The sequence below is a fragment of the Sphingomonas sp. S-NIH.Pt15_0812 genome (assembly GCF_003951315.1).
Classification (GTDB): domain Bacteria; phylum Pseudomonadota; class Alphaproteobacteria; order Sphingomonadales; family Sphingomonadaceae; genus Sphingomonas.
In genome coordinates this window covers 56,932-111,638 of the sequence record NZ_QLJH01000003.1, presented here as the reverse complement: position 1 = coordinate 111,638, position 54,707 = coordinate 56,932, and the positions used below count along the sequence as shown (strand labels likewise).

Genomic DNA, 54,707 nt, shown 5'->3' with positions numbered 1-54,707 from the left:
GCGTCTCTTCGGTGAACAACCCTTCGTCGCCCAGCGAGCCATAGACCTCGTCGGTCGAGATATGGTGGAAGCGGAAGGCGGCCTTGGCTTGCTCGTCCAGCCCCAGCCAATAGGCGCGCGCCTCGGACAGCATCACGAAGGTGCCGACCATATTGGTCTGGATGAAGGCGCCCGGACCGTCGATCGAGCGGTCGACATGGCTTTCGGCGGCCAGGTGCGTGATCACGTCGGGCCGGAACTCGGCGATCGCGGCGCGGACGGCGGCGGCGTCGCAGATGTCGCCCTGCACGAAGCGATAGCGTGGCGAATCAGATACCGAGTCGACCGTGGTCAGCGTGCCGGCATAGGTCAGCTTGTCGAAGTTCAGCACCTCATGCCCGCTGTTGGCGATGAGATTGCGGACCAGGGCCGAGCCGATGAAGCCGGCCCCGCCGGTGACGAAGATGCGCATGGGTGGTTGATCCTCAGGCGAGCGGCAGCAGGGGGCGGCCGTCATAGGCAAAGGGGCTGTCGAAATCGGCGAGCGAAGGCAGCTTTGCGTCCTTGGGCGACAGTTCGGGCCGGGCATCGGCGGGCATCGGCCAGTCGATGCCGACGCTGTCCCAGCGCACGCCGCCGTCGCATTCGGGCGCATAGAGGTCGGACACCTTGTAGCTGACCTCGCAATCGGCCTCCAGCGTCAGGAAGCCGTGGGCGAAGCCGATCGGCACGAACAGCTGATGGCCGTTCTCCGCCGACAGCGTCGCGCCGACCCACTGGCCATAGGTGGGCGAATCGCGCCGCACGTCGACCGCCACGTCGAAGATGCTGCCGCGGATGCAGCGGACCAGCTTGTCCTGACCGTGCGGCGGAGTCTGGAAATGCAGGCCGCGCAGCGTGAAGGCGGGGGCCGACAGCGAATGATTGTCTTGGACGAACCGACAGGTGATGCCGCGCGCGTCGAACGTCTTTTCGCTATAGACTTCGGTGAACCACCCACGGGCGTCACCGTGGCGGCGGGGTTCGATCAACTGCACGGGATTTTCACTCATGTGCCGCTGGATAGAGGCTTGCTGTCGTTACGGCAACGTATTGCGGCATCGCGGCAATGGATTGCCCCGGTTCGGCACGGTAGGGGCCTGATCATGGAAAGATCGTCTGTCGCCTCTTCGCTCCTGATCGCTGCCGCTTTGCTGCTGTCACCGGTCCCCGCCGCCGCGCAGATGTCGGAGGGGAGTCTGGAGGCGTTGCGGAGCGTCGACCTGCGATTGGCGACGATCGCCTATCGACTGACCACCGCCAATGCGCCGCTCTGCCGGGATCTCCAGCCGACGCCGGGCTGGGCACTGCACGCCGTGGACCAATATGATGCTGCGACCCGCCCGGCGGCGCGCAAGGTGTTCGGTTTCGCCGCGCCCGTCGCGGTCGAGGCGGTGGTCGCACAGGGGCCGGCTGCGCGCACCGGCATCGCGCTGGACGATGCGCTGGTCGCGATCGCCGGTGCGCCGCTATCCGGGCCGGGCAAGGGCCAGGGCAGCGCGACCCGCGATGCCGCGCTCGCCCGGATCGCGGCGCAGCCCGCGGACCAAGCCCTGTCCGTCACCATCCGCCACCAGGGCGCGGACCGGACGGTGACCATCCCGGCCAGCCCCGGCTGCCGCTCGGCATTCGAGGTCCTGCTCGGCCCCGGCATGGCCGCCACCTCGGACGGGCGGACGGTGCAGGTCGCCGTGCGCTTCTTCGAACGCTATGACGACGAGCAGGTAGCGGTGATCGTCGCGCACGAACTGGCGCACACCATCCTGCGCCATCGCGCCCGGCTGGAGGCGGCGGGCGTCAAATGGGGCCTGTTCTCCGAATTGGGACGCAACGGCCGGCTGTTCCGGCGGACCGAGGAGGAGGCCGACCGGCTTGGCGCGGTGCTGATGCGCAATGCCGGCTATGATCCCGAGGCGGCGCCGCGCTTCTGGCGCGAGCATGGCGGCGACGTGGATGGCGGCCTGTTCCGCAGCCGGACGCACCCATCATCCAGTGCGCGCGCCACGCTCATCCAGGCCGAGCTGGATGCCATCCCCAAGGATGCGGGCCCGGTCTATCGGCCGCCCCTGCTCGACAGCCGCGACACGCCGCTGAACTGAGGCGGGATCAGCGGCGGCCGCTATTGTAATCCTTGATCCCGCGCAGACGCCGCTTGCGCGCGGCGCGCTTGCGCGCGGTGACGATCCAGATCACGCCGCCGATCAGGACAATCGCCGCGAGCAGGACATAAGCAATGAGTTCGCGAGATTCCAACGGTCGGTCCACCATGTTTCAATCCCGCGCCAATTACAGGCGCGCGGCGTGACATTCAATGAACGCGGGTTAGTTCTAAGCCCTGGTTTTCAGATCGGGCGCCAGTCCCAACCGAGCGGATCGCCGTCCATCACCTCGACCCCGGCCGTGACCAGCGCGTCGCGGATCGCGTCCGACCGCTCGAAGTCCTTGGCCGCCCGTGCCTCTTTCCGCTCGGCGAGCCGCGCGGCGATGGCGTCCGCCTCGATCGTCGCGGTCGCCGGGCGCACGCGCAGGTCGGCGCGGGTGAGGCGCGCCAGGTCCAGCCCCAGCACCGCATCGAACGCCGTCAGCGCCGCGATCCGGTCCTGCGGGGCGAGCCGCTTTTCGCCGAGCATCGCGTCGAGCACCGGCAGCGCACGCGCGGTGTTGAGGTCGTCGGACACTGCCGCGTCGAGCTGTGCGACATAGCTGTCGGCATCGCCCTTGGACGGCGTGGCGGGGCGGGCGCGCAGCCCCTCGACCGCCTGGACCCAGCGCTTCAGCCGCGTCTGCGCCGCCGCCAGCCCGTCCCAGGAAAACTCCATTTCCGACCGGTAATGCGCCTGCAGGCACATCAGGCGATAGGCGAGCGGGTGATAGCCGCGATCGACCAGCGTCTGGAGCCGGGTGAAGTCGCCCGACGACTTGGACATCTTGGCGTCCCGCTCGACCAGCCAGTTGTTGTGCAGCCAATAGGCCGCGCCGGGATCGGCGGTGCAGCCATGCGCCTGGTTCTGCGCGATCTCGTTGGGATGGTGGATCTCGCGATGGTCGATGCCGCCGGTATGGATGTCGAAGCGCGCGCCCAGATAGCGCTTGCTCATCACCGAACATTCCAGGTGCCAGCCGGGCGCGCCGCGTCCCCAGGGCGAATCCCATTCCATCTGCCGGTTCTCGCCCGGCGCCGAGGTGCGCCAGATCGCGAAGTCGGCGGCGTTGCGCTTGCCCGCCACCTCGCCGATCCGGCTCTCGCCCGGCTGCTGCTCGACCGCATGGCCGGCGAGGCGGCCGTAATCGGGCACGGTCGTCACGTCGAAATACAGGCCGTCCGGCAGGCGGTAGCAATGCTTGGCCTCGATCGCCCGGCCCCATTCGATCATCTCCGCGACATGATCGGTGGCGAGCGGGAAATGCGTCGGCGGCCGGATATGGAGGGCGTCGAGATTCTGCTTGAAGACGTCCGTATAATAGGCCGCGATCGCCCAGATATCGCGCCCGGCGCGCTTCGCTGCCGCCTCCATCTTGTCGTCGCCGGCATCGGCGTCGGAGGTCAGATGGCCGACATCGGTGATGTTGATGACATGGGTCAACCGCCAGCCCTTCCATGTCAGCACCCGCGACAGCGTGTCGGTGAAGACATAGGCGCGCAGGTTTCCGATATGGGCGTAATTGTAGACGGTCGGCCCGCAGGAATAGACGCGCACGTTCGAGGGATCGATCGGCACGAAGGTCTCGGCCGAGCGCGACAGGCTGTTGAAGAGCGTGAGCGGCGTCATAGGCCGTGCGCCTTAGCGTCGCCGGTGGCGAATCGCCAAGGGGGCGTTCGCCGGGTGGCGGCGGCTTGATCTGCATCGCGTAGAAAAAGCGTGATTAAGCAATGGCTTGGCTGGGTATTCATGCGTTCGCTGGCGGAACCGAGGATTTGCAACCACCAGGAGAAGTTCGCCCATGGCCACGCATCGGGACACGCTCCAGCATCTGTTCGTCACCGGGCTGATGAACCTCCACGCCGTGGAGAAGCAGGCGCTGTCGATCATCACGCCGCAGGCTGCGCGGCTGGAACATTATCCCGAGGTCGCGGACCGGCTGCGCCTCCATATCGACGAGACCCATGCGCAGATCGCGCGACTCGACGAACTGCTCGCCGGTCTCGATACCGGCGGCTCGTTCCTGAAGGACGCGGCGCTCAGCCTGTCGGGCGGCATGGCGGCGATGATGCACAGCGTCGCGGGCGACGAGATCCTGAAGAACAGCTTCGCCAACTACGCCTTCGAGCATTTCGAGATTGCGGCCTATCGCGCGTCGCTGGTGCTGGCGGAGGATGGCGGCTTCACCCAGGCGACCGGGTTGCTCCAACAGTCGCTACGTGAAGAGGAGAGCATGGCGCAGTGGATTGGCGAATCGCTGCCGGCGGTGACGCGCCGCTATGCTTCGCTTTATGCGGAACAGGGTGCGGCCCAAGCGAAGATGTGATATTGGCGGTCATCCGGTCGTCTCCAGAACCCGGCCGGATACCCCTTCCGGGCTTGCTAAACGGGACTCATATTGGTAGGCGGGCCTATTCCACGGCGCGAACTGAGTTCGTGCCGCGTTCGTTATTGACCGGAGTTCATAGGTTCCCATGCAGATCATCGTTCGCGACAACAATGTCGACCAGGCCCTTCGCGCGCTCAAGAAGAAGCTGCAGCGCGAGGGCGTGTATCGCGAGATGAAGCTGCGTCGTCACTATGAGAAGCCGTCGGAAAAGCGTGCACGCGAGCGTGCGGCGGCGGTGCGTCGCGCGCGCAAGCTGGAGCGCAAGCGCGCGGAGCGTGACGGCGCGCGGTAATCGGTTGCCGGCCGGGCGGGCCTTTCCGTTCGGTCGTTTTCGGATACGCCTATGATTCGGCGAGGTCCGGCGCCTGCGGGCGGACGGACCCCGCGACCGGGAAGTTGCTGATATGTCCAGTGTTACCGCCGTTCCGTTGCAGCCGGTCAAGCGCAGCTACATCGTGTATCTGTGTGTCGGGATCGCGCTCGCGCTGATCGCGGCGGTGGCGCTGGCGGTGCAGGGCGACGATTTCCTCACCCGCAACGCCCGTGCGCGCGGCGTGGTGACGACGGCATCCGGTCTCCAGTACAAGGTGCTGACCCCGGGCAAGCCCGGCGCGGCCAAGCCGACCGACGCCGATGTCGCGCTCATCAACTATGAGGGCAAGCTGCTCGACGGCACGACCTTCGACAAGTCGCAGCAACCGACGCCGATGCCCGTCGGCTCCGTGGTGCCCGGCTTCTCCGAAGCGCTGAAGCTGATGCCCAAGGGGGCGAAGTACCGGGTCTGGATCAAGCCGTCGCTGGGCTATGGCGAGCGCCAGGTTGGGCCGATCCCGCCCAACTCGACCCTGGTGTTCGACATCGACCTGCTCGACTTCCTGCCCGAGGCGCAGCTCCGCCAGATGCAGATGATGCAACAGATGCAGCAGCAGGGCGGGATGCCCGGCGGCGCGATGCCGGGAGCACCCGGCGGTCGCTGATCCGGGGCGAACCGCGACGATGATGATGAGACGGGCGGCCTGCGGGTCGCCCGTTCTCGTTTGGGGATATTGATAGGCTGGGGTGCCCGCTCCAGGACTGCGCACGGCGCTAAGCCGATCCCTGCTCGCGCCGTTCGTCTGGTCGCAAGCGTAGGATGAGGCGATCCGGCCGCCCGCCCCTTAGCGCGTGTCGAGTACCCAGCGCTCACCGTCTTCCAGCCCGATCGCGGTTAGCACGCCCGACTGATAGGCGCCGGTGTCGATGCCGATCCGGTGCGCGCGCATCTCCGGCGCTTCGGTGACGGTGTGGCCATGGACGATCATCTTCTCCAGCGGCCTGGGATAGTCCAGGAACGGATCGCGTATCCAGCGCAGGTCGGCGGGCCGCTGGTCCTCCAGCGCGACCTCCGGCCGGATGCCGGCATGGACGAAGAGATAGTCGCCGATCGCGATCATATCCTCGAAACCATCGACGAAGTCGCGATGCGCGGCCGGGACCAGTCGCTGCATGGCCGCGAGCAGCTCGGCATAGTCGAGGCGGTTATACTCCTCCTCGCTCATGCCATAGCTCTGGATCGTCTCACGCCCGCCGATCCGGCAGAACAGGCGCAAGGCCTTGTCGTCGCCGTCGAGCGCCTTGACGAAGATCTCCTCATGATTGCCCTTGAGGATGCGGAGCCGCATATCGGGCTGCTCGAACTGTCGCAGCCGCTCCAGCACGGCCGCCGACTCGGGGCCGCGATCGACCAGGTCTCCCAGGAAGATCAGCGTGGTATCGGCCGGCTTACGCGTCGCCCGGTCGGCGGCGATCGCCGCCAGGAGCGTGTCGACCAGCGACAGGCAGCCATGGACGTCGCCGATGGCATAGACCCGCTCCCCCGGCGGCAGGGCGAAGGACGGGGTGGTGGATCGACGCGCGTTGAGGAACTTGCGGAACATGCTCGGCTTGCCGTGGAAAGGCGGGGCTATAGGCGCTTGTGCGTCGAGCGGCAATCACGCCGCCACGTCCGCCGCGATTCGCGCCGCCGCCCGGCCGTCGCCATAGGGACTGTGCGCGCGGGCCATCGCGGCATAGGCGGCGGGATCGTCGAGAAGGTGGGCGACCTCCGTCACGATCCGGTCGGGGTCGGTGCCGACCAGCCGGGCGGTGCCGGCCGCCACGCCTTCCGGACGTTCGGTGGTGTCCCGCAGGACCAGCACCGGCTTGCCGAGTGCGGGTGCTTCCTCCTGCACCCCGCCCGAGTCGGTCAGCACGAGGGTGCAGGCCTGCATCGCCCGGACGAAACAGGGATAGTCCAGCGCCGGCACGGTAACGATCGCCGGATGCCCCGCCAGGATCGGGTCGATCACAAGGCGGATCGCGGGATTGGCATGGAGCGGCAGCAGCACGCCCACGTCGCCGCGCGCGACGATCCGCAGCAACGCCCGCGCGACGCGGACCAGGCCGCCGTCCCAATTCTCCCGCCGGTGCATGGTCACCAGGATCATCCGCCGCCGCGCCATCCTCGCCAGCACCGGGTCCAGGCCATGGGCCAGGCCGGGCTTCGTCGCCAGCCGCTCCGCCATCCAATGCAGCGCATCGATGACGGTATTCCCGGTGACCCGGATCGTGGCGGGATCGACGCCGTTGCGCCTCAGCGCCTCTGCGGCGGCCCGGGTCGGGGCCCAATGCCGATCGGCCAGTTGCGCGATGATGCGGCGATGGCCTTCCTCGGGCCAGGGCTGGTGGAGGTCGCCCGATCGCAGCCCGGCCTCGACATGGCCGATGGGGATGCGACGGTGATGCGCGGCGAGCGCGGTCGCCATCGCGGTGCTGGTGTCGCCCTGCACGACCACCCGATCGGGCGCGAGCTCGTCCAATACGCCGCCGACCGATTCGATCAGCCGCGTCGTCAGCCGGTCGAGCGACTGGCCGGGCGCGCCGACCGACAGGCGGATGTCCGGCACCAGCCCGACGAGGGAGAGGATATGGTCCAGCATCGCGCCATGCTGTCCCGTCACGCAGCATCGCGACGCGACGCCTGGCGCGTTCGCCAGGGCGTGAGCGACCGGGAACAGCTTGATCGCCTCGGGTCGGGTGCCGAACACCAGCAATGGTTTCCGCAAGGCCATCACATCCATTCCGGAGCAATTGATAACATGGATCAATAATATGACTTGTTTGCAGCGGAAGCGAGGGGCGGATAGAGGCGGCGGTATAATCCTGGCTTATGGCGGGACGCATCGGTTCGACCGGCCTTATCCTGCCCATCCCGTTCTGGAGACGTGAAGTGACGATCAAGCGCGTACGAAAGGCGGTTTTCCCGGTCGCCGGCCTGGGCACCCGCTTCCTGCCCGCCACCAAGGCGATGCCCAAGGAGATGCTGACCGTCGTCGACAAGCCGCTGATCCAATATGCGGTCGAGGAAGCACTGGAGGCGGGGATCGATCAGATCATCTTCGTGACCGGCCGCGGCAAGGGCGCGCTGGAGGATCATTTCGACGTTTCCTACGAACTGGAAGCGACGATGAAGGCCCGCGGCAAGTCGATGGCGCTGATCGAGGGCATTCGGCAGCAGCCGGGCAGCCCCGTCTATGTCCGCCAGCAGGAGCCGCTGGGCCTGGGCCATGCGGTGTGGTGCGCGCGCGAAATCGTCGGCGACGAACCCTTCGCGGTGCTGCTGCCCGACGAACTGATGGTCGGCGGCTTCCTGAAGCAGATGGTCGGCGCCTATGAGCAGGTCGGCGGCAATGTCATCGGCGCGCTGGAGGTGCCGGACAGCGAGACCGACAAATACGGCATCATCTCGCCCGGCAAGACCGACGGCCGGCTGACCGAAGTGGTCGCCCTGGTCGAGAAGCCCAAGGGCAAGGCCCCGTCCAACCTGATGATTCCGGGCCGCTACATCCTCCAGCCCGAGGTGATGCAGATCCTCGACGCGCAGGAGCCGGGCGCGGGGGGCGAGATCCAGCTGACCGACGCCATGGCCAAGCTGATCGGCCGCCAGCCCTTCCACGGCTTCACCTTCGACGGCACCCGCTATGACTGCGGCGACAAGACGGGCTATGCGCAGGCCAATCTGGCGCTGGCGCTGGCGCGTCCGGAGATCGGTCCGGCGCTGCGCGATTTCGCCCGCACGCTGCTGGGATGAGCCGCGTCCTGATCACCGGCGCGGCCGGCTTCATTGGCTATCACGTCGCCGATCGGCTGGCGGCGCGTGGCGACCGGGTGATCGGGATCGATGATTTCAACGCCTATTACGACCCGCGCCTGAAACGGGCGCGGGTCGCGGACTTGGCCGCCCGGCATGGCGATCGGGTCACGATGCTGCCGGTCGACTTCGCCGACGACCGGGCGCTGGACGCGGCGCTGGCCGGGCATGCGTTCGACCGGATCGTGCATCTCGGCGCGCAGCCGGGCGTACGCTATTCGATCGACCATCCCATGGCCTATGCCCGCGCCAACCTGGTCGGGCATCTGGCCATGCTGGAACTGGGGCGGCAGCGCGCCGTCCGGCATCTGGTCTACGCCTCCTCCTCCTCGGTCTACGGCGGCAACACCAGCCTGCCCTTCCGGGTCGGGGACGCGGTCGACCATCCCGTCTCGCTCTATGCCGCGACCAAGAAGGCGGACGAGCTGATGACGGAGAGCTATGCGCATCTCTACCGGCTGCCGGCGACGGGATTGCGCTTCTTCACCGTCTATGGCCCCTGGGGGCGGCCGGACATGGCGGTGTGGCTGTTCACCCAGGCGATCCTGGCCGGCCGACCGATCCGGGTCTTCAACGACGGACGGATGCGGCGCGACTTCACCTATATCGACGATATCGTCGCCGGCGTGGTGGCGGCGCTCGATCGCCCGCCCGCCGATGACGGCGTGGCCAAGCCAGGCGGTTCGATCGCGCCCCACGCGCTCTACAATCTGGGCAATCACCGGGCGGAGCCGCTCGGCCGGCTGATCGACTTGGTCGAGGCGGCGTGCGGCGTGCCGGCGATCCGCGACCTTCAGCCGATGCAGCCGGGGGATGTGCCCGCCACCTATGCCGACATCACCGATGCCGCCCGCGATCTCGGTTTCGCGCCGGCGACCGGTATCGATATCGGCGTACCGAAGTTCGTGCGCTGGTACCGGGATTATGCCGGCGTCTGAACGCCGCCACAGGTCGTGCAACCGGGATCCTTGGGCAGGCGGAGCGAGCGGAAGCGCAGGCTGAGCAGGTCGGCGAGCAGGATGCTGCCCGCCGGATCGTCGCCGAAGGGCACGATGGCGCGAATCACCTCCAGCGCGGCGAGGCTGCCGATCACGCCGGTCACCGGTCCCAGGATGCCGGCATCGGCGCAGGAGCGACCCGGCCGTTCCGGTGAGTCGCCGACGAAGCAGCGATAGCAGGGGCGCTCCGCCTCCCAGCCGCGATAGGTGGCGAGTTGCCCCTCGAACTGGTCGACCGCGGCGGAGACCAGGGGGATGCGCGCCGCGTGGCAGGCATCCGCGACCAGCAGCCGGGTGGCGAAATTGTCGCAGCCGTCCAGCACCACGTCCGCCCCGGCGATCGTCGCCGCGACGTTCGTCGTATCGAGGCGCAGGCGACGCGGCAGCACGTCGACATGCGGATTGATCGCGCGCGCGCGCGCCGCGCCGACCGCCGCCTTGGCATAGCCGCGATCGTCGGTGGCGAAGATCGTCTGGCGCTGGAGATTGGACAGGTCGACGATGTCGTCGTCGATCGCGACGATCCGGCCAATGCCCGCCGCAGCGAGATATTGCAGGGCAGGGGAGCCGATGCCACCGACCCCGACCAGGGCGACGGTCGCCTGGCGGAGTGTCATTTGCCCGCTGCCGCCGATCGCATGCAGTACGATGTGGCGGGCGTAGCGTTGCAGTTCCATGTCGGACAACATGGTTCGGCTATACGCCTCTGAGGCCGGGTCGCAAATGCCGGCGGATGTTTGCGATGCGACGGACGACAGGCAAAAAAATAGCGGCCCGAAGACCGCTATTTTCCGAAACTGTAGCCTAGGCTCAGTTGCTGTCCGAGTTGTCGTCGCTGTCGGCAACGATCACGATGCCCGCGACAACAGCCGCCGCTGCCAGAACGGCAACGATCACGCCGCCACCGGCCAGCTCGTTCTTCTTGCCGGAAACCGAAGCGGCGCGAGCCGACTTGGCCACCGACAGGCTCGCTGCCGGGTTCGCCGGAGCGGCAACGGCCGGAGCAACCGCCATCGTGGCGGCCGCGGCGGCCATGAGATACTTCCCAAGACGCATGTTGAACTCCCTTTGTGTTCGTCAGACGCCCTGCCACATTATGTGTGGAAGAACAACCGACAAGCTTCCTCGACCACGAGAACTTCCGCGACCGATGCGGCATTGCAACAGGGTCACAGGCCGCCATTGCCCTGTAGACCAGCAAGCCTGTCGAGTGGAAGACGGGATTTGCAGGTAAAAGTCGGCTCGCCTTTGTTCCGAGGCGATCCGCCCCGCGTCACCAGCGATAGATGGGGGTCAGCGTGTACCAGCCGGGTGACGGAGATGTCGGCGCGCCGGCCGAGCGACGCGTGGCCGACAGCAGCAGGCCCACCGTATATTGTTCGACAGATGGGCAGTCGATCGCCTGGGGAGTGATCTGGCGGACCGTCCCTCCTGGCCCCACCAGGATGGCGACCGGCACGGCCAGCGTCCGGGCGGTGGCCGGCGTGCGCGAGCAATGTCCGTCGCGGACCTGCGCCCGGACATAGGCAACCGCCTCGACCGGCATGGCGATGTCCACCGGGAAGACGGGGAGCGCGGCCCAGTCCGGTGGTGGTGCGACCGGCGATCCCGTCGCCAGCGCCTGCGCCAGGAGCAGGGCGGTCAGCATCGCAGCCCGGTCGAACCGAAGCCGCCATCGCCCCGTGCCGTCTCGTCCAGCGCGTCGCATTCGACCAGCGTCGCGCGTTGGACGATGGCGGGCACCAGCTGGGCGATCCGGTCGCCGATCGCGATCGGGAAAGGCGTGTCGCCCAGATTGGCGAGAATCACCTTCACCTCGCCGCGATAATCCGAATCGATCGTCCCCGGCGTGTTGAGGCAGGTGATGCCATGCTTGAGCGCCAGGCCCGAGCGGGGGCGGACCTGCACCTCATAGCCCTCGGGAATGGCGAGCGCGAAACCGGTGGCGACGGCGTGGCGCCCGCCCGGTGCGAGCAGCAGCGATTCGGCCGCGACCACGTCCATGCCCGCTGCCCCGGCGGTGGCATAGGCGGGCAGCGGCAGGCCGGCGCCATGGGGCAGCCGGCGGATGGCGATCGGCAAGGGGGCAGAGGGGACGGCAGGGGCGGTCATGATCCCTCCCTTAGCCGCTCGGCGATACGGAATGCGAGTCGACGGGCGACCTCCGCCTTGCCGGCGCGGGGCCAATCCTCGACCCCGGCGGGGGTCACGAGATGCACCGCATTCGAATCACCGCCCATCACGTCGCCGGACACGTCATTGGCGACGATCCAGTCGCAGCCCTTGCGGGCCAGCTTGGCGCGGGCGTGGTCGACGACCGATTCGGTCTCCGCGGCGAAACCGACGACCAGCGCCGGGCGATTCGGCGCGTGCGAAAGCGTCGCCAGGATGTCGGGATTCTCGCGCAGTTCCAGCGCGGGGGGTGTCGCGCCCTTCTTCACCTTCTGCAGAGCCGGCGCGACATGCCAGTCGGCGACCGCGGCGACCATCACCGCCGCATCCGCCGGCAGCGCCGCCGCGACCGAATCGGCCATCTGGCGCGCGGTCTCGACATCGTGCCGGTCGACGCCGGGTGGCGTCGGCAGCGTCACCGGCCCCGCGACCAACGTCACCCGCGCGCCCAGCCCGGCCAGCGCACCGGCGATGGCGAAGCCCTGTTTGCCCGAAGATCGGTTGGCGAGGTAGCGGACCGGATCGATCGGCTCATGCGTGGGACCGGCGGTGACCAGGACATGGCGACCGGCAAGCGGCCCGTCCCCGGACGGGGGCGGTCGCAGGGCCGCCTCGATCGCCGCCAGGATCGCCACCGGCTCGGGCAGGCGGCCGGGGCCATATTCGCCGCACGCCATGTCGCCCGAATCGGGTTCCAGCACGGTCACGCCATCGTCGCGCAACCGGGCGACGTTGCGCTGCGTGGCGGGATGCAGCCACATTCGCACGTTCATCGCCGGCACTGCCAGCACCGGGGCGTCGGTGGCGAGCAACAGGGTCGTCGCCAGATCATTTGCCTGCCCCGCGGCCATGCGCGCCATCAGGTCGGCGGTGGCGGGCGCGACGACGATCAGGTCGGCCTCGCGGCTGAGCTGGATATGGCCCATCTCCGCCTCGTCCTTCAGGTTCCAAAGACTGGTATAGACCTGATCGCCCGACAGGGCGGCGAGCGTCATCGGCGTGACGAAATGGCTGCCCCCCTCGGTCAGCACGCACCGGACGGCATGGCCGGCGCGGCGCACCAGGCGGATCAGCTCGCACGCCTTGTAGGCGGCGATGCCACCGCCGACGATCAGCAGGACGCGTGTCATCGGACCACCCTTTTCACCGTGATGCGCCGTCCGTCCAGTGCCGCCAGCACCAGGTCGCGCAGGCCGTCGACCGCGAAGACCAGTCCGGCGAATGCCAGCGGCGCGGCGATCGCCGCCGCCTCGACCTGCCCGATCCGCGCGGTCAGGGCCAGCATCGTCGCATAGAGGATGAGGATCGCCGCCATGCGTTCGGCCAGGGGATCGGCGAGCGCCGTCCAGCCGAACATGGCGAGCAGCATCAGCAGCGCCGCCGGTCCGCCCGGCAGGCCGGTCGCCGCCATCGCCTGCGCCAAGGCCCGGATCGCATAGGCCGGGCCGGGATGGCTCCATCCGCCCGTGGCCGCCAGGTCGGAGTCGCGCAGCAATCGCGCCACCGCCTGCGCGTGGACGCCGAGCACCACCATGAACAGCCCCAGCGCCAGCGCCCAGCCGATCGCCTCGCGCCGGTCGCCGTCGCGCCATGCCATCACCGCCATCAGCAGCAAGGCGGGCGCGGCCGTCTCGCAGAGCAAGGCGGCGGCGAGGGCAAGCGCGCTGGCCTCGATCCAGCGGCCATGTCGACGGACCAGCACGGCCAGGGCCAGGAGCAGGCCCGCCCACACCTCCGGCAGCAGCGCCAGCGCCATCGGGCCGGCGGGGGCCCGGCCGGCGATGAGCATCGCGACCAGGAGCAGTGCGGCCACCCTGCGCCGGCCCAGCCAGGGACGCAACCGCATCCAGGCGGCCACGCCCACCGCCACGGCCAGCAGCATCAGCATGGCCGCGAACAGGCGCGGCGGCACGGCGGCGGCGACGATCGGTAGCGTCGGCAGCGCGAAACGGGTGAAGGGGCGGAGCGGCAGGCCGGCGTCGCGCCGCGCGTCGGCGGCGACCGGGTAGTAGGCCCCGCCATAGCGGATATTCTCGACGATGGTGGAGGCCAGCGCGACGTCGCCGTCATCGCCGGGCTGGGGCGGTTCCATCCCCGGCCGGCCGAGCAGCAACAGCGCCGCCAGGGCGAGCAGCGCCAGCAGGACCTGCGCATGTCGCTGCGCCAGACCCGCATAACGGGTCGGTCCCGACAGGAGCAGCGGAGGAGCCGCGCGCCGCATCGCCGTCCTAGTGCAGCACCGCCAGCGTCGCGGCGACCCCGGCCGCCGCCGCCAGTGCGGCGGTGATGGCATAGCGCCAGCCGCCGCCGATGCGCACCACCTCGATCTCGCGCAGGGGCGGCGCGGGGGGCTCGCCGCCGGGCGCGGGGAACCGCGCCTCGATCCGCCGCACCAGCTCGGGCACGCCGGCCAGCGTGCGCAGGTCGAGGATCAGCCGGTCGGCGATCGCCGCCTCCGGCCCCAATTCGGTGCGGATCCATTCGCGCACGAAGGGCGCGGCCGATTCCCACAGGTTGATGTCGGGGTCGAGGCTGGTCGCCACGCCCTCCACCATCACCATCGTCTTCTGGAGCAGCAGCAGGTGCGGCTGGGTCACCATGTCGAAATCGCGGGTGATCGAGAACAGGCCGTCGAGCATCATGCCGATCGACATGTCCTTGACCGGCAGGCCGCGCATCGGCTCGCCCACCGCGCGCAGCGCCGTGGCGAACTCGGCGACATTGTGATGGGCCGGGACATAGCCCGCCTCGAAATGGATTTCCGCGACGCGCTTGTAGTTGCCGGTGATCAGCCCGTAGAGGATTTCCGCCAGCCAGACGCGCGCGCGCCGGTCGATCCGGCCCATGATGCCGAAATCGATCGCGGCGATCTTATTGCCGGGCAGGGCGAACAGATTGCCCTGGTGCATGTCGGCATGGAAGAACCCCTCCGCGATCGCCTGGCGCAGGAAGGCGCGGACGAGCGTCTCGGCCAGCCGGGGCAGGTCGTAGCCGGCGGCGACCAGCGCCGCCCGGTCGGACAGCTTGATGCCGTCGATCCATTCGACCGTCAGCACCTTGGCGGTGGATCGCTGCCAGTCGATGGCGGGGACGACGAAGTCCGGCTCCGCCGTCATCGCCTCGGCCAGTTCGGAGGCGGAGGCCGCCTCGCGCCGGAAGTTGAGCTCGCGCAGCGTCCAGCGGCGGAAATTCTCGATCGTCAGGCGCGGCCGCAGCCGGCGCGCCTCGACGCTCAGGCTTTCGATCTGCGCCGCCGCCCATTGATAGGTGTCGATGGCGCGGGCGAAATCCTCCTCGACGCCGGGGCGCAGCACCTTGACCGCGACCTGTCGCCCGTCGGTGGTGACGGCGCGGTGGACCTGCGCGATCGAGGCGGCGCCGACCGGGGTCTGCTCGATCCGCGCGAACAGCGTGGCCGGGTCGCGGCCCAGGCCGGTCCGGATCGCGGCGTGGATCGTCTCATAGGGGACGGCAGGGAGTTGGTCCTGCAACCGCAACAGGTCGTGCGCCGCATCCTCCCCGACCAGGTCGGGGCGGGTGGCGAGCGTCTGGCCCAATTTGATCGCGGCCGGGCCGATGTCCTGAAACGCATCGGCATAGCGCGGCCGGGCGGGCAGGCGCGCGCCGAACCGCGCGATCCGCGCCAGCCGGCGGACGGGGGCGGGGGTGTTGGGGTCGCGCTCGATCCCGCGCAGCGCACCGTGCCGCGCGAGGATCCGGCCCCATTTCAGGACGCGCCAGCCATGGACGATCGAAGAGGTCACGAGGGCGTCAGATCTTCCAGCCGGAATGGATGGCGACCAGGCCGCCCATGATCGGCTCGACCCGCGTGTTCACGAAGCCGGCCTCGCCGATCATCGCCTCGAAACGCGGCATGGGCGGGAAGCGGCGGATCGATTCGACCAGATATTTATAGCTGTCGGCATCGCCCGCCAGCATCTGCCCCAGCTTGGGCACCAGGCGATGCGAATAGGCGTCGTAGATGTCGGCGAAGCCCGGCCACTCGACGGTCGAGAATTCCAGGCAGAAGAAGCGCCCGCCGCGTCGCAGCACCCGATGCGCCTCACGCAGGGCCTTGGGGATATCGGTCACGTTCCGGATGCCGAAGGCGATCGTATAGGCGTCGAAGAAACGGTCGGGGAAGGTCAGCACCTCGGCATTCGCCTCGGTCCAGACCAGCCCGTCGATGCCACGCTTCTGCGCGCGCGCCATGCCGACGTCCAGCATCGCCGGATTGATGTCGGCGACGGTGATCGACGCGCCGCTTTCCGCCAGGCGGAAGGCGATGTCGCCGGTGCCACCCGCCATGTCGAGGATCTGCTCGCCGCGCCGCGGCTTCACCCGGCGGACGAAGCGATCCTTCCACAGGCGATGCATGCCGCCCGACATGGCATCGTTCATCAGGTCGTAGTTTTTCGCGACGCTGGCGAACACGCCACCGACCCGGCGGGTCTTTTCCTCGGGAGCGACGTCTTCGTAGCCGAAGGAGACTGTATCGGTCATGCCACCGCCCTAGCGGGCGCTTGTGGCAGGGGCAAACGCTACCTAGCTGATCGGCGTGCCAGAACTTCCCGAAGTCGAGACCACCGTGCGTGGCCTCACCCCCGTCCTTGCCGGGCAGCGGCTGCGCCTGGTCGAGCCGCGCCGCGCCGATCTGCGCAAGGCGATCCCCCTCGACCTGCGCCAGCGGATGCAGGGGGCGGTGGTCACCACGCTCGGCCGGCGCGCCAAATATGGGCTGGTCGAGACCGATCGCGGCGACACGATGATCTTCCACCTGGGCATGTCTGGGCGATGGCGGGTCGATCCGGCCGAGTCGCTGGCGCACGACCATCTGCTGATCGAGACGGAGGCGGGGCGGCGGCTGGCGCTGAACGATCCCCGGCGATTCGGCTTCATCGACCTGCTGCCGACCGCCGAACTCGAGTCGTATCCGGCCTTCCTCGCCATGGGGCCGGAGCCGCTGGGGCCGGACCTCAGCGCCGACTATCTGGTGCGGGCGCTGGCGGGGCGGTCGGCGCCGATCAAGGCGATGCTGCTCGACCAGCGGATCGTCGCGGGACTCGGCAACATCTATGTATGCGAGGCGCTGCACATGGCGCGAATCGCCCCGTCGCGCGAGGCCGGGCGGATCGCGCTGCCGCGACTCGAGCGGCTGGTGACGGCGATCCGGGAGGTCCTCGAATCGGCGATCGCGGCGGGGGGATCGACCTTGCGCGACTTCGCCGCCCCGGACGGCGAGCTTGGCTATTTTTCCAAGCAGTTCCTGGTCTATGGCCGCGAGGACGAACCCTGTGCCTGTGGCGGGCCGGTGCGGCGGCGAACCGAATCGGGACGCTCGACCTTCTGGTGCCCGCGCTGCCAGCGCGGCTGACCCAATCGGGGGTGGTTCCGGTTGACCAGCGGCCCCAAAATCGGTAAGGCCGCGACCAATCCGAGCGTGGAGTCGTCTCCGCGCTCCTTTCCCGTTTATAAGTCGAGGACGTTCAAGAATGGCGAACACGCCGCAAGCCAAGAAGCGCATCCGCCGCAACGAGCGCCGCGCCGAGATCAACGGCGCTCGCGTCAGCCGTATCCGCACCTTCGTGAAGAAGGTCGAGGCGGCGCTCGCATCGGGCGACAAGCCGGCGGCGACCGCGGCGCTGGCAGCGGCGCAGCCCGAGCTGGCGCGCGGCGTGGCCAAGGGCGTGCTTCACAAGAACACCGCCAGCCGCAAGTTCTCGCGCCTGACCAAGGCGGTCGCGACGCTAGCCTGAACCCAGCAAAGGGTTAACGAATTGGCCCGTCGGAGCATGGCTCCGGCGGGTTTTTTCGTGCGCGTCCGGAACAAAAACGCACCGCTTTCAAACCCGAGGATTCCCCACGATTCGAGTGTCCAGTGATTCGGCTGTGGCAGAAAAATCTGTGTTGATTCAATGGCTTAGAAGATTTTCGACGGGTTTCTGCGGCCGGTGGCCTGTCAATCCCGTATATTTCCCTTTCGTGACTTGATCGAACCCCCCGGTCCTTCATATCCCGTGACCACACCGACGATGACCTTCGTCGATTCTACATCACCAGCGAACTGGGGCTGGGCGATTCGTGATCGCCCAACGGGGGATGCTGACACTTTTTGACTCGAGGACCGGCAAGCACGGGTGCTTTGCCGATGGGAGAAATGTGCGTGACGAACAGGCAGTCCGGCATGGCGAGCGAACAGGCCCTGGCCTGGGCGCGGGTCCGTGCCTCGCTGCGCGAGTCGGCGGGCCCCCGCGTATTCGAGCAATGGTTGAAGCCGATCGAGCTGGTGCCCAGCGACGATGCCGAATCGATCCGGCTGGCCTTGCCCTCCGCCTTCGTCACCAACTGGGTGCGGAGCCATTATGCCGACCGGCTGGCGATGGAGTTCCAGCGCGTCCTGCCCGACGTGCGGCTCGTGTCGATCGAGACTCGGCCGCGCACCACGCCGCCGGTGGTGGTGACGGCGCAGACGCCGCCGATCCCGCTGGCCGAGGTCGCCTCGCTGTGCGCGGCGGGTGACCGCGTCGCCAGCGGCGCGCGCCAGCTGGTCCCGACCCGTCGCCGCACCGTCGCCAGCACCCGCCCCGTCATGCCCCGGATCGCGACGCCGGCGGCTCCGGCACCCGCCGCCGTAGCTCCGGCGCCCGTCGTTGCGGCTCCGGCGTCTCTCGCCGCGTCCGTGGCGAAGAAGCGCGCCACGGTGAAGCCGACACCGCCCCTGGCCCCGGCCGCGATCCCGACCGCCATTCCGGCCGAGACCCAGCCGGTGCCCGCCCCGATGGCGCGGGACGAGACGCCGGTGACGCCGCGCCCGGTGTTCGGCGTGTCCATCCCCGCGCCCGAGCCGCTGATCGCGCCGCGTGCCGCCATGGATCGGCCGGCGCTCGACCCTCGCCTCACCTTCAACCGATTCGTCGTCGATTCGTCGAACATGGTGGCCTTCAACGCCGCCTGTGCGCTCGCCGAGCCGGGCGTGCCGCGTTTCTCGCCGCTGTTCCTCCATGGCGGCACGGGACAGGGCAAGACGCACCTGATGAACGCGATCGGCCATGCCTATCAGGCGGCGGTGCCGAGCGCGCAGGTGCTCTACATGTCGGCCGAGCGGTTCATGTTCGAATTCGTCTCCGCACTGCGCGCGCGCGACACGCATGCGTTCAAGGCGCGGCTGCGGTCGGCGGACCTGCTGATGATCGACGATCTTCAGTTCATCGCCGGCAAGGGATCGACGCAGGAAGAGTTCTTCCACACGATCAACGAGATCGTGCTGAACGGCAAGCGGCTGGTGATCTGCGCCGATCGGGCGCCGCAGGCGCTGGACGCGATCGAGCCGCGAATCGTCAGCCGGCTGTCGGCCGGGCTGGTCGCCGACATCAAGGCGCCCAACCTGGCGCTGCGGCGCGCGATCCTGGACCGCAAGATGGCCGACCTGCCGGACGCGGTCGTGCCGGTCGATGTGATCGAGCTGATCGCGGCGCGGATCAACACCAACATCCGCGAGCTGGAAGGCGCGCTGAACCGGGTGGTCGCCTATGCGCAGCTGACCGGCCAGCGGGTCGACATGGACTTCGCGGTGCAGACGCTGGGCGACACGCTGCGCGGGGCCGAGCGGCGGGTGACGATCGACGATATCCAGAAGCTGGTGACGCAGTTCTTCGACCTGAAGCCGCTCGACATGGTGTCGGCGCGGCGCAGCCGGTCGGTGGCGCGGCCGCGCCAGATCGCCATGTATCTCGCCAAGCGCCTGACCACCCGCTCGCTGCCCGAGATCGGCCGCAAGTTCGGCGGGCGCGACCATTCGACCGTGATCCATGCGGTCCGCAAGATCGAGCAATTGCGCGATACCGACCGCGAGATCGATTCGGCGGTGCGGGTGCTGCTGCGCGAACTGGAAGCCTGATCCCGGCCGCAGCAAAGCCATCCACGGGCGCGCGTGACGCTCTGGATTGCTTCGCTACGCTCGCAATGACGGCTTGAGTCGAATTGATGTCGCCCGCGTCTAGGTACTATAGCCGCCAGCCTACCACCGCGCTCCTGCGGACGCGGGAGCCCAGGGGGACAGTCGGCCGGGTCGCGCGGAAGACGCCCGGCCGATTCTCAGACCTGTAGCCCGGTCGCCCGCTGGGCCTGCAACAGGGTCGGCGCGGCCAGCGCCCGGGCTCGTTCCGCACCGCGCTCCAGGATCGCGGCGACGGCGGTCCGGTCGTCCAGCAGGCGGGTCAGCCGGTCGCGAATCGGTGCGAGCTGCGCGATGGCGAGGTCGGCGAGCGCAGGCTTGAACGCGCCGAAGCCCTGGCCGGCATGGTCGGCCAGCACCGAATCGACGCTGGTCCCCGCCAGTGCCGCGAAGATCGTCACCAGGTTGCGCGCCTCGGGCCGCTCGGCCAGCCCGGCCGCTTCGCTCGGCAGCGGCTCGGCATCGGTCTTCGCCTTGCGCAGCTTCTGCGCGATCACGTCGTCCGAATCGATCAGCGCGATCCGCGATGCCTCGGACGGGTCCGACTTGGACATCTTGGCGCTGCCGTCGCGCAGGCTCATGATCCGCGGCGCGGCGGGCGAGATATAGGGTTCGGGCAGGGTGAACAGCGCCACGTCGAAGTCGAGGTTGAACTTGGTGGCGATATCGCGCGCCAGCTCCAGATGCTGGCGCTGGTCGTCGCCGACCGGCACATGCGTCGCCTGGTAGAGCAGCACGTCGGCGGCCTGGAGCACCGGATAGGTGAACAGGCCGACGCTCGCGCCCTCGCGATTCTTGCCCGCCTTGTCCTTCCACTGCGTCATCCGGTTGAGCCAGCCCATCCGCGCGGTGCCCTGGAGCAGCCAGCACAGCTCGGCATGGGCGGGGACGCGCGCCTGGTTGAACAGGATCGCCGTGTCGGGATCGACGCCGCAGGCGACCAGGGTCGCGGCCATCTCGATCGTGTTGGCGGCCAGTTCCTTCGGGTCGATCGCGACGGTCAGCGCGTGCAGGTCGGCGAGGAAGAAGAGCGACTCCGCCTGATGCTGCATCGCGACCCATTGCTTGATCGCGCCCAGGTAATTGCCAAGATGGAGGTTGCCGGTGGGCTGGATTCCGGAGACGACGCGCAATGTGATGTCCTTCAGGCGGGGCGGCGCACCAGTCGCTTGAGGTCCGCGACACGGACCGCGCCGGTGAGCATGGTGGCGGCGGCATAGACGAGGAGGCCGGTCGCGACCAGCACGCCGAGCGCGGTCCAGCGCGCTAGGCTGGTGCCGGTGACATAGGGCTGGAACAGGTCGTTCAGGCACCACATTGCCGCGCCCATCAGCAGGGCGGCGACGAGCAGGCGCGGCGCGCGGCGGCGAAGCTGCGCATCGGGCAGGAACTGGCCGCGCTGCCGCAACGTGCGATAGAGGAGGAAGACGTTGACGCTGCTGGCGATCGCGGTGGCCAGCGGCGGACCCATATGGCGCAGCGGCACGATGAAGGCGAGGTTGAGCAGCAGGTTCACCGCCATCGACATGGTCGCATAGCGCACCGGCGTACGCGTGTCGGCCCGGGCATAATAGCCGGGCGTCAGCACCTTGACGAGGATGTAGGAGGGCAGGCCGATCGAGAAGGCGGCGAGCGCCTGCGCGCAGTAGAAGCTGTCCATCGCGCCGAACTTGCCATGCTGGAACAGCGCCGCGACGATCGGCACGCCGCAGACGACCAGGGCGATGGTGGCGGGCAGGGTCAGGAACAGCGCCAGCTCCATGCCCCGGTTCTGGGTCGCCATCGCCTCCGCTTCGTCGCCGCGCCCCAATTGGCGCGAGATGGTCGGCAGCAGCACGGTGCCGAGGCCGATGCCGATCAGGCCGAGCGGCAACTGGTTCAGCCGGTCGGCATAATAGATATAGCTGACCGAACCGGCGGGCAGCAGCGTCGCGGCGAGCGCGGTGGAGACGACGAGGTTGATCTGCACCGCGCCGGCTCCGGCGGCGGCGGGCCAGATCAGCGCCATCAGCCGCTTCACGTCCGGGTTCAGCGTCGGCCGCTTGATGCGCAGCCGCACCCCCGCCTGCCGGCACGCCCACCACAGCCAGGCGAGCTGGAACGCACCCGACACCGTCACCGCGATCGCCTGGTTGCGCGCGGTCAGCAGCGGGTCGGGGGTGTGGAACAGCAGCAGCGCCGCGATCAGCGTCAGGTTGAGCAGGATGGGGGCGGCGGCATTGACCCAGAAACGGTGCAGCGAATTGAGGATGCCGCCGAGCAGCGACACGATGCTGATGAGCAGCAGATAGGGAAAGGTCAGCCGGCACAGCATCACGACGAAGGCGAACCGCTCCGGCGTCGCGTCGCGGAAGCCGAGCGTCAGCAGCCAGGTGACCGGCCAGGCGAAGATCTCGACCAGCGCCATCATGCCGATCAGCACCGGCAGCAGCACCGACAGCGAATCCTCGGCAAAGGCGACGCCGTCGGGCAGGCCGCGCCCCTGGGGGTCGGCGACCTTGTGGTTGAACATCGGGATGAAGGCGGCGGAGAACGCCCCTTCCGCGAACAGCGCGCGGAACAGATTGGGCAGGCGCCATGCGATCAGGAAGGCGTCGGAGGCGAAGCTGGCGCCGACGAAGCGCGCGAACAGCGTGTCGCGAACGAGACCCAGGACGCGGCTGGCGAGCGTCAGCCCTCCGACCGAACCGAGCGCTTTGGTGAGATTCACGGGCCTGGGGTTCCGGCAGGAGGGATCACCGCCCCGGCGCGACGGCCGGGACGGTGGTTCGAGGGAAGATCAGGCGTTGCCGAAGGTCGCGCCGGTGGTGTCGGCATTGGCCTGCGCCTGCTGCAGGTAGAGCGCGCCGAAATCGATCGGCTCGAGCAGCAGCGGCGGGAAGCCGCCGTCGCGCACCGCATCGGCGAGCACGCGGCGCGCGAAGGGGAAGAGCAGGCGCGGCGCTTCGCCGAGCATGAACGGCTGGATCTGGTCCTCCGGCACGTTGCGGAAGCCGAACAGGCCGGCATAGGACAGGTCGACGATGAAGGCGGTCTGGCCGTCGCTGTCGGCCTTGACCTCGATCTTCAGCACGACCTCGTGCACGTCGTCGGCGACCTTGCTGGAGCCGATGTTGAACTGCACGTCGATCGCCGGCGGGGTCTGCACCTGGAAGATCGCCGGGGCATTGGGGTTCTCGAACGACAGATCCTTGATGTACTGCGAGATCATGCCGGCGGCGGGGGCCGTGTCGGCGCCATTCGCCATCGGCTGCTGCGACGCGCCGTAATCCTGGTCCATTTGCTATTCCCTTGATCTATAGGAGAGGGGGAGCGAGCGGCGCGTTCGCGCGTTCGATCTATCGGCCGTCGCAACTAGCAGCGCGGGGGTGCGGATTCAACGGGTGCGTATTTGTAACGGGCGGCATAGACGCCTATGTTGGCGGGAAGATCGGAGGCCTGGTGCTGTACGTAATTGTGTTCGCGATGATTGCCGCGTTTCTCGCGCTCCGTCTCTACGGGGTGCTGGGAAAACGCACGGGCCATGAACAGCAGCCCCTGGCGCGCACCGCCGAGGATCGCCCCGCCGTGGCCGCCGCGCCGCGCACCATCGATGTGACCCCCGAGCCGCGCGAGCTGGCCAACCGCAATATCGACCCGCGGGCCGAAGCCGGGCTGCGCGCGATCGTCGCGGGTGAGCCGGGCTTCGACGTCGGCCAGTTCCTGGGCGGCGCGCGCTCCGCCTATCGCATGATCCTCGAGGCCTTTTGGAAGGGCGACGAGGCGACGCTGTCCGAGCTGACCGAGGATTCGGTCCATGCTGCTTTCGCCGAGGCGATTGCGATGCGCCGCGAGGCGGGCGAGACGCTGGACAACCGGCTGGTCACGATCGAGCGCGCGGTCATCGCCGATGCCAGCGTGCAGGGCCGCGAGGCACGGATCACGGTGCGCTTCGATGCCGACATCGCCGCCATCACCCGCAATGCCGAGGGGCAGGTCGTCGCCGGCTCGCTGACCGATGCGGTCGAGACGCATGACGTCTGGACCTTCGCCCGGACGCTGAAAAGCCAGGACCCGAACTGGCGGCTGGCCGATACCGACGAGGCGTAAGGGCTTCGCTGGCGAAGCTGGCGTGGTGTGGCTTCCAAGCTGATCTGTTCCCCGGCGAAGGCCGGGGCCCAGTTGGGGGACGATCGTGACGGCGCGATGCGCTTCGTTACAGCGACCTTTCCGACTGGGCCCCGGCCTTCCGCCGGGGAACCAAGGGGGCAAGTGCCCCCTGAAGTTTTAAGACCACGGGGAAGGACCAGGATGCGGTGGATCGGTGGAGTGGCGCTGGCCTTCTTGCTGAGTGGATGCGGAGGCATGATCGTGCCGCCGACGCCAGGCGGCGGTAGCGTACCCGCCACTCGCCCCGCCGCCACTTCCTCACAACCGACCACCCATCATCTGGTCCGGGACGAGCGTCCCGTCGCGGTGCGCCAGGCCGATGGCCGCATCGTCGCGGCGACGCCGATCCCGCCCCAGGCGGTGGTCGTGCCGCCAGCCCCCGCCAATGCGCTCGCCGCCGGCATCGTCGCCGGACCGCCGGTCGGCACCCTGCCGATCACCGATGCGCAGGCCGGGGCCGCCCGCACGGCCTTTGCGCGATCCTGCCCGGGCCTGATGCGCCGCACCGACACGACTGGCCTGACGCGTGGGGCCGACTGGCAGGCCGCCTGCACCGCCGCCAATGCCGGCGGTGATGCCCGCGCCTTCTTCGCCAGCCAGTTCGAGGCGGTGCAGGTCGGCGACGGCCGCGCCTTCGCCACCGGCTATTACGAACCGGAAATCCGGGGCGCGCTGGAGCGGCGCGCCGGATATGAGGTGCCGGTCTATGGCCGGCCTAGCGACCTGATCGATGTCGATCTGGGCCAGTTCTCCGACGATCTGAAGGGCAAGAAGGTGCGCGGCCGGGTGCAGGGCACTGCGCTGGTCCCCTATTACGACCGCACCCAGATCGAACAGGGCGCACTGGCCGGCCGTGCCCCCGTCATCGCCTGGGCCGCCGATCCGGTGGAGATGTTCTTCCTCCAGATCCAGGGCTCGGGGCGGTTGCGCCTGCCCGACGGCAACATCCTGCGCATCGGCTATGACACGCAGAACGGCCGCGCCTATACCGGCATCGGCAGCCTGATGCGCCAGCGCGGGCTGCTGCAACCGGGTCAGGCCTCGATGCAGGGAATCGTCGCCTGGCTGCACGACCATCCCGCCGAGGGCGCGGCGCTGATGCGCGAGAACAGGAGCTTCGTCTTCTTTCGCGAGCTGGACGGCCCGCCCCAGGGTGCGATGGGCTATGCGGTGACGGGGCAGGTGAGCGCCGCCGCCGACCCCAAGTTCGTGCCGCTCGGCGCGCCGCTGTTCCTCTCGATCGACCGGGCCGACGCCAACGGCCTATGGGTCGCGCAGGATACGGGCGGCGCGATCAAGGGCGCGAACCGCTTCGACACTTTCTGGGGTGCGGGCGCGGGCGCGGAGGCGACCGCCGGTGGCATGTCGGCGCGGGGCACCGCCTGGCTGCTGTTGCCGGTCGGCACGCTTGCCCGCCTGACCGCCGCCGCGACCACGCCGCCTGCCTATCCCCTGACGAGCGCGCCGGGTGCGACGCCTCAACCCTGAGGAAGCCAGCGCCTGGCACAAGGTGATGGCGACGGTGCGGCCGATGCGCGCCGTCGCAACGTCGATGCCGGTGCGCGCGGTCGCCGCCGCCACCGCGCCGGCCGTCGCCCCCGCGCCGCCGCCCCGGCCCGGGACGCCCAAGGTCCGTACGCCCGCCGCGCCGCGCGCCACCGTCGCGACCGCGCCATCCCGGCGCGAGGATGGGCTGGCGGCCAATACGCTCGACGCCTCCTGGGACAAGAGGCTGGCGCGGGGCGGGGTGATTCCCGACAGCTCGCTCGACCTGCACGGCCATACGCTCGCCTCCGCCCATGCGCTGCTCGACCAGGGGCTGGACCGGGCGATCCGGCGCGGCGATCGCGTGCTGCTGCTGGTGACCGGCAAGCCGCCGCGCCCGGAATCGGAGCGGCCGCACGCGCGCGGCGCGATCCGCGCGGCGATCGCCGACTGGCTCGCCATGTCGCGCCACGGCGATTCGATCGCGGCGGTGCGCGGCGCGCATCCGCGCCATGGCGGCGCGGGCGCGCTCTATCTGGTGCTCAGGCGGCCGCGCGGCGGATAAGGTCGGCGTAGATCGCGGTCAGCATGCGCAGGTCGTCGATCGCCACCGCCTCGTCGACCTTGTGCATCGTCGCGTTGAGCAGGCCGAATTCCACCGTCGGGCACAGCCGCGACAGGAAACGCGCGTCGGAGGTGCCGCCGGTGGTCGACAGCTCGGGCACCCGTCCCGTCTGCGCCTCGACGGCCGCGGCGACGGCGGCGGAGAGGGCGCCCGGCTCGGTGAGGAACGCCTCGCCGGAGACCCGGCCGGTGACGATCGCGTCCGGCGCATGGCCTTGCGCGACGGCGCGGATCCGCTCGATCAGCGCCGCGCCCGATTGTTCGTCGTTGAAGCGGATCGACAGCCGCGCCTCCGCCTTGGCCGGGATGACATTATGCGCGGGGTTGCCGACCGCGATGTCGGTCACTTCGATGTTCGACGGCTGGAACCAGCGATTGCCGGTATCGAGCACGATCGCCTCCACCTCGGCCAGCATCGCGATCAGCTTGGGGATCGGATTGTCGGCGAGGTGCGGATAGGCGACATGCCCCTGCCGCCCCGGCACCGTCACCCAGATATTGACCGAGCCGCGCCGGCCGATCTTCATCATGTCGCCGAGGTGCCGGGTGGAGGTCGGCTCGCCGACCAGGCACCAGTCGGGGGCGATGCCCCGCGCCGCCATCCGCTCGATCAGCGCGACCGTGCCATAGGTGGCCGGCCCCTCCTCGTCGCCGGTGATGATCAGGCTGAGCGCGCCGCCCGTCTCCGCGGCGGCGGCAGCGATAAAGGCGGCGACCGCGCCCTTCATGTCGACCGCGCCGCGTCCATAGAGCAGGCCGCCGCGCTCCGTCCCGGACCAGGGCGACGTGGTCCAGCCCTCGCCCGGCGGCACCACGTCGACATGGCCGGCAAAGGCGAGGTGCCGGCCGCCGGTGGCCCCGTCCTGTCCCCGTGTGGCGAGGAGATTTTCCACCGGTCCGTCCGGGACCTCGCCGAGCGTGAACCGGTCGACCGCGAAGCCGATCGCGGTGAGCGCCGCCTCCAGCACGTCGAACACGCTTCCACGCGCGGGCGTGACGCTATCGGCGCGGAGCAGCGCCTGGGTGAGGGCGACGACGTCGAGGGGCGGGGGGATGGTCATCGGGCGGCCTTTGCCCAACTGGCGCTGGCGTGCAATCGCCGGTGTGGGGTGGTGGGCGCGACGGTGGCGAAGAGAAGGGGCGGCCGTTTCCACGATGAAGTACCCCGGCGAAGGCCGGGACCCAGTTGGGGGACATGAGTGACGACGCGCCGCGCTCCCTTATATCCGCCTTCCCAACTGTTCCCCGGTCTTCGCCGAGGAACAGAAGGAGGAACGGTCAGTCTTGGACGCGCCCTCTCTGCGCCTCCGCTTCAACCTTCAACCGGCCGCCGGCTGCTCATATTGCTGGAGGATCCAGTCCTCCTCCTGCGCGCCCGCGATCCAGTCCTGCATCCAGCGATGGCCGATCACCGACTGGATATAGCCGGCCGCGAAGCGCGCGATCGGCAGCTGGTAGGTGACGATGCGCGTGCAGACCGGCGCGAACATGATGTCGACCGCGCCGAAATCGCCGAACAGATATTCGCCCTCGCCGCCATAGCGGGCGCGGGCCTGGGCCCAGAGGCCCATGATCCGTTGCAGTTCCGCCATCACCTCGGCGCTGGGGGCTGCGGGCGGGAAGATCTGGCGGACGTTCATCGGATGCTGTCGCCGCAGATTCTGGTAGCTGGAGTGCATCTCCGCCGCCATCGACCGGGCCATCGCCCGCGCCGAATCATCCTCCGGCCAGAACCGCGCGCGGCCGACCCGGTCGGCGAGATAGTCGATGATCGCCAGGCTGTCCCAGACCACCGTATCGTCGCCGCACCACAGGATCGGCACCTTGCCGGACGAAGGGGCGAATTCGTCGCCTTCGCGCCGCCGGTCCCATTCCTGGTCGTAGAGCGGCACGACCACCTCCTCGAACGGCAGGCCCGCCTGCTTGCAGGCGAGCCAGCCGCGCAGCGACCAGGAGGAATAGGCCTTGTTGCCGATGATGAGCTTCATGGCCAATGGCCTAGCGGCTGGACCGGGTGGCGGCAACCGGCGCGCCGCCCGGTCGCGGGATCAGGCGTTCACCGCCTCCAGCACCGCCGCGCGCAGTTCGGCGATGCCCATGCCGCCCTCGCTGGAGGTGGCGATGATATCGGGATGCGCGGCGGGGCGCTTGCGCGCCTCCTCCTCGGTCGCCTGGGTGACGGCGGCGAGGTCGGTGGCCTTCACCTTGTCCGCCTTGGTCAGCACGATCCGATAGCTGACCGCCGCCTTGTCGAGCATCCCCAGGATCTCGCGATCCACATCCTTGATGCCGTGGCGCGAATCGATCAGCACCAGGCAGCGCTTCAGCACGTCGCGACCGCGCAGGAAGTCGTTCACCAGATAGCGCCATTGGCGGACCATGTCCTTGGGCGCCTTGGCGAAGCCATAGCCGGGCATGTCGACCAGCCGGAAGGCGAGCGGTTGCCCGACGTCGAAGAAGTTCAGCTCCTGCGTCCGTCCCGGCGTGTTCGACGTGCGCGCCAGCCCGTTGCGGTTGGTCAGCGCGTTGAGCAGCGACGACTTGCCGACGTTCGACCGGCCGGCGAACGCCACCTCGGGCACGTCCGGCGCGGGCAGATGCTCCAGCTTGGGCGCGGATTTCAGGAAGGCGACCGGGCCGGCGAACAGCTTGCGCGCCGCCTCGACATCCTCGTCGGTGAAGCTCATTTCGCCACCGGCGTCTTGAGGCCCGGATGCCGGGCATAGAGCAGGCGCTGCTGCAGGATCGAGATGCAGTTGGTCGTGATCCAGTAGATCTGCAGGCCGACCGCGAACGGCGCCATCACGAACATCAGCACCCAGGGCAGGAAGGCGAAGACCTGGCGCTGGGTCTCGTCCATCGCCTGCGGATTGAGCTTGAACTGGAAGTACATGGAGATGCCGAGCAGGATCGGCACCACGCCGATCGCGGCCCAGTGCGGCGGCACGAAGGGTAGCAGGCCGAACAGGTTGACCGGGGTCAGCGGGTCGGGCGCGGACAGGTCCTTGATCCACAGGACGAAGGGCTGGTGGCGCATCTCGATCGTCAGCATCAGCACCTTGTAGAGCGCGTAGAAGATCGGGATCTGGATCAGCGTCGGCACGCAGCCGGCCAGCGGATTGACCTTCTCCGCCTTGTACAGCGCCATCACCTCCTGCTGGAGGCGGACCTTGTCGTCCTTGTGCTTCTCCTGCAGCGCCTTCATGCGCGGCTGGATCGCCCGCACCGCCGCCATGGAGGCGAACTGGCGCTGCGCGATCGGGAAGAGCAGGGCGCGGATCGTGATCGTCAGCAGGATGATCGCGACGCCGAAATTGTAGACATGGCTGAACAGCCAGTCGAGATAATAGAAGATCGGCTTCTCGATGAAGCGGAACCAGCCCCAGTCGAGCGCGTAATCGAGCTTCGTCGCGCCTTCGTGATCGGTATATTGGTCGAGCAGGCGGACTTCCTTGGCGCCCGCGAAGAAGCGCGCGGTCTGGGTGATCGCCTGGCCGGGGCTCACGCGGCGCGGATTGACCGTGAAATCCGCCTGGAAGGCGTCGTGCGCGCCGGGGCGGAACTGGCCGGTGAAGGTCGAGGACTGGTCGGGCAGCAGCGCGGTCAGCCAATATTTATCGGTGAAGCCCAGCCAGCCGCCGGTCGTGTTGAACTGGCTCGGCCCCTTGGCCAGATCCTTGAAGTCGGGGCCATAGCTCGCCGAGCCGTTATTGACCGACATCGGGCCGGTATGGATCGTCCAGCTGTCCGGGTCCTTCGACACGCCGATCCGGTTGACATAGCCATAGGGCGCGACGCTGACCGGGGCCGCGCCGGCGTTGAGCACGGTCTGGCGCACGGTGAACATATAGTTGCCGTCGACCGAGAAGGTCAGGCGGAACCGCTGCCCGCCCGGGCCGGTGGCGTCGAGATTGACCGGCTTGCCGGGCGACAGGACGGGCGCAGAGGCGGTCCAGACCGCGTCGGCGGCCGGCGGCTGCAACCCGTCGGCGCGCCAGCCGAAGCCGGCGAAATAGGCGTCGGGCGCGCCGGCCGGCGACAGCAGGCGGATCGGCGGCGCGTTCTTGGCAACGGTTTCCTTATAGTCGATCAGCACCAGGTCGTCGATCCGCGCGCCCTTCAGGTTGATCGATCCGCGCAGGCGCGGCGTCTCGATCCGCACGCGCGGGCTTTCGGCCAGCACCACGCGACGGTCGCGGGTCGCGGCGGGGCCGTCGGCGGTCGGGTCCGCGGCCGGGTTGGGCACCGGCACCTGCTTGCCGTCCACGATCTTGGTCGCGGGCGGGTTGCTGGGGAAGAATTTGTTCTGGATCAGCGGCCATCCGAACAGGATCAGCGCCGCGAAGACCGCGAACAGCACGAAATTCTGGCGATCGTCTTTCACGGCGTCGTCAATTCCCAATCATTTACGGGACAGGATCGGGGCCAAAGCCGCCCCAGGGATGGCAGCGGGCGATCCGCCGCGCTGCCAGCCAGCCCCCTTTCAGCGCGCCATAGCGGCGAAGGGCGGTGATTGCATAGGCCGAACAGGACGGATCATAGCGGCAGGAGGGCGGCATCACCGCCGATGGGCCGATCTGCCAGCCGCGCGCCAGCAGGATCAGCAGCCGGGCCGGCCAGCGCGGCGGCCGATCGTCCGTCGATGCGGGCGAGTCGTCCGCCGGCCCGCTCACCGGACCACCTTTTTCAGCGCTTTGTGCAATTCGGTGCGGAGCAGACCGAAGTCGCGCTCGATCCCGCCATTGCGGCCGATCAGCACATGGTCGGCCCCGGCCTGCCCATGTTCGGGCAGCAGATCGCGCGCCAGTTCGCGCAAGCGCCGCTTCATCCGGTTGCGGACGACGGCGTTGCCGACCTTCTTGGTCACGGTATAGCCGACCCGCATCATGCGGTCGCCATCCTGGCGGTCGCGGACCAGCAGGACGAATCCCGGCATCGGGGCACGCTTGCCGCCATTCGCCGCCAGAAAATCGCGGCGCAGGCACATCTGGACGATCGCGGTCGATCGACCCGGTCCAGAAACGCGATTCGGGCCGCCGTCCGCGGGGGACGGGGCCGAATCGGTCACGCCATCGTGAGAGGCTGTTACGCCGACAGCTTCTTGCGGCCGCGCGCGCGACGCGCCCGGATCACCGCACGGCCGCCGACCGTCGCCATCCGCGCGCGGAAGCCGTGACGGCGCGCACGCACCAGGTTGCTCGGCTGGAAGGTCCGCTTCATCGTTCATTCCTCGGTATTCATCGAAAACAGAAAGGGCCGCCACGCGGGACGGCCATGTGGCGGTGCGCATAGGCAGGATCGGACGCGAAGTCAATGTGGCCGAACCGCCGGGCAGGGCTCGGGCTGCGTAGGGGCCGAAGCCTTGTGCTTCTCCAGCGCGATGCGGCGGAGCGTGCTGGGCCGACGCATCGCCCGGTCGACGATTCGCCCCAACCTTGGCCAGCGTCGCTTGGTACGCACGAAATGCCAGCGGGCGAGTCGCGAATTGCGCAGGATCAGGATCAGGCCGCCGGCGAACAGGAAGATACCCGCCGGTCCGGGCAGGGGAATCACCACCGGCGTCAGCAGGATCAGGAGGCTACCTAGCGCCAGTTGCGCGACACGCATGATCGGGGAGCGCGGCGCGTTGGATCGAAACGGAAAGCGGAACCGCGACACGCCAGCATCTTAGCCGGCGTGTATTATCCAGGCAAGGCGGCGGGCTGCGGAAAGCCGGTCCCATGCGCCATCGTTGCGGCTATGGAACGAGTCGCTGGTGGCGTTTGGGGGCAGGCGAATGGCGACGATCGTGCGGACGGTGGCGTATCTGGGGCTGGAGGCCCGCGCGGTCGAGGTGCAGGTGCAGCTGATCCCCGGCCTGCCCGCCTTCAACGTCGTCGGGCTGGGCGACAAGGCGGTGGGGGAAAGCCGCGAGCGGGTGCGCGGCGCGATCGCGGCGCTGGGCCTGGCGCTGCCGCCCAAGCGGATCGCGGTGAACCTGTCGCCGGCCGACCTGCCCAAGGAGGGCTCGCATTTCGACCTGCCGATCGCCCTGGCGCTGCTGGGCGCGATGGGCGTGGTCGATGTCGAGACGCTCGCCGGCTATGTCGTGGTCGGCGAACTGGGGCTGGACGCGCGGATCGCGCCGTCACCGGGCGTGCTGCTCGCCGCGCTCCATGCCGGGCAGGCGGAGCTGGGGCTGGTCTGCCCCGCCGCGCAAGGGTCGGAGGCGGCCTGGGCCGGGTCGGTCGAGGTGGTGGCCGCGCCCGACCTGCTGGCGCTGATCAACCATTTCAAGGGCCATGGCCTGCTCGCCGCGCCGCGTCCGGGCGATGTGGAGGCGGGGGCGCCCGGCCCCGATCTACGCCAGGTGCGTGGGCAGGAGACGGCGAAGCGCGCGCTGGAGATCGCCGCCGCCGGTAGCCACAACCTCCTGATGTGCGGCCCGCCGGGCGCGGGCAAGTCGCTGATGGCGGCGTGCCTGCCCGGCATCCTGCCGCCGCTCGAAGCCGCCGAGGCGTTGGAGGTGTCGATGGTCCAGTCGGTCGCGGGCATGCTGGCCAATGGGCGGCTGACGCGCACCCGACCCTTCCGTGCGCCGCATCACAGCGCGTCGATGGCGGCGCTGACCGGCGGCGGGCTGAAGGTGCGGCCGGGCGAAGTCAGCCTGGCGCATCTGGGCGTGCTGTTCCTCGACGAGCTGCCCGAGTTCAACCGCGCGGTGCTCGATTCGCTGCGCCAGCCGCTGGAGACGGGGACGGTCAGCGTCGCGCGCGCCAATGCGCATGTCACCTTCCCGGCGCGGGTGCAGTTGATCGCCGCGATGAATCCGTGTCGCTGCGGCCATCTGGGCGATGCGTCGCTCGCCTGTGCGCGGGCGCCGCGCTGTGCCGCCGACTATCAGTCCAAGGTGTCGGGGCCGTTGCTCGACCGGATCGACCTGCATGTCGATGTCGCGGCGGTCAGCGCCGCCGATCTGATCCTGCCCCCGCCGGCGGAAGGGTCGGCGGAGGTCGCCGCCCGTGTCGCGGCGGCGCGCGGGGTGCAGACCCGCCGCTATGCGGGCGAGGCGGCGCGCACCAATGCCGAGGCGGAGGGGCCGCTGCTCGACCGCTGGTCGACGCCGGACGGGGCGGGGCGCGCGCTGCTGGCCCAGGCGGCCGACGCCATGCGCCTGACCGCGCGCGGCTATACCCGCATCCTGCGCGTGGCGCGGACGATCGCCGATCTGGGCGGCGCGGAGCAGGTCGGACGCGTGCATGTCGCCGAGGCGCTCAGCTATCGGCGACGTCCGCCGGTGAGTTGAGCGGCGGATGCCTCTTGCGGCCGGGCGCGCACTCGTCTAGCCAACCCGCCGCTGCCCCTGTGGTGAAATTGGTAGACGCGACCGACTCAAAATCGGTTGCCGCAAGGCGTGCTGGTTCGAGTCCGGCCAGGGGCACCACTTCCGAGATCGGAACCGCAAGCGACGTGATCGGCGAACAGCCGGCCGCGTCGCCCGGCGGTGGGATCAGCGGTTCAGCCGCAACCGTAGCGCGACCGAGCGGGCATGGGCGGGCAGGCCCTCCGCTTCCGCCAGCGCGACCGTGGCGGGGCCGAGTTCGGCGAGCGCGCTTTCGTCCAGGCCCAGGAAGCTGGTGCGCTTCATGAAGTCCAGCACCGACAGGCCGCTGGTGAAGCGGGCGCGGCGGCCGGTAGGCAGGACATGGTTCGGCCCGGCGACATAATCGCCGATCGCCTCGGGCGTGTGGCGGCCCAGGAACACGCTGCCGGCATGGCGGACCTGGTCGAACAGGCCCTGCGGATCGTCCACCGCCAGTTGCAGATGCTCGGGCGCGAGGCGGTCGACCAGCGGCATCGCCGCCGCCAGCGTCTCGACCAGGATGATCGCGCCGTTCGTCTCCCAGGCCTGGCGCGCCACCGCGCCGGTCGCCAGCGTGTCGAGCTGACGCTCCACCGCCGCCGCGACCCGGTCGGCATAGTCGCCATCGTCGGTCAGCAGGATCGACTGGGTCACCACGTCATGCTCGGCCTGGCTGAGCAGGTCGGCGGCGATCCATTCGGGATCGTTCCGCGCATCCGCCACCACGACGATCTCGCTGGGGCCGGCGACCATGTCGATGCCGACCACGCCGTAGAGCTGGCGCTTGGCCTCCGCGACCCAGGCGTTGCCGGGGCCGGTCACCACATCGACCGGCCGGATCGGGCCGGCGCCGTACGCGAGCGCGGCGACGGCCTGCGCCCCGCCGATCCGCCATATCTCGTCGACCCCGGCGAGATGCGCGGCGGCGAGGACCAGCGGGTTGATCTGCCCGTCCGGGGTCGGCGTCACCATCGCCAGCCGCTCGACGCCCGCGACCTTGGCGGGGATCGCGTTCATGAGCAGCGAGGAGGGATAGGCGGCGCGTCCGCCCGGCACATAGAGGCCGGCGGCATCGACCGGCCGCCAGCGCGCGCCGAGCCGCACGCCTGCGGCATCCGTATAGTCGCTGTCCTGCGGCCGCTGCTTCTCGTGATAGGCGCGGATTCGGGCGGCGGCGAGGTCGAGCGCGGCGCGCAGTTCCGGCTCCAGCGCGGCATAGGCGGCGGCGCAGGTCGCCGCCTCGATCCGCCAGCCGGTCACGTCCGGGTCGTGCCGGTCGAGCTTGACGGTGAAGGCGCGCACGGCGGCCGCGCCCTCGTCCTTCACCGCGCGCAGCATGGTGGCGACGTCGCGGGTGACATCGGCGGCGCTTTCGCGGCGCTCGTCGACCAGGGCGGCGAAGGCGTCGGCGAAGCCGGCGTCGCGCGTGTCGAGCCGGATCATGCCGCCACCGCCGCGTCGGAAGGGGTGGCGGGCGCGGCGGCGCGGCGGAACGCCTCGACCAGCGGCACCACATCGGGGCGGGTCTTCATCGCCGCGCGGTTGACGACCAGCCGGCTGGTCACGTCCATGATCCGCTCCACCTCGACCAGGCCGTTTTCCTTCAGCGTCCGCCCGGAGGAGACGAGGTCGACGATGCGCGGCGCCAGGCCCAGGGTCGGGGCCAACTCCATCGCGCCGTTCAGCTTGACGCATTCGGCCTGCACGCCGCGCCGGGCGAAATGGGCATGGGTGAGGTGCGGATATTTGGTCGCGACGCGGACATGGCTCCAGCCGCGCGGATCGTCGCCCGCCGCCATCTCGACCGGCTCGGCGATCGACAGGCGGCAATGGCCGATGCCGAGATCGACCGGCGCATAGAGTTCGGAATAGTCGAACTCGGCCAGCACGTCCGACCCGACGATGCCGAGCTGCGCCGCGCCATGCGCGACGAAGGTGGCGACGTCGAAGGCGCGCACGCGGATCAGCGCGATGCCCGGATCGTCGGTGGCGAAGCGCAGCGCGCGGCTGTTCTCGTCCGAAAACGCGGGTTCGGGCCGGATTCCGGCCTGGGCGAGAAGCGGCAGCGCTTCGGACAGGATGCGCCCCTTGGGCACGGCGATGACGAGCGGCGGCATGGCGCGGGCTTTAGGCGGCGGGCGGGGCGGGTGCAATCGCTTCGAGGGGCGCGTCAGGCCTCGGCGCCAGCAGCGCGTCGTCGATCGCGACGGCGCGCTGGAAGGCCGGGCGGGCGTAGAGGCGGGCGAGATAGGCGTCGAACCGCGCGCTCTTCGGCAACATGCCGAACTGGCCGTAGAAATGAATGGCCGAGCCGACATAGACATCCGCCGCCGTGAACCGGTCGCCGGCGATATGATCGTGGCGGCCGACCGCCTGTTCCAGCACCTGCATCGCCAGGTCGAAATGGCCATAGCCGGCCATGCGCCGCTGCTGGTCGCTGGGAGTGACGCCCATCGCCTTGTCGACCACCGCCGACTCGACCGGTCCGGCGGCGAAGAACATCCAGCGATGATAGTCGGCGCGCTCGTCGGCGGTGGGGGCGAGGCCCGCCTCCGGAAAGGCCTCCGCCAGATAGGCGCAGATCGCCGCCCCCTCGGTCACGACATGGCCGTGATGGACGATGGCCGGCACCTTCATCATCGGGTTGATCGCGCGATACGCATCGTCCTTCATCGTCGTCGCATAGTCGAGCAGGACCGTGTCATAGGGCGCGCCGACCTCCTCCAGCATCCAGCGGGCGATCCGCCCGCGCGACATAGGGTTGGTGTAGAAGATCAGATCGGCGGCCATGATTCGTCTCCTGTCGTGACGGGAACGAAGAAAGAACATCGAGTCCTATCGGTCAAGCCGCGCATGGAGGAAGGCGAGGGTGCGACCCCAGGCCAGGGTGGCGGCGGCCTTGTCATAGCGTTCGGCCGAACTGTCATTGTTGAAGGCATGGTCGACGCCCGGATAGACAAAGGCCTGGACCGGCTTGTTCGCCAGCTTGAGCGCTGCGACCCAGGGGGTGCCGGTCTGCGCGACGCGGGCATCCTTGCCGGCATAATGGAGCAGCAACGGCGTCTGGATCCTGGCGGCCTCGGCGGGGCTGGGGGCGGGACCGTAATAGGCGACGCCGGCCTGCAACCGTGCCCCGGCCGCCAGCGCCAGCCGGTTGACGAAGGCGCCGCCCCAGCAGAAGCCGACCGCACCGACCTTCGCGCCACCCTTCGCCTCGGCCTTGATCAGGGCGACCGCCTGGGCCAGGATCAGGTCATAGTCCGCGCTGCCGATCAGCGTCCGCGCCGCATCCTCGTCGGCCGGCGTTCCACCCTGCGCCGACAGGAAGTCGGGCGCGATCGCGGTGAAGCCGGCCAGCGCCAGCCGGCGGGTGACGTCGCGGATATGCGGGGTCAGCCCCCGATTCTCGTGGATCACCAGCACCACGCCGCCCCCGGATCTGGGGGTGCGCAGCGTCGCGCGATAGGTGGTGAGCGGCTGTCCCGCGAAGGTCGCCTGGCCGGTGGTGATGGAGAGGCGCGGATCGGTCGCCTCGGTCAGCGCGGCGGCGGCGGGCGAGGCGGCCAGGCCGGCGATCAGCGCCTCCGCCGCGGCGGTGGAGCCGGCGAGCAGCGTCATCTGCTTCAGCAGCCGGCGGCGGTCGTGATGCTCGTGCGTGAAGGCGTCGTACAGCGCCACGGCGCGATCGCGAAACTCGGTCATCCTGCCTCTCCCGTATCGATCGGGAGAGGCTAACCCATTCAAAACCGGCTGTCAGTCGCGAAGGCTGGCCGGGGTGCCCGCGATCAGTGGCGGTCGTCGAACAGTGCGCGGGCCTGGGCGGCCGGATCGTCGCCGTGCAGGGCGGAATCGGTGTCGCGCGACTGCTGCGTCCGCTCGGCCTGGAGCTGCGCGATCAGCGCCTCGCGATCGCCCTCCAGCCGGTTGTCGGTCGGCTGGCCGTCCGCGCCCGCCGCCTTGCCGGCCTTGGCCACCGCCGCGTCCAGCTCGCGCTGCGTGGTCAGGCCCAGCGTCACCGGGTCCTTGGGGGTGATGTTGCCGATGTTCCAATGGCTGCGATCGCGGATCGCGGCGATGGTGGTGCGGGTGGTGCCGATCAGGTTGCTGATCGCGCCGTCCGAGATCTCCGGATGGTTGCGGATGATCCAGGCGATGCCGTCCGGCTTGTCCTGCCGCTTCGACACGGGGGTGTAGCGCGGGCCCTTGGTGCGGCGGACCTGCTCGGGCCCCTTGGTCATCTTCAGCTGGTAGCTGGGATTGGCCTGGCCCTTGTCGATCTCGTCCTGCGTCAGTTCGTGCGCGCGGACGGGGTCGCGGCCGGTCAGCTTGGTCGCGGCGGTATCGTCGGCGATCGCCTGCACCTCCAGGATGTGCAGCCCGCAAAAGGTGGCGATCTGCTCGAAGGAGAGCGCGGTGTTGTCGACCAGCCAGGAAGCGGTCGCATGGGGCATCAGCGGCTGGGCCACGGGGGAAACTCCGTAGAAAATAAAAGGGCCGCCCCTTTCCGGAGCGGCCGCATGATCCCCAGCATCTAATGACATCGCACGCCCGGGGCAAGGCGTGTGTCGCGACGAAACATCTTGTCTCACCGCCATTGTTGACATGGATCAGTTTGATGATGACGGTATGGCGATCATCAGGGGGACGGACATGGGACGAACGGGGGGCATCTTCGCATTGGTCGCGGCAGCGGGATTGATGGCGACGCCGGCGCTGGCGACGGATCGCGCGCCGGCCGCCCGGCTATCGCTGGCGCCGAAAGGCGACCGGGCGGTCACGCCCACCCATCGATCGAACCGCGCCGGCCATGGCGCGGCATCGGGCGCGATCATCAATCTGGGGCTGCTCGCCGCGATCGGCGCGGGCGTGCTGCTCGCCACCGCCGGCAGGGACACGCCGGACAGCAAATAAGGGCGTCATGCGCAGCGCTGGATCGCGTCGCTGCGCCCGCACCGATGGCGTTGCGACGCGGTGCGTCTTTGAGGCGCAGGTTCGACCCTAGTCGCCGATGGTCAGCACGATCTTGCCGATATGGTCGCCGCCCTCCATCCGCCGATGCGCCTCGGCGGCGTCGGCGAGCGGGAAGGTGCGGTCGATCACCGGCTTTAGCGCCCCCGCCTCGACCTGCGGCCAAACATGGCGGGCCAGTTCGTCCGCCACCATCGCCTTGAACTCGGCATCGCGGGCGCGCAGCGTCGATCCGGTGAGCGTCAGGCGGCGGCGCATGATCTCGAACAGCGGCACCGTGGCCTCCGCGCCGCGCTGCACCGCGATGGAGACGTGGCGGCCATCCTCGGCCAGGCATTTCAGGTTGCGCGGCACATAATCGCCGCCGACCATATCGAGCACCACCGCGACGCCGCGGCCGGCCGTGATGTCCTTGACCCGCTCGACGAAATCCTCGCTGCGGTAATCGATCGCATGGGCCGCGCCCAGGTCGCGCGCGGCGGCGCATTTCGCCGCGCTGCCGGCGGTGACGATCACGGTCAGGCCGAACAGCTTGCCCAGCAGGATCGCCATCGTGCCGATGCCGCTGGTGCCGCCATGGACCAGCACCGCGTCGCCCTCGCTGGCATAACCGCGCTCGAACAAATTGGTCCACACGGTGAACAGCGTCTCGGGAATCGCCGCCGCCTCGACCATCGACAGCGCGGCCGGCACGGGCAGGCACTGGCCGAACGGCACCGCGACATATTCGGCATAGCCGCCGCCCGCGATCAGCGCGCAGACCGGCTGGCCCTCGATCGCGCCGTCCGTGTCGGGCCCGACCGCGACGATCGTGCCCGCGATCTCCAGCCCCAGGATGCTCGGCGCGCCCGGCGGCGGCGGATATTGGCCCTGGCGCTGCATCACGTCGGGGCGGTTCACCCCGGCGGCGGCGACTCGGACCAGCACCTCGCCCGGCCCCGCGACCGGCACGGGGCGCCGGGTGACGCGCAGCACCTCGGGGCCCCCGGCGGCTTCGGGGTCGATGCACCGCATGACGTCGGGCACAGCGCTCATTCGGTCGCATCCTGCAAGAAGGTCGGAAGCGCGCCTTATTGACAGCGGCGCGGGTCCGGTCAACGCTGCATCCCATGGAGATCGACGACTCCCTACCCCGACCCGGCGACCGGGTCGACGCGCTGGTCCGCGAGGATATCGACGCGCTGTCCGTCGCCGAGCTGGAATCGCGCATCACCGCGCTAGAAGGCGAAATCGCCCGGTGCCGCGCCCGAATCGCCCACGCCGTTAACCATCGCGCAAGTGCGGATGCGCTATTCCGGTGAAACGCGTTGTGGTTCCTGTCCCGCAACATGCGACCGGCAGGAGCGTTTCGGCACCGCTTGATGCGGCGGGGTACCGACACGACATAGGTTGGGACCGGGTCGTGTCGCCACATGGCCCGCACGGAGTATCCTGAATGCCATCCTTCGCCCCCGCGCTTGAGACCACGCTGCACAAGGCGCTCGAAGCCGCCTCCTCGCGCCGTCACGAATATGCGACGCTGGAGCATCTGCTCCTCGCGCTGATCGACGACGAGCACGGGTCCAAGGTGATGACCGCGTGCCATGTCGACCTGGGCGAGCTGAAGACCACGGTCGCCCACTATCTCGACACCGAGCTGGACGCGCTCAAGGTCGATGCCGCCACCGACCCGTCGCCGACCAGCGGCTTCCAGCGGGTGGTGCAGCGCGCGATCCTGCATGTGCAATCGTCGGGGCGCGACGAGGTGACGGGCGCGAACGTGCTGGTCGCGCTGTTCAGCGAACGCGAATCCTATGCCGTCTACTTCCTGCAGCAGCAGGATATGAGCCGGCTGGACGCGGTCAGCTTCATCAGCCACGGCGTCGGCAAGGGTAGCGCCGCGACCGAGGCCTCCACGCCCAAGGGCGCCGAGGAGGAAAAACCCGCCAAGGGACAGGAGAAGGGCAAGACGGAAAGCGCGCTCAAGCAGTTCACCGTCGATCTCAACGAGAAGGCGAAGGGTGGCAAGGTCGATCCGCTGATCGGTCGCGGGCCGGAGGTGGATCGCACGATCCAGATCCTGTGCCGCCGCTCGAAGAACAATCCGCTCTATGTCGGTGATCCCGGCGTCGGCAAGACCGCCATCGCCGAGGGACTGGCGCGCAAGATCGTCGAGGGGGAGGTGCCCGACGTGCTGCGCGAGGCGGTGATCTATTCGCTCGACATGGGCGCGCTGCTCGCCGGCACCCGCTATCGCGGGGATTTCGAGGAGCGGCTGAAGGCGGTCGTCAACGAGCTGGAGAAGCTGCCGCACGCGGTGCTGTTCATCGACGAGATTCACACCGTGATCGGCGCGGGCGCGACCAGCGGCGGCGCGATGGACGCGTCCAACCTGCTCAAGCCAGCCCTGTCGGGCGGCACGATCCGCTGCATCGGCTCCACGACGTACAAGGAGTTCCGCAACCATTTCGAGAAGGACCGCGCGCTGCTGCGCCGGTTCCAGAAGATCGACGTCAACGAGCCGACGATCGAGGACACGATCAAGATCCTGGCGGGCCTGCGTTCCGCCTTCGAGGAGCATCATTCGGTCAAGTACACGCCCGATGCGATCAAGTCGGCGGTCGAGCTGTCGGCGCGCTACATCAACGACCGCAAGCTGCCCGACAAGGCGATCGACGTGATCGACGAGGTGGGCGCGATGCAGATGCTGGTGCCCCCCGCCAAGCGCAAGAAGACGATCACCTCGCGCGAGATCGAGGCGGTGATCGCCACCATGGCGCGCATCCCGCCCAAGAGCGTCAGCACCGATGACAAGAAGGCGTTGGAGTCGCTGGAGACCGACCTGAAGCGGGTGGTGTTCGGGCAGAACAGCGCGATCGAGAAGCTGGCCTCGGCGATCAAGCTGTCGCGGGCGGGCCTGCGCGATCCGGAAAAGCCGATCGGCAACTATCTGTTCACCGGCCCGACCGGCGTCGGCAAGACCGAGGTGGCCAAGCAGCTGTCGACCATCATGGGCATCCCGCTCCAGCGGTTCGACATGTCCGAATATATGGAGCGGCATTCGGTCAGCCGGCTGATCGGTGCGCCGCCGGGCTATGTCGGCTTCGACCAGGGCGGGCTGCTGACCGATGCGGTCGACCAGAACCCGCATTGCGTGCTGCTGCTCGACGAGATCGAGAAGGCGCATCCCGACCTGTTCAACATCCTGTTGCAGGTGATGGATAACGGCCGCCTGACCGATCAGCACGGCAAGACCGTCGATTTCCGCAACGTCATCCTGATCATGACGACCAATGCGGGCGCGGCGGACATGGCGCGCGAGACGTTGGGCTTCGGGATGCTCACCCGCGAGGGTGAGGACGAGCAGGCGGTGCAGAAGATGTTCTCGCCGGAGTTCCGCAACCGGCTCGATGCGATCGTGCCCTTCGGCTATCTGCCGACCGAGGTGGTGGCGCGCGTCGTCGACAAGTTCATCCTGCAGCTCGAACTCCAGCTGGCGGACCGCAACGTCCACATCAACCTGGACGATGCCGCCAAGAACTGGCTGACCGAGAAGGGCTATGACAAGCTCTATGGCGCCCGCCCGATGGGCCGTTTGATCCAGGAGAAGATCAAGCAGCCGCTGGCGGAGGAGCTGCTGTTCGGCAAGCTGGTCCATGGTGGCGAGGTGACGGTGCGCATGAAGGACGGCGCGCTGTCCTTCGGCATCGAACCCGCCGCCCCGCGCAAGCCGCGCCGCAAGGGCGGCAAGACCGAACCGGCGGTCGGAGCCGAGTAAGCTCCGGTAAACAGGGATGTTTGGCAGCGGAGTATCCGGTATAGGATATTTCGCCGCCAATATCGTTAAACGCCACCGTTTCGGCTATAAAGCCGACATGGTGCTTGCCTCGATCAAACGTCTCGATGGCGTGTTCCTGGTTCGAACGTTGGTGCTGATCGCGGCGCTGGCGACGACGATTGGCCTGATCCTGCCGGGGCGGGCCGATTCCGGACAGTTCCGTCCCTGCATCGTGGCCGCGCAGCCGAGCGACGATGCCCCAGCGATGTTCGACGCGACCGGGCGCTTCGACTGCCGGGTCCGGCAACGCGGTTTTCCATCGGGCGCGGCCTGGCTGTTGTCGCCGCCGCTGCGGCTGCGGCCCGGCCAACCCTATGTGGTGCGATTCACCAGCAATTGGTCGGTCGATGTCAGGCTGTTCATCCGCTATGCCGACGGGGCGATCCGCGAGGTCGGCTTCACCCATGACGAAGCCCCGCGCTACATGGGCGTCGGGGGGCGCTATGTCCTGCGGGTTCCGGTGCGCAACGCCGCGCCGGTGCGGCTGTTGTGGCGGGTACGGCAGCTCACCACCGTCCGGGGCGTGATGCCGGGGGCGGAAGTGCTGGACCTCACGACGCTGCAACAGCGGACGCTCGCCCTGTGCATCGTCTATGCCTTGTGCGCCGGCATCGCGCTGGCGTTGATCGTCGGGCATCTGGCCCTGTACGTGGCGCTGCGCGCCCGCTTTATCTTGATCTATGTCGGCATGGTTGTCGTCCTGCTCGCCTTTCTGTTCGTGTCGTCGGGCGCGATGACGATCCTCTACCCGGCTCTGGACATCCACCTTCGCCAGCAGGCCGCGACCTTGCTGTTCGGAAGCGGCACGATCCTGGTGCTGCTGTTCGGGCGCAGCTTCTTCCCACTGACCATCTTCACGCCCCGGCTGCGCCGGATGAGCGATGCGGCGATCGCGGCGCTGAGCCTCAGCACGATCGCGACCCTGCTGCTTTCGCCGAATGCCGCGACGATGCTCGATGACATCGACGGGTGCCTCTACATCCTGGTGATCGCGATCGTGCCGGCCGTCTTCCTGCGCGCGAGTGCCCGGCGGGAGCGGGGGATGACACTGTTCGCCGCCGCCTGGGGGCTGCCGATCCTGCTGGTCGGTTTCCGCACGATGGTGTCGCTGGGGCTGATGCGCGGCAGCAATATCTATGACTTGGTGACGATCGGGATGATGACGATCGAGGTCCTGGTCGCGGCGGTCGGCATCGTCTGGCGGATCCACCGGCTGGGTTTCGAGCGGGACGAGGCGCGGGCGCGGGAGATGGCGGCCAGGATGCTGGCGGATATCGACCCGCTGACCGGCCTGCTCAACCGCCGCGCCTTCCTGGCCCGCGCGATCGGTCGGGAAACGGACCAGCTGCTGATCCTGATCGACATCGATCATTTCAAGGCGATCAACGACCAGGTCGGGCATGACAGCGGCGATGAGGTGCTGTGCCACTTCGCCCAGGGTCTGCGCACGGTCGCGCCCGCCAATGCCCTGGTGGCGCGGCTGGGGGGCGAGGAGTTCGCGCTTCTGATGCCCGCGCCGGCGGCGATGAGTCCCCCGGCCATCCACAAGGCGCTGCGCTCCGTGCGGATGCCGTTCGACCTGACCGTGACATGCAGCCTCGGCGCCTGCACCGGGCCGATGGTCAGCGAGCGCGCGTGGCAGGCCATGTACCGCGCCGCCGACCGCGCGCTCTACGACGCCAAGGCGGCCGGCCGAAACCGGGTGAGGATCGGCGTGCCGCTGGTGGCGGCGGCATGAGGCTTGTCGACGGACGCCGGCCCGCCTAGCATCCGGGCGAGGGGGGATCATGCGCAACCGACGGATCTTGTTGGCGATGGTCGCGACCGGCGCGATGCTGGCGATGGCGGCGCGGCATCCGACCGCCGATATCCGGTTCCTGACCCATCGGACGGGGGATCCCGCGCCGCGCCGCTTCCAGGCGGCGGTCGAGCTGGGGCTGGTCGGCGTCTCCCTGCTCTACACCTGGAGCGCGCGGCCGATCGGCTGAGCCTGCCGCGCCCGGCCGGTGCCTGGCACGTCTTGCCTGCGCCAAGCCCGTGTCGCATAGGAACAATCATGGACATACCCGCCCCATCCGCCCCCGAAACGCCGGTCGAGGATCTGTCGTTCGAAGCCGCGCTGAAGGAATTGGAGCGGATCGTCGGCCGCCTGGAAAGCGGCGACGCGACGCTGGACGAGTCGATCCGCCTGTACGAGCGCGGCGACCGGCTGCGCGCCCGCTGCGCCGAGCGGCTCGATGCGGCGCAGGCGCGGATCGAGGCGATCCGGCTGGACGCGGACGGCAAGCCCGCCGGCACGCGCCCCTTCGCCGCGGGCTGAGGCGCCGATGCCCGCTCTGCCCGCGTCGCTGCCCGATGCGATCTCGCTGGTCGCCGAGGCGGTCGATGCCCGGTTCGACACGCTGCTCGCCATCCCCGACGATCCACGCGCCGACCTCTATCGCTGCATGCGCCATGCCGCGATCGGCGGCGGCAAGCGGCTGCGGCCGCTGTTGACCATCGCGACCGCCGACCTGTTCGGCGTCGATCGCGCCTGCGCCGTGCTGGTCGGCACCGCGATCGAGGCGATCCATGTCTATTCGCTGATCCATGACGATCTGCCCGCGATGGACGATGACGACATGCGCCGGGGCAAGCCGACCGCGCACAAGGTCTATGGCGAGGCGACCGCGATCCTGGCGGGCGACTGCCTCCATGCGCTGGCCTTCGAGGTGCTGGCCGATGCGGACACGCATCCCGATCCGTTCGTGCGCTCCGAACTGGTGCTCGACCTGGCGCGCGCCGCCGGCCCCGGCGGCATGGCGGGCGGGCAGATGATGGACCTGGAGGCGGAAAAGGCGCGCTTCGACCTCGGCACCGTCACCCGGCTCCAGCAGATGAAGACCGGCGCGCTGATCTGCGCGGCGGTGGAGGCGGGCGCGATCCTGGGCCGGGTGCCACCCGAGGGACGCGTGTCTCTGCGCGGCTATGCCCACGACCTGGGCCTCGCCTTCCAGATCGCCGACGACCTGCTCGATGCCGAGGGCGACGAGGAACTGGCCGGCAAGAAGCTGCGCAAGGACGGCGAGGCGGGCAAGGAGACGTTCCTGTCGCTGCTCGGCGTCGAGCGCGCCCGCGCGCAGTGCGGGATGCTGGTCGACCAGGCCGTGCAGCATCTGCGCGGCTATGGCGCGGAGGCGGACCTGCTGCGCGCCATCGCCCGCTATGTGGTGGAGCGCGACCGGTGACCCGGATCGGCGTCTATCCCGGCACCTTCGACCCCGTCACGCTCGGCCATATGGACATCATCCGGCGCGGCGCGAAGCTGGTCGACCGGCTGGTGGTGGGGGTGACGACCAATGCCTCCAAGTCGCCCATGTTCTCGCTCGACGAACGGATGGCGGCGGTGCGGCGCGAGGTGGCGACGATCGGCGGCGCGATCGACGTGGTGCCGTTCGATTCGCTGCTGATGGACTTCGCCGTGCGCGAGGGGGCGAGCGTAATCGTGCGGGGCCTGCGCGCCGTGGCCGATTTCGAATATGAATATCAGATGGCGGGCATGAACCAGCAGCTCAACCGCCATGTCGAGACCGTCTTCCTGATGGCCGATGTCGCGTTGCAGCCGATCGCGTCGCGGCTGGTCAAGGAAATCGCGCTGTTCGGCGGCGACGTGTCGAAATTCGTGCCCCCCGATGTGTGCCGGGACCTGGTCGCGCGCGTCGCGGCGCTGGGCCGCGGCCGCCAGGCTGATTGACCGGGCCCGCGCCGGCGGCTAACCGCGCCGCCGTGACGGGTTCCCCCTGACCGGGGATCAAAAGGGAAGCCGGTGAGTGGTTTGTCCACGATCCCGGCGCTGTCCCCGCAACTGTGACCGGCGAGCGGCCGCCCCAACAGGCCACTGGACCCAGAGACGGTCCGGGAAGGCGGGGCGGCGGCGATGACCCGGAAGCCAGGAGACCTGCCCGTCACGGTCGATCCATCGCGCCGGCGGGAGCACCGGGGCGGACGAGGCGATTTTCCTCGAGCGAACGACGCGCGGCGACGCGTGCGCAATGGTGCGGACGCCGCCGAGAGGGGGAATGCGTTCGTGTTGAGATTTGCCGTGTCCGTCCTGGCGCTTGCCGCCGCCGCTCCCGCGCTGGCGCAGTCGGCCCCGGAGGACGACCAGATCGTCGTCACCGCCGCCCGCGCGCCCCAGAAGCTGGACGAGGTCGGCCAGGCGATGACCGTCATCGACCGGGCGGAGATCGAGGCGCGCCAGACCGTCTCGATCGCCGACCTGCTGTCGACCACGCCGGGCGTCACCGTCACCCGAAATGGCGGGATCGGCGGCCTGACCAGCTTGCGCATCCGGGGCGCGGAGGCGGAGCAGACCCTGGTCGTGATCGATGGCGTGCGCGTCAACGATCCGTCCTCGCCCGGCGGCGGCTTCGACTTCGCCAACCTGCTTTCCTCGTCGATCGAGCGGATCGAGGTGCTGCGCGGGCCGAACTCGGTGCCCTGGGGCAGCCAGGCGATCGGCGGCGTCGTCAACATCATCACCCAGGCGCCGACCGACCGGTTCCGCGCCCATGCGCGCGCCGAATATGGCTATGCGAACAGCGCCTTCGCCAGCGCCGGCGTGTCGGGCGGCACTGGGCCGCTCGCCCTGTCGCTGACCGGCGGCTATCTGGACAGCGACGGCATCTCCGCCGCCGCCAATGGCCGGGAGCGGGACGGATATCGCCAATATGGCGCGAACGGCCGCGCGACGGTGGCGCTGACCCAGGACATCGGCATCGACCTGTCGGGCTGGTATGCGCATAGCCGCGTCGGGCTGGATGGCTTCCCGCCGCCCGACTACACGCTGGCCGACACTGCCGACTATGCCAAGACGCAGGAGGTCTATGGCTATGCCGGCGTCCATGCGAACCTGCTGGACGGCCGCTTCCGCAATCGCGTGGCCTTCACCATCGCCGATATCAACCGCGACAATTACGAGCCCGCCTTCGGCACCGAACCCAGCTTCATCGGCCGGGGCCGGTCCGAACGCTATGAATATCAGGGTGATTTCCGGCTGGCCGAGCCGGTTCGCCTGGTCGGCGGCGTCGAGCATGAGACCAGCCGCTATGACGACGGCTTCCTCAAGCGTTCGGTCGGCATCACCAGCGTCTATGGCCAAGCGATCGTCCAGCCGATCCGCGCGCTGACCGTCACCGGCGGCGTGCGGCATGACGATCACCAGCGTTTCGGCGGTCGCACCACCTTTGGCGCGGACGCGGCCTGGGCGCTGGCGACCGGCACGACGCTGCGCGCCAGCTATGGCGAGGGGTTCAAGGCCCCGACGCTCTACCAGCTCTACAGCGCCTATGGGAACGAGGCGCTGCGGCCGGAGACGGCGCGCAACTATGACCTGGGCGTCGAACAGGCGCTGGTGGAGGGCCGGATGCGGATCGGGGCGACCTGGTTCCACCGCGACACGCGCAACCAGATCAGCTTCCGCAACTGCGCCGGCGCGACCGAGTGCGCGGCCTATCCCTTCGGCCGTTACGACAATATCCAGCGCACCCGGGCCGAGGGTGTCGAGTTCACCGTCGCGCTGCGCCCGGTCGATGCGCTGACCGTGTCCGGCAACGTCTCCTATATCGACAGCCGCAACCGCACGCCCGGCGCGGCCTTCGACTTCGATCTGGCGCGCCGGCCCAAGGAGACGGCGGCGGTCAATGTCGACTATCGGCTGCCCTTCGGCCTGTCGGTCGGCGGCACGGTACAGATGGTCGGCGACAGTTACGACGACGCCGCCAACAGCGTCCGGCTGGACGGCTATGCGCTGGCCAGCCTGCGCGCCGAACTGCCGATCGGCGATCGCCTGTCGGTCTATGGTCGCGTCGACAATCTGTTCGACGCGGATTACCGGGTCATCGCCGGCTACGGCACCTATGGCCGCGCCGCCTATGGCGGCATCCGCGTGACGCTCGACTGAGATGCGCGCGCTGGTCCTCGCCCTCCTGCTCGCCGGCTGCGCGCAGCCGCCGGGCGGGGGCGGGGGCATCGTCTCGACCAATCCGTGCGCGGATGCGATGCTGGTGCACATGGTGCCGCCCGCCCGCATCGCCGCGATCAGCCATTATTCGCAAACGCCCGGCGCCTCCTCGATCCCGCTCGCCCTTGCGCGCCGCTTCCGCGCCACGGCGGGAACGGCGGAGGAGGTGATCGCGCTCCGGCCCGACCTGGTCGTCGCCTCCAGCTTCACCGCAGCCGCCACGCGGGAGGCCTGGGCCCGCGCCGGGCTGAAGACGCTCTATCTCGGCATCCCCGCCACCATCGCCGCCAGCGAGGCGCAGGTGCGCGAACTGGCATGGGCGGTGGGGGCGGTTCCGGCCGGCGAGCGGATCGTCCAGAACGTCGAACGGGCGCTCCGCCGCACCCGGCCGACCGATGCGCGGCGGCCACGGGCCCTGCTCTATATCTCCGGCGACCTCGCCAATGGCGGCGGCACCTTGCTGGATGAAGCGATGACCCATGTCGGCCTGACCAATGCGGCGGCGGGCTATGGCCTGGCCTTTACCGGGCGGCTGCCGGCGGAGACGCTGGTCGCGCACCCGCCGGACCTGGTGATCGCGCCCGACCGCAACCGGCTCGCAAGCTTGCGCGAACGGCTGTTGCCGCACAGCCGGGCGGCGACGATCGACCCGGCCCTGCTCTATTGCGGCGGTCCCGCGATTCCGCCGGCGCTCGACCGGCTCGCGGCGATCCGCCAGGAGGGGCCATGAGCCGATCGATCCATCTGACCATGCTCGCGCTGCTGGTGGCGGCGCTGTTCCTGGGTTCGCTCGCCTGCGGCAAGGCGGTGGTGCCGCTGACCGCCTGGTTCTCGGGCGATCCGCGCTGGTGGATCGTGGCGGAGCTTCGCCTGCCGCGCGCGGTGCTGGCCCTGGCCCTGGGCGCGGTGCTCGGCCTGTCGGGCGCGGTGTTGCAGGGCTATCTGCGCAATCCGCTGGCCGATCCGGGCGTGGTCGGCATCTCGTCGGCGGCGGCCCTGGGTGCGGTGGTGGCGATCGTCTTCGCCGCCGCCAGCGGGGCGGGCGTGTTCGTCGCCGCGATCCTGGCGGCCGGCGGGGCGATGGCGCTGCTCGCGGCGCTGACCTGGCGATCCGATTCCACCGTCACCTTCGTGCTGGCGGGCACGGTGCTGGCGAGCCTGGCGGGGGCGCTGACCGCCTTCACCATCTCGGTCGCGCCCAATCCCTATGTGGTGGCGGAGGCGATGGACTGGCTGATGGGCGCGCTGACCGACCGGAGCTGGCCCGACGTCGTGCTGGCCGTGCCGCCGATGGCGCTCGGCGCGCTGCTGCTCGCGCTGACCGGCCGGTCGCTCGACGCGCTGGCGCTGGGCGAGCCGGCGGCGCGGTCGCTGGGCGTGCGGCTCGGCCGGCTGCGGCTGCTGGTGGTTGCGGGCACCGGCCTCGCGATCGGCGCGGGGGTGGCGGTGACGGGGGTGATCGGCTTTGTCGGCCTGATCGTGCCGCATCTGCTCCGCCCGCTCTTCGGCCATCGGCCGGGCGCGCTGCTGCTGCCCGCCAGCCTGGGCGGGGCGGCGCTGGTGCTGGCGGGCGACAGCCTGGTGCGGCTCACCCCCGGCGCCGGCGAGATACGGCTGGGCGTCGCCATGGCGCTGATCGGCGCGCCCTTCTTCCTGTGGCTGCTGCTCCGCGCGAGGCACGACGCATGGCGCTGATCCTCGATGCGGTGGGCGTGACGCTCGGCGGCCGCAGCGTGCTGGCGGACGTCTCGGCGCGGCTGGAGCCGGGCCGCATCACCGCGATCCTGGGCCCGAACGGCGCGGGCAAGAGCAGCCTGGTCAAGGCCGTCGCCGCGCTGCTGCCGCATGACGGCGCGATCACGCTGGACGGCGGCCCGGTCGCATCGCTGGCCGCCGAGGCCCGCGCCCGTCGCATCGGCTATCTGCCGCAGGATGCGACCGTCCATTGGAACATGCGCGCCGCCGAGGTCGTCGCGCTCGGCCGGCTGCCGTACCGGGGTGCGCGCTATGGCGAGTCCGACGCCGACCGCGCCGCGATCGCGGCGGCGATGGCGGCGACCGCGACGCAGGGTTTCGCCGACCGCCCGGTCGGCACGCTGTCGGGCGGTGAGCGGGCGCGCGTGCTGCTGGCGCGGGTGCTGGCGGGGGAGCCGGACTGGCTGCTGGCCGACGAACCGCTCGCCAGCCTGGACCCGGCGCATCAGATCGACTTGCTGGACCGGCTGCGCGGCGTCGCGGCGACGGGCGCGGGGGTGGTCGTGGTGCTGCACGACCTGGTCCAGGCGGCGCGCGCGGCCGACGACGTGTTGCTGCTCCACCGGGGCCGCGTCGCCGGCTTCGGTCCGGCCGGCGAGGTCCTGACGGCGGAGCGGCTGGCCGCGACCTTCGGCGTGCGCGTCGCGATGGTCGAGGAGGCGGGCCGCCGCCTGCCGGTGCCGATCGGCCGGATCGGACTTGTATCGGAGGGCTGAACCGGACAAAGCGGCAAAAAAAGAGCAGGAGAGTTTCGATGCGCACGATCGGTCATGTGATCGGCGGGGCCGCCGGCACCGCCACGCCCGGCAGCGGCCGGATCGCCGAGGTGTTCGACCCCAATAGCGGCCAGGTGCAGGCCCGGGTGCCGCTGGGCACCGCCGCCGACCTCGACCGCGCGGTCGCCGTCGCGCAGGCCGCGCAGCCCGGCTGGGCCGCCACCAACCCGCAGCGCCGCGCCCGCGTCATGTTCCGCTTCAAGGAACTGGTCGAGGCGAACATGGACGAACTCGCCCGGCTGCTGTCCTCCGAACATGGCAAGGTGATCGCCGATTCGAAGGGCGACATCCAGCGCGGGCTGGAGGTGATCGAATTCGCCTGCGGCATCCCGCACGTGCTGAAGGGCGAATATACCCAGGGCGCCGGCCCCGGCATCGACGTCTATTCGATGCGCCAGCCGCTGGGGATCGGCGCCGGCATCACGCCGTTCAACTTCCCCGCGATGATCCCGATGTGGATGTTCGGTGTCGCCATCGCCTGCGGCAACGCCTTCATCCTCAAGCCGTCGGAGCGCGACCCCTCGGTCCCCGTGCGCCTGGCGGAGCTGATGCGCGAGGCCGGCGCGCCGGAGGGCATCCTCCAGGTGGTGCAGGGCGACAAGGAGATGGTCGACGCGATCCTCGACCATCCGGCGATCGGCGCGGTCAGCTTCGTCGGATCGTCCGACATCGCCCATTATGTCTATCGGCGCGGGGTCGAGGCGGGCAAGCGCGTGCAGGCGATGGGCGGGGCGAAGAACCACGGCATCGTCATGCCCGATGCCGATCTGGACCAGGTGGTCGCCGATCTGGCGGGCGCGGCCTTCGGTTCGGCGGGCGAGCGGTGCATGGCGCTGCCGGTGGTGGTGCCGGTCGGCGACACGACCGCCGACGCGCTGCGCGCCAGGCTGATCCCGGCGATCGAGGCGCTGCGGGTCGGCGTCTCGACCGATGCGGAGGCGCATTACGGCCCCGTCGTCAACGCCGCGCACAAGGCGAAGGTGGAGCAATGGATCCAGACCGGCGTCGACGAGGGCGCGGAACTGGTCGTCGACGGGCGCGGCTTCACGCTCCAGGGGCATGAGCAGGGCTTCTTCATCGGCCCGTCGCTGTTCGACCGGGTGACGCCGGCGATGCAGAGCTACAAGGAGGAGATCTTTGGCCCCGTGCTCCAGATCGTGCGCGCGCCCGATTTCGAGACGGCGCTGCGCCTGCCCTCCGAGCATCAATATGGCAATGGCGTCGCCATCTTCACGCGCAACGGCCATGCCGCGCGCGAGTTCGCCGCGCGCGTCCATGTCGGCATGGTCGGCATCAACGTGCCGATCCCGGTGCCGGTCGCCTATCACAGCTTCGGCGGTTGGAAGCGTTCGGCGTTCGGCGACATCAACCAGCACGGCATGGAGGGCGTGCGCTTCTGGACGCGGACCAAGACCGTGACCCAGCGCTGGCCCGACGGCGCGGTCGACCTGCCGCGCGGCGCGGAGGATGGCGGACCCGCGCGGGTGCAGGACGCGTTCGTCATCCCGACCATGGGCTGAACCATGGATCGCCCCGAGGGAGCCGGACCCATGCGCCATGTCGTGATCGCCACCAGCCTGTTGCTCGCCGCGTGTAGCGGGGGCAGCGGCTCGGGCAACAATCAGAGCGACGAGGTCCCGGTCGCGCAGGTGCAGGAGCAGACGCCGGAAAACCTGACCGACGATCCCCAGAACAGCGTCGTGCCGCTGGGATCGCGGGGCAATGCCGGGGTGCCCGGCCCGGCTCCGCTAACGGCCATCCCCGCCCGCTTCCAGGGCCGCTGGGGCATGAGCGCCGCCGATTGCGACCCCTCGACCGGCGCGGACAAGGGCAAGCTGACCATCGCCGGCAACCGCCTGGAATTCTTCGAATCGCGTGGGCAAGCAACGAAGATCACGCAGACGCAGCCGACCCAGATCACCTTCGACCTGCCGATGAACGGGGAGGGGGCGAACTGGACCGAGCGGACGACCCTGACGCTGCTGGAGGACATCAAGATGCTGGTGCGCCAGAAGGCGGTGCCGGGCGGGAAGTCCGAGACCAGCCGTTACGTTCGCTGTCCCGCCTGAGAGAGAGCCATGGAAAATCAATTCGACCTGACGGACGACCAGCGCGAGATCCAGGAGCTGGCGCGCCGCTTCACCGCCGACCGCATCACCCCCTTCGCGGCCGAGTGGGACGAGAAGCACATCTTTCCGCGCGACACGATCAAGGCGGCGGCGGAGCTGGGCTTCGCCTCCATCTACGTGTCCGAGGAATCGGGCGGCATCGCGCTCGGCCGGCTGGAGGCGGCGCTGATCATGGAGGCGATGGCCTATGGCTGCCCGTCGACCAGCGCGTTCATCTCGATCCACAACATGGCGTCGTGGATGATCGACGCCTTCGGATCGGCGCGGGTGAAGGAGAAATATCTCCCCTCGCTGGTCACGATGGACCGGATCGCCAGCTATTGCCTGACCGAGCCTTCGTCCGGCTCCGACGCGGCGGCGCTGAAGACGCGCGCGGTGCGCGATGGCGAGGGCTGGCGCGTGACCGGCACCAAGCAGTTCATTTCCGGCGGCGGCGAGAACGACGTCTATGTCGTCATGGTCCGCACCGGCGAGGAGAAGGCGCGCGGCATCTCGTGCCTGGTGGTCGAGAAGGACATGCCCGGCGTCTCCTTCGGCGCGAACGAGCGCAAGCTCGGCTGGCATTCGCAACCGACCGCGCAGGTCGTCCTGGAGGATGTGTTCGTGCCGGCCGAGAATCTGGTCGGCGCGGAGGGTGAGGGGTTCCGCATCGCCATGTCCGGGCTGGACGGCGGGCGGCTGAACATCGGCGCCTGTTCGCTGGGCGGCGCGCAACGCTGCCTGGACGAGTCGATCGCCTATACCCGCGACCGCCAGCAGTTCGGCCAGCCGATCGCCGATTTCCAGAACACGCAGTTCACGCTCGCCGACATGGCGACCGACCTGGAGGCGTCGCGCGCGCTGCTCTACATGGCCGCCGCCAAGGTGACGGCGGGTGCGCCCGACAAGACCAAGTTCGCCGCCATGGCCAAGCGGCTGGCGACCGACAACGGCTCGGCGATCGTCGACCGCGCTCTCCAGCTCCATGGCGGCTATGGCTATCTGATGGACTATCCGATCGAGCGTTTCTGGCGCGACCTGCGCGTCCATTCGATCCTGGAGGGCACCAACCAGGTGATGCGCATGATCATCGGCCGGGAGCTGACGCGGGCATGACCCAGGACCTGATCGCCACCACCGAGGGCGCGGTCGGGCGGTTGCGACTCAACCGGCCACAGGCGATCCACGCGCTCAATCGCGACATGTGCGTCGCCATGCTGTCGGCGCTGGAGGCATGGCGCATGGAGCCCGGCGTCGAGGCGATCATCCTCGACCATCTGCCGGCCCCCGATGGCGACCCGAAGCGGTCGCGCGGCTTCTGCGCGGGCGGCGACATCCGCCTGATCGCGGAAAGCGGCGCGGGCGACGGCGCGGCGGCGCGGCGCTTCTTCGCCACCGAATATCGGCTGAACGCGCGGCTGTTCACCTATGCCAAGCCGATCGTCGCGGTGATGGACGGCATCACCATGGGCGGCGGCGTCGGGATCGCCATGCCTAGCCGCTACCGCATCGCGACCGAGAATACGAAGTTCGCCATGCCGGAGACGGGGATCGGCCTGTTCCCCGATGTCGGCGGCGGCTGGTATCTGTCGCGGCTGCCGGGGCGGATCGGCGTCTATCTGGCGCTGACCGGCCACCGGCTGGACGGGGCGGAGGCGCATGCGCTGGGTCTCGCCACCCATTATCTGTCCGCCGCCGCGCTGGACGAGGCCAAGCACCGCATCACTGCCGATCCGCAGGCTATCGAGGCGATCCTGTCCGACCTGTCGGCGCCGGCGCCCGAGGCGCGTATCCTGGCGGATCGGGAGGCGATCGACCGCCTCTTCGCCGCCGACCGGATGG

Annotated in this window: 60 protein-coding genes, 1 tRNA gene and 1 riboswitch (2 of these 62 only partly in view); of the genes, 30 read left to right on the top strand and 31 right to left on the bottom strand. The window is 69.3% G+C overall.

Annotation, left to right across the window (positions count from 1 at the left end; genetic code table 11):
• Both rfbB and rfbC read right to left on the bottom strand, forming a co-directional pair.
• On the bottom strand, positions 1–451 hold the 5' portion of the coding sequence (rfbB, locus tag BRX43_RS03020; protein WP_125993353.1) for a dTDP-glucose 4,6-dehydratase. It extends 605 nt beyond the left edge of the window; only the first 451 of its 1,056 coding nucleotides appear in the window; the start codon lies at positions 449–451; its stop codon lies beyond the left edge, outside the window.
• A gap of 13 nt (positions 452–464) precedes the next feature.
• The gene (gene rfbC / locus BRX43_RS03015) at positions 465–1,031 is read right to left on the bottom strand and encodes a dTDP-4-dehydrorhamnose 3,5-epimerase (RefSeq protein WP_125993352.1); all 567 of its coding nucleotides are present in this window, start codon (positions 1,029–1,031) and stop codon (positions 465–467) included.
• 93 nt (positions 1,032–1,124) lie between these two features.
• Between rfbC and BRX43_RS03010 the strand changes: the two genes are divergently transcribed.
• Positions 1,125–2,117, top strand: coding sequence for a M48 family metallopeptidase (locus BRX43_RS03010; RefSeq protein WP_125993351.1), 993 nt, complete (start codon positions 1,125–1,127; stop codon positions 2,115–2,117).
• Positions 2,118–2,124: 7 nt separating this feature from the next.
• Here BRX43_RS03010 and BRX43_RS20160 read toward each other — a convergent pair whose 3' ends face one another.
• Together BRX43_RS20160 and cysS are read right to left on the bottom strand one after the other, a co-directional pair.
• Entirely contained in the window at positions 2,125–2,271 is a 147-nt protein-coding gene (locus BRX43_RS20160) for a hypothetical protein (protein WP_164523505.1), read from the bottom strand.
• Positions 2,272–2,360: 89 nt separating this feature from the next.
• Positions 2,361–3,788, bottom strand: coding sequence for a cysteine--tRNA ligase (cysS, locus tag BRX43_RS03005; RefSeq protein ID WP_125993350.1), 1,428 nt, complete (start codon positions 3,786–3,788; stop codon positions 2,361–2,363).
• Positions 3,789–3,960: 172 nt separating this feature from the next.
• Between cysS and BRX43_RS03000 the strand changes: the two genes are divergently transcribed.
• The 3 genes from BRX43_RS03000 (at position 3,961) to BRX43_RS02990 (ending at position 5,525) form a co-directional block, all read left to right on the top strand.
• Positions 3,961–4,485: a ferritin-like domain-containing protein gene (locus BRX43_RS03000; RefSeq protein WP_125993349.1), complete on the top strand. Its 525-nt coding sequence runs from the start codon at positions 3,961–3,963 to the stop codon at positions 4,483–4,485.
• 148 nt (positions 4,486–4,633) lie between these two features.
• Entirely contained in the window at positions 4,634–4,840 is a 207-nt protein-coding gene (rpsU, locus tag BRX43_RS02995) for a 30S ribosomal protein S21 (RefSeq protein ID WP_007404630.1), read from the top strand.
• Positions 4,841–4,952: 112 nt separating this feature from the next.
• Positions 4,953–5,525: an FKBP-type peptidyl-prolyl cis-trans isomerase gene (locus tag BRX43_RS02990; protein WP_125993348.1), complete on the top strand. Its 573-nt coding sequence runs from the start codon at positions 4,953–4,955 to the stop codon at positions 5,523–5,525.
• Positions 5,526–5,705: 180 nt separating this feature from the next.
• Here the strand turns inward: BRX43_RS02990 and BRX43_RS02985 are convergent, their stop codons facing one another.
• Both BRX43_RS02985 and wecB read right to left on the bottom strand, forming a co-directional pair.
• The gene (locus tag BRX43_RS02985; RefSeq protein ID WP_125993347.1) at positions 5,706–6,464 is read right to left on the bottom strand and encodes a metallophosphoesterase family protein; all 759 of its coding nucleotides are present in this window, start codon (positions 6,462–6,464) and stop codon (positions 5,706–5,708) included.
• Positions 6,465–6,518: 54 nt separating this feature from the next.
• Positions 6,519–7,637, bottom strand: coding sequence for a UDP-N-acetylglucosamine 2-epimerase (non-hydrolyzing) (gene wecB / locus BRX43_RS02980; protein ID WP_125993346.1), 1,119 nt, complete (start codon positions 7,635–7,637; stop codon positions 6,519–6,521).
• Between the two features lie 158 nt (positions 7,638–7,795).
• On the opposite strand from wecB, the gene galU reads away from it, so the two are divergent.
• Both galU and BRX43_RS02970 read left to right on the top strand, forming a co-directional pair.
• Entirely contained in the window at positions 7,796–8,656 is an 861-nt protein-coding gene (galU, locus tag BRX43_RS02975) for a UTP--glucose-1-phosphate uridylyltransferase GalU (protein ID WP_125993345.1), read from the top strand.
• The gene (locus BRX43_RS02970; RefSeq protein WP_125993344.1) at positions 8,653–9,654 is read left to right on the top strand and encodes an NAD-dependent epimerase/dehydratase family protein; all 1,002 of its coding nucleotides are present in this window, start codon (positions 8,653–8,655) and stop codon (positions 9,652–9,654) included. Before galU ends, BRX43_RS02970 begins: the two co-directional genes overlap by 4 nt.
• Here BRX43_RS02970 and moeB read toward each other — a convergent pair.
• The 8 genes from moeB to BRX43_RS02930 all read right to left on the bottom strand — a co-directional run bounded on the left by moeB (position 9,639) and on the right by BRX43_RS02930 (position 16,389).
• Positions 9,639–10,403, bottom strand: coding sequence for a molybdopterin-synthase adenylyltransferase MoeB (moeB, locus tag BRX43_RS02965; RefSeq protein WP_125993343.1), 765 nt, complete (start codon positions 10,401–10,403; stop codon positions 9,639–9,641). The genes BRX43_RS02970 and moeB overlap by 16 nt on opposite strands.
• 121 nt (positions 10,404–10,524) lie before the next feature.
• Positions 10,525–10,770 carry a hypothetical protein gene (locus tag BRX43_RS02960; RefSeq protein ID WP_241214726.1) on the bottom strand — a complete coding sequence of 82 codons (246 nt, stop codon included), beginning with the start codon at positions 10,768–10,770 and terminating at the stop codon, positions 10,525–10,527.
• Positions 10,771–10,987: 217 nt separating this feature from the next.
• Positions 10,988–11,362 (bottom strand): hypothetical protein, encoded by a 375-nt coding sequence (locus BRX43_RS02955; RefSeq protein ID WP_125993341.1) that lies wholly within the window; start codon positions 11,360–11,362, stop codon positions 10,988–10,990.
• The gene (gene dut / locus BRX43_RS02950) at positions 11,356–11,826 is read right to left on the bottom strand and encodes a dUTP diphosphatase (RefSeq protein ID WP_125993340.1); all 471 of its coding nucleotides are present in this window, start codon (positions 11,824–11,826) and stop codon (positions 11,356–11,358) included. The genes BRX43_RS02955 and dut overlap by 7 nt, the downstream gene beginning before the upstream one ends.
• Positions 11,823–13,016: a bifunctional phosphopantothenoylcysteine decarboxylase/phosphopantothenate--cysteine ligase CoaBC gene (gene coaBC, locus BRX43_RS02945; protein ID WP_125993339.1), complete on the bottom strand. Its 1,194-nt coding sequence runs from the start codon at positions 13,014–13,016 to the stop codon at positions 11,823–11,825. The genes dut and coaBC overlap by 4 nt, the downstream gene beginning before the upstream one ends.
• Entirely contained in the window at positions 13,013–14,107 is a 1,095-nt protein-coding gene (locus BRX43_RS02940) for a hypothetical protein (protein WP_125993338.1), read from the bottom strand. Before BRX43_RS02940 ends, coaBC begins: the two co-directional genes overlap by 4 nt.
• A 7-nt stretch (positions 14,108–14,114) precedes the next feature.
• Positions 14,115–15,650, bottom strand: coding sequence for a 2-polyprenylphenol 6-hydroxylase (gene ubiB / locus BRX43_RS02935; protein WP_125993337.1), 1,536 nt, complete (start codon positions 15,648–15,650; stop codon positions 14,115–14,117).
• 7 nt (positions 15,651–15,657) lie between these two features.
• Complete coding sequence (locus BRX43_RS02930) at positions 15,658–16,389, bottom strand: class I SAM-dependent methyltransferase (RefSeq protein WP_125993336.1); 732 nt, start codon at positions 16,387–16,389, stop codon at positions 15,658–15,660.
• 55 nt (positions 16,390–16,444) lie between these two features.
• Between BRX43_RS02930 and mutM the strand changes: the two genes are divergently transcribed.
• The 3 genes from mutM (at position 16,445) to dnaA (ending at position 19,783) form a co-directional block, all read left to right on the top strand.
• The gene (gene mutM / locus BRX43_RS02925; RefSeq protein WP_125993335.1) at positions 16,445–17,260 is read left to right on the top strand and encodes a bifunctional DNA-formamidopyrimidine glycosylase/DNA-(apurinic or apyrimidinic site) lyase; all 816 of its coding nucleotides are present in this window, start codon (positions 16,445–16,447) and stop codon (positions 17,258–17,260) included.
• A 118-nt stretch (positions 17,261–17,378) separates the two neighbouring features.
• Positions 17,379–17,642: a 30S ribosomal protein S20 gene (gene rpsT / locus BRX43_RS02920; protein ID WP_125993334.1), complete on the top strand. Its 264-nt coding sequence runs from the start codon at positions 17,379–17,381 to the stop codon at positions 17,640–17,642.
• 428 nt (positions 17,643–18,070) lie between these two features.
• On the top strand, positions 18,071–19,783 hold the full coding sequence (dnaA, locus tag BRX43_RS02915) for a chromosomal replication initiator protein DnaA (protein ID WP_241214741.1): 1,713 nt from the start codon (positions 18,071–18,073) through the stop codon (positions 19,781–19,783).
• Positions 19,784–19,980: 197 nt separating this feature from the next.
• Here dnaA and trpS read toward each other — a convergent pair whose 3' ends face one another.
• From trpS to secB, 3 genes are all read right to left on the bottom strand, one after another.
• Positions 19,981–20,973: a tryptophan--tRNA ligase gene (trpS, locus tag BRX43_RS02910; RefSeq protein WP_125993333.1), complete on the bottom strand. Its 993-nt coding sequence runs from the start codon at positions 20,971–20,973 to the stop codon at positions 19,981–19,983.
• Between the two features lie 11 nt (positions 20,974–20,984).
• Entirely contained in the window at positions 20,985–22,550 is a 1,566-nt protein-coding gene (murJ, locus tag BRX43_RS02905) for a murein biosynthesis integral membrane protein MurJ (RefSeq protein WP_125993332.1), read from the bottom strand.
• 69 nt (positions 22,551–22,619) lie between these two features.
• Positions 22,620–23,120, bottom strand: a complete 501-nt coding sequence (secB, locus tag BRX43_RS02900; RefSeq protein ID WP_125993331.1) for a protein-export chaperone SecB — start codon at positions 23,118–23,120, stop codon at positions 22,620–22,622.
• A gap of 164 nt (positions 23,121–23,284) precedes the next feature.
• Here secB and BRX43_RS02895 point away from each other — a divergent pair, with 164 nt between their 5' ends.
• The 3 genes from BRX43_RS02895 to BRX43_RS02885 all read left to right on the top strand — a co-directional run bounded on the left by BRX43_RS02895 (position 23,285) and on the right by BRX43_RS02885 (position 26,039).
• Positions 23,285–23,929: a Tim44/TimA family putative adaptor protein gene (locus tag BRX43_RS02895; protein ID WP_164523512.1), complete on the top strand. Its 645-nt coding sequence runs from the start codon at positions 23,285–23,287 to the stop codon at positions 23,927–23,929.
• Between the two features lie 255 nt (positions 23,930–24,184).
• Complete coding sequence (locus BRX43_RS02890) at positions 24,185–25,477, top strand: murein transglycosylase A (protein ID WP_346962843.1); 1,293 nt, start codon at positions 24,185–24,187, stop codon at positions 25,475–25,477.
• Positions 25,478–25,502: 25 nt separating this feature from the next.
• Positions 25,503–26,039, top strand: a complete 537-nt coding sequence (locus BRX43_RS02885) for a Smr/MutS family protein (protein WP_164523511.1) — start codon at positions 25,503–25,505, stop codon at positions 26,037–26,039.
• Here BRX43_RS02885 and dapE read toward each other — a convergent pair.
• The 8 genes from dapE to BRX43_RS02845 form a co-directional block, all read right to left on the bottom strand.
• Positions 26,017–27,159, bottom strand: coding sequence for a succinyl-diaminopimelate desuccinylase (gene dapE / locus BRX43_RS02880; protein WP_125993329.1), 1,143 nt, complete (start codon positions 27,157–27,159; stop codon positions 26,017–26,019). The genes BRX43_RS02885 and dapE overlap by 23 nt on opposite strands.
• Positions 27,160–27,417: 258 nt before the next feature.
• On the bottom strand, positions 27,418–28,086 hold the full coding sequence (locus tag BRX43_RS02875) for a glutathione S-transferase family protein (RefSeq protein ID WP_125993328.1): 669 nt from the start codon (positions 28,084–28,086) through the stop codon (positions 27,418–27,420).
• A 60-nt stretch (positions 28,087–28,146) separates the two neighbouring features.
• On the bottom strand, positions 28,147–28,785 hold the full coding sequence (gene yihA, locus BRX43_RS02870; RefSeq protein ID WP_125993327.1) for a ribosome biogenesis GTP-binding protein YihA/YsxC: 639 nt from the start codon (positions 28,783–28,785) through the stop codon (positions 28,147–28,149).
• Positions 28,782–30,482, bottom strand: a complete 1,701-nt coding sequence (yidC, locus tag BRX43_RS02865; RefSeq protein WP_125993326.1) for a membrane protein insertase YidC — start codon at positions 30,480–30,482, stop codon at positions 28,782–28,784. The genes yihA and yidC overlap by 4 nt, the downstream gene beginning before the upstream one ends.
• Before the next feature lie 22 nt (positions 30,483–30,504).
• On the bottom strand, positions 30,505–30,699 hold the full coding sequence (gene yidD / locus BRX43_RS02860; protein WP_206433092.1) for a membrane protein insertion efficiency factor YidD: 195 nt from the start codon (positions 30,697–30,699) through the stop codon (positions 30,505–30,507).
• 68 nt (positions 30,700–30,767) lie between these two features.
• Entirely contained in the window at positions 30,768–31,085 is a 318-nt protein-coding gene (gene rnpA / locus BRX43_RS02855) for a ribonuclease P protein component (RefSeq protein ID WP_125993324.1), read from the bottom strand.
• 98 nt (positions 31,086–31,183) lie between these two features.
• The gene (gene rpmH / locus BRX43_RS02850; RefSeq protein WP_028056723.1) at positions 31,184–31,318 is read right to left on the bottom strand and encodes a 50S ribosomal protein L34; all 135 of its coding nucleotides are present in this window, start codon (positions 31,316–31,318) and stop codon (positions 31,184–31,186) included.
• A gap of 90 nt (positions 31,319–31,408) precedes the next feature.
• Positions 31,409–31,705: a hypothetical protein gene (locus BRX43_RS02845; RefSeq protein WP_206433078.1), complete on the bottom strand. Its 297-nt coding sequence runs from the start codon at positions 31,703–31,705 to the stop codon at positions 31,409–31,411.
• Between the two features lie 169 nt (positions 31,706–31,874).
• Here BRX43_RS02845 and BRX43_RS02840 point away from each other — a divergent pair, with 169 nt between their 5' ends.
• Both BRX43_RS02840 and BRX43_RS02835 read left to right on the top strand, forming a co-directional pair.
• On the top strand, positions 31,875–33,383 hold the full coding sequence (locus BRX43_RS02840) for a YifB family Mg chelatase-like AAA ATPase (protein ID WP_125993323.1): 1,509 nt from the start codon (positions 31,875–31,877) through the stop codon (positions 33,381–33,383).
• 53 nt (positions 33,384–33,436) lie between these two features.
• A tRNA-Leu gene (locus BRX43_RS02835) sits at positions 33,437–33,521 on the top strand.
• Positions 33,522–33,587: 66 nt separating this feature from the next.
• Here BRX43_RS02835 and hisD read toward each other — a convergent pair.
• The 5 genes from hisD to BRX43_RS02810 all read right to left on the bottom strand — a co-directional run bounded on the left by hisD (position 33,588) and on the right by BRX43_RS02810 (position 37,906).
• Positions 33,588–34,883: a histidinol dehydrogenase gene (hisD, locus tag BRX43_RS02830; protein ID WP_125993322.1), complete on the bottom strand. Its 1,296-nt coding sequence runs from the start codon at positions 34,881–34,883 to the stop codon at positions 33,588–33,590.
• Positions 34,880–35,557 carry an ATP phosphoribosyltransferase gene (gene hisG / locus BRX43_RS02825; protein WP_125993321.1) on the bottom strand — a complete coding sequence of 226 codons (678 nt, stop codon included), beginning with the start codon at positions 35,555–35,557 and terminating at the stop codon, positions 34,880–34,882. Before hisG ends, hisD begins: the two co-directional genes overlap by 4 nt.
• Before the next feature lie 10 nt (positions 35,558–35,567).
• The gene (locus BRX43_RS02820; RefSeq protein ID WP_125993320.1) at positions 35,568–36,230 is read right to left on the bottom strand and encodes a glutathione S-transferase family protein; all 663 of its coding nucleotides are present in this window, start codon (positions 36,228–36,230) and stop codon (positions 35,568–35,570) included.
• Positions 36,231–36,275: 45 nt separating this feature from the next.
• Positions 36,276–37,142, bottom strand: a complete 867-nt coding sequence (locus BRX43_RS02815) for a dienelactone hydrolase family protein (protein ID WP_125993319.1) — start codon at positions 37,140–37,142, stop codon at positions 36,276–36,278.
• 83 nt (positions 37,143–37,225) lie between these two features.
• Positions 37,226–37,906 (bottom strand): DUF1013 domain-containing protein, encoded by a 681-nt coding sequence (locus BRX43_RS02810; RefSeq protein WP_125993318.1) that lies wholly within the window; start codon positions 37,904–37,906, stop codon positions 37,226–37,228.
• A gap of 184 nt (positions 37,907–38,090) precedes the next feature.
• Between BRX43_RS02810 and BRX43_RS02805 the strand changes: the two genes are divergently transcribed.
• The gene (locus BRX43_RS02805) at positions 38,091–38,351 is read left to right on the top strand and encodes a hypothetical protein (protein ID WP_125993317.1); all 261 of its coding nucleotides are present in this window, start codon (positions 38,091–38,093) and stop codon (positions 38,349–38,351) included.
• Positions 38,352–38,438: 87 nt separating this feature from the next.
• Here BRX43_RS02805 and BRX43_RS02800 read toward each other — a convergent pair whose 3' ends face one another.
• Positions 38,439–39,443: an NAD(P)H-quinone oxidoreductase gene (locus BRX43_RS02800; protein WP_206433077.1), complete on the bottom strand. Its 1,005-nt coding sequence runs from the start codon at positions 39,441–39,443 to the stop codon at positions 38,439–38,441.
• A gap of 74 nt (positions 39,444–39,517) precedes the next feature.
• Here BRX43_RS02800 and BRX43_RS02795 point away from each other — a divergent pair, with 74 nt between their 5' ends.
• The 15 genes from BRX43_RS02795 to BRX43_RS02725 form a co-directional block, all read left to right on the top strand.
• Positions 39,518–39,709, top strand: a complete 192-nt coding sequence (locus tag BRX43_RS02795) for a DUF1192 domain-containing protein (RefSeq protein WP_125993316.1) — start codon at positions 39,518–39,520, stop codon at positions 39,707–39,709.
• Positions 39,710–39,843: 134 nt separating this feature from the next.
• A complete protein-coding gene (gene clpA / locus BRX43_RS02790; RefSeq protein WP_125993315.1) occupies positions 39,844–42,165 on the top strand; it encodes an ATP-dependent Clp protease ATP-binding subunit ClpA in 2,322 nt (773 codons plus the stop codon).
• A gap of 97 nt (positions 42,166–42,262) precedes the next feature.
• Positions 42,263–43,963 (top strand): diguanylate cyclase, encoded by a 1,701-nt coding sequence (locus tag BRX43_RS02785; protein WP_164523504.1) that lies wholly within the window; start codon positions 42,263–42,265, stop codon positions 43,961–43,963.
• 49 nt (positions 43,964–44,012) lie between these two features.
• The gene (locus BRX43_RS02780; RefSeq protein WP_125993313.1) at positions 44,013–44,213 is read left to right on the top strand and encodes a hypothetical protein; all 201 of its coding nucleotides are present in this window, start codon (positions 44,013–44,015) and stop codon (positions 44,211–44,213) included.
• 68 nt (positions 44,214–44,281) lie between these two features.
• Entirely contained in the window at positions 44,282–44,545 is a 264-nt protein-coding gene (locus tag BRX43_RS02775; protein ID WP_125993312.1) for an exodeoxyribonuclease VII small subunit, read from the top strand.
• Positions 44,546–44,552: 7 nt separating this feature from the next.
• On the top strand, positions 44,553–45,452 hold the full coding sequence (locus tag BRX43_RS02770) for a polyprenyl synthetase family protein (RefSeq protein ID WP_125993311.1): 900 nt from the start codon (positions 44,553–44,555) through the stop codon (positions 45,450–45,452).
• On the top strand, positions 45,449–45,958 hold the full coding sequence (gene coaD, locus BRX43_RS02765) for a pantetheine-phosphate adenylyltransferase (protein ID WP_125993310.1): 510 nt from the start codon (positions 45,449–45,451) through the stop codon (positions 45,956–45,958). The genes BRX43_RS02770 and coaD overlap by 4 nt, the downstream gene beginning before the upstream one ends.
• A 20-nt stretch (positions 45,959–45,978) precedes the next feature.
• Positions 45,979–46,185: riboswitch (cobalamin riboswitch) on the top strand.
• A gap of 106 nt (positions 46,186–46,291) precedes the next feature.
• A complete protein-coding gene (locus tag BRX43_RS02760) occupies positions 46,292–48,166 on the top strand; it encodes a TonB-dependent receptor (protein WP_241214725.1) in 1,875 nt (624 codons plus the stop codon).
• A 1-nt stretch (position 48,167) separates the two neighbouring features.
• Complete coding sequence (locus BRX43_RS02755) at positions 48,168–48,956, top strand: ABC transporter substrate-binding protein (protein WP_125993309.1); 789 nt, start codon at positions 48,168–48,170, stop codon at positions 48,954–48,956.
• Positions 48,953–49,921: an iron ABC transporter permease gene (locus BRX43_RS02750; RefSeq protein ID WP_164523502.1), complete on the top strand. Its 969-nt coding sequence runs from the start codon at positions 48,953–48,955 to the stop codon at positions 49,919–49,921. Before BRX43_RS02755 ends, BRX43_RS02750 begins: the two co-directional genes overlap by 4 nt.
• Positions 49,912–50,697 (top strand): ABC transporter ATP-binding protein, encoded by a 786-nt coding sequence (locus BRX43_RS02745; protein ID WP_125993308.1) that lies wholly within the window; start codon positions 49,912–49,914, stop codon positions 50,695–50,697. The genes BRX43_RS02750 and BRX43_RS02745 overlap by 10 nt, the downstream gene beginning before the upstream one ends.
• A gap of 38 nt (positions 50,698–50,735) precedes the next feature.
• On the top strand, positions 50,736–52,277 hold the full coding sequence (locus tag BRX43_RS02740; protein WP_125993307.1) for a CoA-acylating methylmalonate-semialdehyde dehydrogenase: 1,542 nt from the start codon (positions 50,736–50,738) through the stop codon (positions 52,275–52,277).
• Between the two features lie 30 nt (positions 52,278–52,307).
• Positions 52,308–52,826: a hypothetical protein gene (locus BRX43_RS02735; RefSeq protein WP_125993306.1), complete on the top strand. Its 519-nt coding sequence runs from the start codon at positions 52,308–52,310 to the stop codon at positions 52,824–52,826.
• A 9-nt stretch (positions 52,827–52,835) separates the two neighbouring features.
• Positions 52,836–53,981, top strand: coding sequence for an acyl-CoA dehydrogenase family protein (locus BRX43_RS02730; RefSeq protein WP_125993305.1), 1,146 nt, complete (start codon positions 52,836–52,838; stop codon positions 53,979–53,981).
• Positions 53,978–54,707, top strand: the 5' portion of a protein-coding gene (locus BRX43_RS02725) for an enoyl-CoA hydratase/isomerase family protein (RefSeq protein ID WP_125993304.1). 353 nt of this gene lie beyond the right edge of the window; only the first 730 of its 1,083 coding nucleotides appear in the window; its start codon is at positions 53,978–53,980; its stop codon lies off the right edge, out of view. Before BRX43_RS02730 ends, BRX43_RS02725 begins: the two co-directional genes overlap by 4 nt.

Excerpts from the sequence above, each read along its gene's own strand:
- coaBC (WP_125993339.1), bottom strand. The coding sequence starts at position 13,016 with ATGACACGCGTCCTGCTGATCGTCGGCGGTGGCATCGCCGCCTACAAG.
- hisD (WP_125993322.1), bottom strand. The coding sequence starts at position 34,883 with ATGATCCGGCTCGACACGCGCGACGCCGGCTTCGCCGACGCCTTCGCC.
- BRX43_RS03000 (WP_125993349.1), top strand. The coding sequence starts at position 3,961 with ATGGCCACGCATCGGGACACGCTCCAGCATCTGTTCGTCACCGGGCTG.
- BRX43_RS02805 (WP_125993317.1), top strand. The coding sequence starts at position 38,091 with ATGGGACGAACGGGGGGCATCTTCGCATTGGTCGCGGCAGCGGGATTG.
- dut (WP_125993340.1), bottom strand. The coding sequence starts at position 11,826 with ATGACCGCCCCTGCCGTCCCCTCTGCCCCCTTGCCGATCGCCATCCGC.
- BRX43_RS02845 (WP_206433078.1), bottom strand. The coding sequence starts at position 31,705 with ATGCGTGTCGCGCAACTGGCGCTAGGTAGCCTCCTGATCCTGCTGACG.
- wecB (WP_125993346.1), bottom strand. The coding sequence starts at position 7,637 with ATGGCCTTGCGGAAACCATTGCTGGTGTTCGGCACCCGACCCGAGGCG.
- BRX43_RS02740 (WP_125993307.1), top strand. The coding sequence starts at position 50,736 with ATGCGCACGATCGGTCATGTGATCGGCGGGGCCGCCGGCACCGCCACG.
- moeB (WP_125993343.1), bottom strand. The coding sequence starts at position 10,403 with ATGTTGTCCGACATGGAACTGCAACGCTACGCCCGCCACATCGTACTG.
- BRX43_RS02735 (WP_125993306.1), top strand. The coding sequence starts at position 52,308 with ATGCGCCATGTCGTGATCGCCACCAGCCTGTTGCTCGCCGCGTGTAGC.
- BRX43_RS02970 (WP_125993344.1), top strand. The coding sequence starts at position 8,653 with ATGAGCCGCGTCCTGATCACCGGCGCGGCCGGCTTCATTGGCTATCAC.
- BRX43_RS02795 (WP_125993316.1), top strand. The coding sequence starts at position 39,518 with ATGGAGATCGACGACTCCCTACCCCGACCCGGCGACCGGGTCGACGCG.
- cysS (WP_125993350.1), bottom strand. The coding sequence starts at position 3,788 with ATGACGCCGCTCACGCTCTTCAACAGCCTGTCGCGCTCGGCCGAGACC.
- hisG (WP_125993321.1), bottom strand. The coding sequence starts at position 35,557 with ATGCCGCCGCTCGTCATCGCCGTGCCCAAGGGGCGCATCCTGTCCGAA.
- BRX43_RS02815 (WP_125993319.1), bottom strand. The coding sequence starts at position 37,142 with ATGACCGAGTTTCGCGATCGCGCCGTGGCGCTGTACGACGCCTTCACG.
- BRX43_RS02890 (WP_346962843.1), top strand. The coding sequence starts at position 24,185 with ATGATCGTGCCGCCGACGCCAGGCGGCGGTAGCGTACCCGCCACTCGC.
- BRX43_RS02840 (WP_125993323.1), top strand. The coding sequence starts at position 31,875 with ATGGCGACGATCGTGCGGACGGTGGCGTATCTGGGGCTGGAGGCCCGC.
- BRX43_RS02775 (WP_125993312.1), top strand. The coding sequence starts at position 44,282 with ATGGACATACCCGCCCCATCCGCCCCCGAAACGCCGGTCGAGGATCTG.
- BRX43_RS02930 (WP_125993336.1), bottom strand. The coding sequence starts at position 16,389 with ATGACCGATACAGTCTCCTTCGGCTACGAAGACGTCGCTCCCGAGGAA.
- BRX43_RS03010 (WP_125993351.1), top strand. The coding sequence starts at position 1,125 with ATGGAAAGATCGTCTGTCGCCTCTTCGCTCCTGATCGCTGCCGCTTTG.
- BRX43_RS02780 (WP_125993313.1), top strand. The coding sequence starts at position 44,013 with ATGCGCAACCGACGGATCTTGTTGGCGATGGTCGCGACCGGCGCGATG.
- clpA (WP_125993315.1), top strand. The coding sequence starts at position 39,844 with ATGCCATCCTTCGCCCCCGCGCTTGAGACCACGCTGCACAAGGCGCTC.
- rpmH (WP_028056723.1), bottom strand. The coding sequence starts at position 31,318 with ATGAAGCGGACCTTCCAGCCGAGCAACCTGGTGCGTGCGCGCCGTCAC.
- dnaA (WP_241214741.1), top strand. The coding sequence starts at position 18,071 with ATGGCGAGCGAACAGGCCCTGGCCTGGGCGCGGGTCCGTGCCTCGCTG.
- BRX43_RS02960 (WP_241214726.1), bottom strand. The coding sequence starts at position 10,770 with ATGCGTCTTGGGAAGTATCTCATGGCCGCCGCGGCCGCCACGATGGCG.
- BRX43_RS02785 (WP_164523504.1), top strand. The coding sequence starts at position 42,263 with ATGGTGCTTGCCTCGATCAAACGTCTCGATGGCGTGTTCCTGGTTCGA.
- BRX43_RS02770 (WP_125993311.1), top strand. The coding sequence starts at position 44,553 with ATGCCCGCTCTGCCCGCGTCGCTGCCCGATGCGATCTCGCTGGTCGCC.
- BRX43_RS02745 (WP_125993308.1), top strand. The coding sequence starts at position 49,912 with ATGGCGCTGATCCTCGATGCGGTGGGCGTGACGCTCGGCGGCCGCAGC.
- secB (WP_125993331.1), bottom strand. The coding sequence starts at position 23,120 with ATGGACCAGGATTACGGCGCGTCGCAGCAGCCGATGGCGAATGGCGCC.
- BRX43_RS02985 (WP_125993347.1), bottom strand. The coding sequence starts at position 6,464 with ATGTTCCGCAAGTTCCTCAACGCGCGTCGATCCACCACCCCGTCCTTC.
- BRX43_RS02955 (WP_125993341.1), bottom strand. The coding sequence starts at position 11,362 with ATGCTGACCGCCCTGCTCCTGGCGCAGGCGCTGGCGACGGGATCGCCG.
- BRX43_RS02820 (WP_125993320.1), bottom strand. The coding sequence starts at position 36,230 with ATGGCCGCCGATCTGATCTTCTACACCAACCCTATGTCGCGCGGGCGG.
- rpsU (WP_007404630.1), top strand. The coding sequence starts at position 4,634 with ATGCAGATCATCGTTCGCGACAACAATGTCGACCAGGCCCTTCGCGCG.
- BRX43_RS02875 (WP_125993328.1), bottom strand. The coding sequence starts at position 28,086 with ATGAAGCTCATCATCGGCAACAAGGCCTATTCCTCCTGGTCGCTGCGC.
- BRX43_RS02750 (WP_164523502.1), top strand. The coding sequence starts at position 48,953 with ATGAGCCGATCGATCCATCTGACCATGCTCGCGCTGCTGGTGGCGGCG.
- yihA (WP_125993327.1), bottom strand. The coding sequence starts at position 28,785 with ATGAGCTTCACCGACGAGGATGTCGAGGCGGCGCGCAAGCTGTTCGCC.
- BRX43_RS02755 (WP_125993309.1), top strand. The coding sequence starts at position 48,168 with ATGCGCGCGCTGGTCCTCGCCCTCCTGCTCGCCGGCTGCGCGCAGCCG.
- BRX43_RS02940 (WP_125993338.1), bottom strand. The coding sequence starts at position 14,107 with ATGCGGCGCGCGGCTCCTCCGCTGCTCCTGTCGGGACCGACCCGTTAT.
- BRX43_RS02800 (WP_206433077.1), bottom strand. The coding sequence starts at position 39,443 with ATGAGCGCTGTGCCCGACGTCATGCGGTGCATCGACCCCGAAGCCGCC.
- BRX43_RS02730 (WP_125993305.1), top strand. The coding sequence starts at position 52,836 with ATGGAAAATCAATTCGACCTGACGGACGACCAGCGCGAGATCCAGGAG.
- rpsT (WP_125993334.1), top strand. The coding sequence starts at position 17,379 with ATGGCGAACACGCCGCAAGCCAAGAAGCGCATCCGCCGCAACGAGCGC.
- rnpA (WP_125993324.1), bottom strand. The coding sequence starts at position 31,085 with ATGTGCCTGCGCCGCGATTTTCTGGCGGCGAATGGCGGCAAGCGTGCC.
- rfbC (WP_125993352.1), bottom strand. The coding sequence starts at position 1,031 with ATGAGTGAAAATCCCGTGCAGTTGATCGAACCCCGCCGCCACGGTGAC.
- dapE (WP_125993329.1), bottom strand. The coding sequence starts at position 27,159 with ATGACCATCCCCCCGCCCCTCGACGTCGTCGCCCTCACCCAGGCGCTG.
- BRX43_RS02885 (WP_164523511.1), top strand. The coding sequence starts at position 25,503 with ATGGCGACGGTGCGGCCGATGCGCGCCGTCGCAACGTCGATGCCGGTG.
- BRX43_RS02990 (WP_125993348.1), top strand. The coding sequence starts at position 4,953 with ATGTCCAGTGTTACCGCCGTTCCGTTGCAGCCGGTCAAGCGCAGCTAC.